Annotated in this window: 48 protein-coding genes (1 of these 48 only partly in view); 26 read left to right on the top strand and 22 right to left on the bottom strand. The window is 67.0% G+C overall.

Annotated features, from left to right (window positions below):
• Positions 1-62, top strand: partial view of a nucleoside-diphosphate kinase gene (gene ndk / locus P2PM1_RS00695; RefSeq protein ID WP_186389392.1) — the 3' portion only. It extends 361 nt beyond the left edge of the window; 62 of the gene's 423 nt are visible here — the last part of the coding sequence; the start codon falls outside the window, past its left edge; the stop codon is at positions 60-62.
• 151 nt (positions 63-213) lie between these two features.
• The gene (locus tag P2PM1_RS00690; RefSeq protein WP_186397830.1) at positions 214-2,310 is read left to right on the top strand and encodes a molybdopterin-dependent oxidoreductase; all 2,097 of its coding nucleotides are present in this window, start codon (positions 214-216) and stop codon (positions 2,308-2,310) included.
• A gap of 31 nt (positions 2,311-2,341) precedes the next feature.
• Here the strand turns inward: P2PM1_RS00690 and P2PM1_RS00685 are convergent, their stop codons facing one another.
• Complete coding sequence (locus P2PM1_RS00685; protein ID WP_186397829.1) at positions 2,342-3,085, bottom strand: glutathione S-transferase family protein; 744 nt, start codon at positions 3,083-3,085, stop codon at positions 2,342-2,344.
• A 104-nt stretch (positions 3,086-3,189) separates the two neighbouring features.
• Between P2PM1_RS00685 and P2PM1_RS00680 the strand changes: the two genes are divergently transcribed.
• A complete protein-coding gene (locus P2PM1_RS00680; RefSeq protein ID WP_186389395.1) occupies positions 3,190-3,933 on the top strand; it encodes a YafY family protein in 744 nt (247 codons plus the stop codon).
• Between the two features lie 19 nt (positions 3,934-3,952).
• On the opposite strand, the gene purN is transcribed toward P2PM1_RS00680, so the two are convergent.
• Together purN and purM are read right to left on the bottom strand one after the other, a co-directional pair.
• The gene (gene purN / locus P2PM1_RS00675; protein ID WP_186397828.1) at positions 3,953-4,627 is read right to left on the bottom strand and encodes a phosphoribosylglycinamide formyltransferase; all 675 of its coding nucleotides are present in this window, start codon (positions 4,625-4,627) and stop codon (positions 3,953-3,955) included.
• Positions 4,624-5,703: a phosphoribosylformylglycinamidine cyclo-ligase gene (purM, locus tag P2PM1_RS00670; RefSeq protein WP_186397827.1), complete on the bottom strand. Its 1,080-nt coding sequence runs from the start codon at positions 5,701-5,703 to the stop codon at positions 4,624-4,626. The genes purN and purM overlap by 4 nt, the downstream gene beginning before the upstream one ends.
• A 267-nt stretch (positions 5,704-5,970) precedes the next feature.
• Here purM and P2PM1_RS00665 point away from each other — a divergent pair, with 267 nt between their 5' ends.
• The 4 genes from P2PM1_RS00665 (at position 5,971) to ppx (ending at position 11,633) form a co-directional block, all read left to right on the top strand.
• Positions 5,971-7,110 carry an AI-2E family transporter gene (locus tag P2PM1_RS00665; RefSeq protein WP_186397826.1) on the top strand — a complete coding sequence of 380 codons (1,140 nt, stop codon included), beginning with the start codon at positions 5,971-5,973 and terminating at the stop codon, positions 7,108-7,110.
• Positions 7,103-7,792, top strand: coding sequence for a DnaA ATPase domain-containing protein (locus P2PM1_RS00660; RefSeq protein WP_186389399.1), 690 nt, complete (start codon positions 7,103-7,105; stop codon positions 7,790-7,792). The genes P2PM1_RS00665 and P2PM1_RS00660 overlap by 8 nt, the downstream gene beginning before the upstream one ends.
• A gap of 102 nt (positions 7,793-7,894) precedes the next feature.
• Positions 7,895-10,114, top strand: coding sequence for an RNA degradosome polyphosphate kinase (locus P2PM1_RS00655; protein ID WP_186397825.1), 2,220 nt, complete (start codon positions 7,895-7,897; stop codon positions 10,112-10,114).
• A complete protein-coding gene (gene ppx / locus P2PM1_RS00650; RefSeq protein WP_186397824.1) occupies positions 10,107-11,633 on the top strand; it encodes an exopolyphosphatase in 1,527 nt (508 codons plus the stop codon). The genes P2PM1_RS00655 and ppx overlap by 8 nt, the downstream gene beginning before the upstream one ends.
• 99 nt (positions 11,634-11,732) lie before the next feature.
• On the opposite strand, the gene rnd is transcribed toward ppx, so the two are convergent.
• A complete protein-coding gene (gene rnd / locus P2PM1_RS00645) occupies positions 11,733-12,965 on the bottom strand; it encodes a ribonuclease D (protein ID WP_186397823.1) in 1,233 nt (410 codons plus the stop codon).
• Between the two features lie 220 nt (positions 12,966-13,185).
• On the opposite strand from rnd, the gene aspS reads away from it, so the two are divergent.
• A complete protein-coding gene (gene aspS, locus P2PM1_RS00640; protein WP_186397822.1) occupies positions 13,186-15,075 on the top strand; it encodes an aspartate--tRNA ligase in 1,890 nt (629 codons plus the stop codon).
• Between the two features lie 81 nt (positions 15,076-15,156).
• Positions 15,157-16,953 (top strand): ABC transporter ATP-binding protein, encoded by a 1,797-nt coding sequence (locus P2PM1_RS00635; RefSeq protein ID WP_186397821.1) that lies wholly within the window; start codon positions 15,157-15,159, stop codon positions 16,951-16,953.
• Positions 16,954-17,065: 112 nt separating this feature from the next.
• Here P2PM1_RS00635 and P2PM1_RS00630 read toward each other — a convergent pair whose 3' ends face one another.
• From P2PM1_RS00630 to P2PM1_RS00620, 3 genes are all read right to left on the bottom strand, one after another.
• A complete protein-coding gene (locus P2PM1_RS00630) occupies positions 17,066-19,123 on the bottom strand; it encodes a hypothetical protein (RefSeq protein ID WP_186397820.1) in 2,058 nt (685 codons plus the stop codon).
• A gap of 165 nt (positions 19,124-19,288) precedes the next feature.
• Positions 19,289-20,479: a hypothetical protein gene (locus tag P2PM1_RS00625; RefSeq protein WP_186397819.1), complete on the bottom strand. Its 1,191-nt coding sequence runs from the start codon at positions 20,477-20,479 to the stop codon at positions 19,289-19,291.
• Positions 20,480-20,610: 131 nt separating this feature from the next.
• Positions 20,611-21,519: a sugar kinase gene (locus P2PM1_RS00620; RefSeq protein ID WP_186389407.1), complete on the bottom strand. Its 909-nt coding sequence runs from the start codon at positions 21,517-21,519 to the stop codon at positions 20,611-20,613.
• 139 nt (positions 21,520-21,658) lie between these two features.
• On the opposite strand from P2PM1_RS00620, the gene P2PM1_RS00615 reads away from it, so the two are divergent.
• A complete protein-coding gene (locus P2PM1_RS00615) occupies positions 21,659-23,266 on the top strand; it encodes an EAL domain-containing protein (RefSeq protein ID WP_208984334.1) in 1,608 nt (535 codons plus the stop codon).
• Positions 23,267-23,374: 108 nt separating this feature from the next.
• Complete coding sequence (locus P2PM1_RS00610) at positions 23,375-24,322, top strand: D-alanyl-D-alanine carboxypeptidase family protein (protein ID WP_186389409.1); 948 nt, start codon at positions 23,375-23,377, stop codon at positions 24,320-24,322.
• Between the two features lie 92 nt (positions 24,323-24,414).
• On the opposite strand, the gene P2PM1_RS00605 is transcribed toward P2PM1_RS00610, so the two are convergent.
• From P2PM1_RS00605 to P2PM1_RS00570, 8 genes are all read right to left on the bottom strand, one after another.
• Complete coding sequence (locus P2PM1_RS00605) at positions 24,415-24,816, bottom strand: hypothetical protein (RefSeq protein ID WP_186389410.1); 402 nt, start codon at positions 24,814-24,816, stop codon at positions 24,415-24,417.
• A gap of 156 nt (positions 24,817-24,972) precedes the next feature.
• A complete protein-coding gene (locus P2PM1_RS00600; RefSeq protein ID WP_186394251.1) occupies positions 24,973-25,668 on the bottom strand; it encodes a NapC/NirT family cytochrome c in 696 nt (231 codons plus the stop codon).
• Between the two features lie 3 nt (positions 25,669-25,671).
• Complete coding sequence (locus P2PM1_RS00595) at positions 25,672-26,157, bottom strand: nitrate reductase cytochrome c-type subunit (RefSeq protein ID WP_186389412.1); 486 nt, start codon at positions 26,155-26,157, stop codon at positions 25,672-25,674.
• A complete protein-coding gene (gene napA / locus P2PM1_RS00590; protein ID WP_186397818.1) occupies positions 26,130-28,631 on the bottom strand; it encodes a periplasmic nitrate reductase subunit alpha in 2,502 nt (833 codons plus the stop codon). Before napA ends, P2PM1_RS00595 begins: the two co-directional genes overlap by 28 nt.
• A gap of 2 nt (positions 28,632-28,633) precedes the next feature.
• The gene (locus P2PM1_RS00585; RefSeq protein WP_186389414.1) at positions 28,634-28,882 is read right to left on the bottom strand and encodes a chaperone NapD; all 249 of its coding nucleotides are present in this window, start codon (positions 28,880-28,882) and stop codon (positions 28,634-28,636) included.
• Positions 28,875-29,378, bottom strand: coding sequence for a ferredoxin-type protein NapF (gene napF, locus P2PM1_RS00580; RefSeq protein ID WP_186389415.1), 504 nt, complete (start codon positions 29,376-29,378; stop codon positions 28,875-28,877). The genes P2PM1_RS00585 and napF overlap by 8 nt, the downstream gene beginning before the upstream one ends.
• Positions 29,379-29,387: 9 nt before the next feature.
• Positions 29,388-29,582, bottom strand: coding sequence for a periplasmic nitrate reductase, NapE protein (napE, locus tag P2PM1_RS00575; RefSeq protein ID WP_186389416.1), 195 nt, complete (start codon positions 29,580-29,582; stop codon positions 29,388-29,390).
• A gap of 231 nt (positions 29,583-29,813) precedes the next feature.
• Positions 29,814-31,058 carry an NnrS family protein gene (locus tag P2PM1_RS00570; RefSeq protein ID WP_186397817.1) on the bottom strand — a complete coding sequence of 415 codons (1,245 nt, stop codon included), beginning with the start codon at positions 31,056-31,058 and terminating at the stop codon, positions 29,814-29,816.
• Between the two features lie 133 nt (positions 31,059-31,191).
• Between P2PM1_RS00570 and P2PM1_RS00565 the strand changes: the two genes are divergently transcribed.
• The gene (locus P2PM1_RS00565; protein ID WP_186389418.1) at positions 31,192-31,431 is read left to right on the top strand and encodes a DUF1858 domain-containing protein; all 240 of its coding nucleotides are present in this window, start codon (positions 31,192-31,194) and stop codon (positions 31,429-31,431) included.
• 4 nt (positions 31,432-31,435) lie between these two features.
• A complete protein-coding gene (locus P2PM1_RS00560; protein ID WP_186397816.1) occupies positions 31,436-31,753 on the top strand; it encodes a DUF6522 family protein in 318 nt (105 codons plus the stop codon).
• Here the strand turns inward: P2PM1_RS00560 and P2PM1_RS00555 are convergent.
• A complete protein-coding gene (locus P2PM1_RS00555; protein ID WP_186397815.1) occupies positions 31,725-32,429 on the bottom strand; it encodes a Crp/Fnr family transcriptional regulator in 705 nt (234 codons plus the stop codon). The two genes, P2PM1_RS00560 and P2PM1_RS00555, sit on opposite strands and share 29 nt — an antisense overlap.
• A gap of 148 nt (positions 32,430-32,577) precedes the next feature.
• Between P2PM1_RS00555 and nirK the strand changes: the two genes are divergently transcribed.
• From nirK to P2PM1_RS00510, 9 genes are all read left to right on the top strand, one after another.
• The gene (gene nirK, locus P2PM1_RS00550) at positions 32,578-33,705 is read left to right on the top strand and encodes a copper-containing nitrite reductase (protein ID WP_186389421.1); all 1,128 of its coding nucleotides are present in this window, start codon (positions 32,578-32,580) and stop codon (positions 33,703-33,705) included.
• A 64-nt stretch (positions 33,706-33,769) separates the two neighbouring features.
• Positions 33,770-34,618, top strand: coding sequence for an SUMF1/EgtB/PvdO family nonheme iron enzyme (locus tag P2PM1_RS00545; RefSeq protein WP_186397814.1), 849 nt, complete (start codon positions 33,770-33,772; stop codon positions 34,616-34,618).
• A 5-nt stretch (positions 34,619-34,623) separates the two neighbouring features.
• Complete coding sequence (locus P2PM1_RS00540) at positions 34,624-35,004, top strand: hypothetical protein (protein ID WP_186397858.1); 381 nt, start codon at positions 34,624-34,626, stop codon at positions 35,002-35,004.
• 134 nt (positions 35,005-35,138) lie between these two features.
• Positions 35,139-36,590 (top strand): cytochrome c oxidase accessory protein CcoG, encoded by a 1,452-nt coding sequence (gene ccoG / locus P2PM1_RS00535; RefSeq protein ID WP_186397813.1) that lies wholly within the window; start codon positions 35,139-35,141, stop codon positions 36,588-36,590.
• 98 nt (positions 36,591-36,688) lie between these two features.
• The gene (locus P2PM1_RS00530; protein ID WP_186389425.1) at positions 36,689-37,126 is read left to right on the top strand and encodes a pseudoazurin; all 438 of its coding nucleotides are present in this window, start codon (positions 36,689-36,691) and stop codon (positions 37,124-37,126) included.
• Positions 37,127-37,208: 82 nt separating this feature from the next.
• Entirely contained in the window at positions 37,209-38,393 is a 1,185-nt protein-coding gene (locus P2PM1_RS00525) for an NnrS family protein (protein WP_186397812.1), read from the top strand.
• The gene (locus P2PM1_RS00520) at positions 38,390-38,851 is read left to right on the top strand and encodes a hypothetical protein (protein WP_186397811.1); all 462 of its coding nucleotides are present in this window, start codon (positions 38,390-38,392) and stop codon (positions 38,849-38,851) included. The genes P2PM1_RS00525 and P2PM1_RS00520 overlap by 4 nt, the downstream gene beginning before the upstream one ends.
• A 129-nt stretch (positions 38,852-38,980) precedes the next feature.
• Complete coding sequence (locus P2PM1_RS00515; RefSeq protein WP_186397810.1) at positions 38,981-39,241, top strand: helix-turn-helix domain-containing protein; 261 nt, start codon at positions 38,981-38,983, stop codon at positions 39,239-39,241.
• Positions 39,238-40,545, top strand: a complete 1,308-nt coding sequence (locus P2PM1_RS00510) for a HipA domain-containing protein (protein ID WP_186389429.1) — start codon at positions 39,238-39,240, stop codon at positions 40,543-40,545. The genes P2PM1_RS00515 and P2PM1_RS00510 overlap by 4 nt, the downstream gene beginning before the upstream one ends.
• A gap of 94 nt (positions 40,546-40,639) precedes the next feature.
• Here the strand turns inward: P2PM1_RS00510 and P2PM1_RS00505 are convergent, their stop codons facing one another.
• Entirely contained in the window at positions 40,640-44,332 is a 3,693-nt protein-coding gene (locus tag P2PM1_RS00505; RefSeq protein ID WP_186397809.1) for a vitamin B12-dependent ribonucleotide reductase, read from the bottom strand.
• An 859-nt stretch (positions 44,333-45,191) separates the two neighbouring features.
• Between P2PM1_RS00505 and P2PM1_RS00500 the strand changes: the two genes are divergently transcribed.
• A complete protein-coding gene (locus P2PM1_RS00500; protein ID WP_244301373.1) occupies positions 45,192-45,836 on the top strand; it encodes a response regulator in 645 nt (214 codons plus the stop codon).
• 149 nt (positions 45,837-45,985) lie between these two features.
• Entirely contained in the window at positions 45,986-46,369 is a 384-nt protein-coding gene (locus P2PM1_RS00495) for an NADH:ubiquinone oxidoreductase subunit NDUFA12 (RefSeq protein ID WP_186389432.1), read from the top strand.
• Positions 46,370-47,373: 1,004 nt separating this feature from the next.
• Here the strand turns inward: P2PM1_RS00495 and P2PM1_RS00490 are convergent.
• The 5 genes from P2PM1_RS00490 to parE form a co-directional block, all read right to left on the bottom strand.
• Complete coding sequence (locus tag P2PM1_RS00490; protein WP_186389433.1) at positions 47,374-48,435, bottom strand: GGDEF domain-containing protein; 1,062 nt, start codon at positions 48,433-48,435, stop codon at positions 47,374-47,376.
• 448 nt (positions 48,436-48,883) lie between these two features.
• Positions 48,884-50,584: a DEAD/DEAH box helicase gene (locus P2PM1_RS00485; protein WP_186397807.1), complete on the bottom strand. Its 1,701-nt coding sequence runs from the start codon at positions 50,582-50,584 to the stop codon at positions 48,884-48,886.
• A 166-nt stretch (positions 50,585-50,750) separates the two neighbouring features.
• Positions 50,751-51,158, bottom strand: coding sequence for a hypothetical protein (locus P2PM1_RS00480; protein ID WP_186397806.1), 408 nt, complete (start codon positions 51,156-51,158; stop codon positions 50,751-50,753).
• Positions 51,159-51,214: 56 nt separating this feature from the next.
• Positions 51,215-52,042, bottom strand: a complete 828-nt coding sequence (locus tag P2PM1_RS00475; RefSeq protein WP_186397805.1) for a sulfotransferase family 2 domain-containing protein — start codon at positions 52,040-52,042, stop codon at positions 51,215-51,217.
• Positions 52,043-52,255: 213 nt separating this feature from the next.
• Positions 52,256-54,340 (bottom strand): DNA topoisomerase IV subunit B, encoded by a 2,085-nt coding sequence (gene parE, locus P2PM1_RS00470; RefSeq protein ID WP_186397804.1) that lies wholly within the window; start codon positions 54,338-54,340, stop codon positions 52,256-52,258.
• A gap of 811 nt (positions 54,341-55,151) precedes the next feature.
• Between parE and P2PM1_RS00465 the strand changes: the two genes are divergently transcribed.
• Together P2PM1_RS00465 and P2PM1_RS00460 are read left to right on the top strand one after the other, a co-directional pair.
• A complete protein-coding gene (locus tag P2PM1_RS00465) occupies positions 55,152-56,045 on the top strand; it encodes a tetratricopeptide repeat protein (protein WP_208985149.1) in 894 nt (297 codons plus the stop codon).
• 328 nt (positions 56,046-56,373) lie between these two features.
• Entirely contained in the window at positions 56,374-56,691 is a 318-nt protein-coding gene (locus P2PM1_RS00460; RefSeq protein ID WP_244301366.1) for a hypothetical protein, read from the top strand.
• The last annotated feature ends 420 nt before the right edge of the window (positions 56,692-57,111 follow it).

Here is a 57,111-nt window from a genome sequence, read left to right as displayed (position 1 = left end):
GCGCGGACACCGCCGCCCAGGAGATCGCCTACTGGTTCTCCGAGACCGAAATCGTCGGCTAAGGCTGCGGGTCGCCTCGCGGCAGCGCACCGAACGAGATCTGGAAGGGCCGGCCGTCGCGCCGGCCCTTTCGTTTGTCCGGCGACCGGTCCTTGACATGATGGCGGCGGCAGGGCGAGCCTTGGCGCCGTTCCCCCTGCCCGCGAGAGACGCATGAACGCTCCTGTTGCCACCGACCCCATCCTGAAGGCCTCCGCCTGTCCGCATGACTGCCCGTCCACCTGCGCGCTGGAGGTCGAACTCTTTGCCGACGGGCGGATCGGACGGCTCCGGGGCGCACGGGCCAACGCTTATACAGCCGGCGTCATCTGCGCCAAGGTCGCGCGGTATTCCGACCGGCTCTACCATCCGGATCGGCTGACGCGGCCGTTGAAGCGCGTCGGGGCGAAGGGGGAAGGCCGCTTCGAGCCGGTGTCGTGGGAGGAGGCGCTGGACCTGGTCGCGGCCGCCTTCCTCAAGGCCGAAGCCGAGCATGGGCCCCAGGCCGTTTGGCCCTACCACTATGCCGGCACGATGGGCCTGGTGCAGCGGGACTCGATCCACCGTCTGCGTCATGCCAAGCGCTATTCTCGCCAGTTCGACACGATCTGTACCAACATGGCCTGGACCGGCTACATCGCCGGAACGGGCCGGCTTGCCGGACCCGATCCGCGCGAGATGGCGGTCGCCGACATGGTGGTGATCTGGGGCACCAACCCGGTCTCCACCCAGGTCAACGTGATGACCCATGCGATCACCGCGCGAAAGACGCGCGGGGCGAAGATCGTTGCCATCGACGTCTACCCGACCCAGACCGTGAAACAGGCGGATCTCGGTCTTGTGCTGAAGCCTGGCACGGACGCCGCGCTCGCCTGCGCGGTGATGCATGTGCTGTTCCGCGACGGCTATGCGGACCGCGATTACCTTGCCCGCTACACCGACTGCCCGGACGAGCTTGAGGCGCATGTCGCGCAGCGCCCGCCGGAATGGGCGGCGGCGATCACCGGCCTTTCGGTGGAGGAGATCGAGCTCTTCGCCCGGATGGTCGGCGAGACCAAGCGCACCTTCTTCCGTCTTGGCTATGGCTTCACCCGCCAGCGCAACGGCGCGGTGTCGATGCATGCGGCCTCCTGCATCGCGGCTGTGACCGGCGCCTGGCAGTATGAGGGCGGCGGCGCGTTCCATAACAACGGCGCGATCTATACGCTCGACAAGTCGATGATCGAGGGCCATTCGCTGATCGATCCGGCGGTGCGGCAGCTCGACCAGAGCCAGATCGGCCGGGTGCTGACGGGCGATGCCGAGGCCCTGCGGCACGGTCCGCCGGTGACCGCGATGCTGATCCAGAACACCAATCCGGTGTCGGTGGCGCCCGAACAGGAACTGGTGAAGCGAGGCTTTGCCCGCGAGGATCTCTTCGTCTGCGTGCATGAGCAGTTCATGACCGAGACGGCGATGATGGCCGACGTGGTGCTGCCGGCGACGCAGTTTCTTGAGCATGACGACATCTACAAGGGCGGCGGGCACCAGTATCTGCTGCTGGGGCCAAAGCTTGCGGAGGGGCCGGGCGAGACCCGGGAGAACCTCTACGTGCTCAACGAGATCGCCCGCAGGGTCGGCGCGGCCGAGCATCAGGGCTTTGCCATGAGCGCGCGCGAGCACATCGACTGGATGCTGAAGGCCTCCGGCTTCGGCTCGCTGGAGGCGATCGAGCGTGATCGTTGGGTCGACTGCCAGCCCGACTTCCGGACTGCGCATTATCACGACGGCTTCAATTGGCCGGACGGCAAGTTCCGCTTCAAGCCCGACTGGCCGAAGGTGCCGGCGCCCAATGACGGACCGATGGGTCCGTTCGCCGACATGCCGGCCTTGCCCGACCACTGGGCGGTAAACGAGGTGGCGGACGAGGAGCATCCCTTCCGCCTCGCCACCTCGCCGGCGCGCTCCTTCCTCAACTCGACCTTCAACGAGACCGCCTCCTCGCGCGACAAGGAAGGACGGCCCGACCTGATGATCGGGCCGAAGGATGCCGAACGGCTCGGGATCGCCGATGGCGACCGTATCCGCATCGGCAATCGGCGCGGTGCGGTGATCCTCCATGCGCGACTGAACGAAGGACTGAAGCCCGGCGTCGTCGTGGCGGAGGGGATCTGGCCGAACGACGCCTATCCGGACGGGCGGGGCATCAACACGCTGACCGGTGCGGATGCCGTTGCGCCCTATGGCGGGGTGGCGTTCCACGACACGGCCGTGTGGGTGCGCAAGGACTGACCGTGCGCACTGGCAATCGGCTGAGGGAGCCTCAGGCGGCCTGTTCTCCGCGCAAGGTGGCGGGAATGCGTGCCGCCGGGCCGAACACCGTGCGCTCGAACCGCAACACGTAATCCGCCAGCGTCGGGATCGCGGCCGCGTGGCGCATCAGCGGCGTGTCGATGTCGCTGGCGAGGATGTTGAGCACGACGCCGACAACGCTGGCATCGACAGTGGTCGGACGGTCGCCCATCAGGAAAGCCTTGTCGTCCAGAAAGGTGGCGATGGCGTCGAGGGACATGCAGCCGAAACGGTAGATGTCTTCCGGCGTATGACGGCCGAGGCCCTGCGCCTGCAGTGTCCGGGTGACGCTCTCCCGGCGGGCGCTCAGGACGTCCCGCCGCATGTCTTCGGGAACTCCGGCAAGGGCGGTGGAAAGGATCATCTTCTCGCCGGCAGGGTCGATCCATCGGGCATGGACCATGGTCCAGCGCAGGTGTTCCTCGACCATACGACGGAACGCTTCGGCCATGGCCAGTTCGACGCCAGTCAGCGTTTCGTCGATGGCGAGGCCGTAATGGCGCTCGAGGTGACGCTGAATCAGCGAACTGTCGGGAATGACGAGGCTGCCATCTTTCAGCACCGGGACCTTGCCGTGAGGCAGCGCAGCAAAATCGGTGGTCGGTTCCATGCGATAATCGCAGCCGGCCAGCGCCAGCAGGGCTTCCGCCTTGTAGCAGAAGGGAGAAAGGCTGCGAATGTCGGGGGCCGGCGGGAAATTGATGAGAACGAGCATGGCGGCATCTCCTGGGATTGCGTCTGGCCCGAGTCTTGTAGGCGGCTCCTCCTGACAGCATACTGTCAGCATCGTTTGGCAGTGTGTTCGCGGAAGGAGAAGCGATGCGTCGTGCCGACAGGTTGCTGCAGGTGCTCCAGATCCTGCGCCGGTACCGCAGGCCGGTCAGCGGCGCGGCCATCTCCGCCGAGCTCGAAGTCTCGCTCCGCACCCTTTATCGCGACATCGCCGCGCTGCAGGCGTCCGGCGTGCCGGTGGTTGGCGAGGCCGGTGTCGGCTACGTGCTGGAGGAAGGCTATGACCTGCCGCCGCTGATGTTCACGGCGGAGGAACTGGAGATCGTCATGCTCGGCCTGCGCATGGTGGAGGGGCGCGGCGATGCGGCGATCCGGCGCACCGCGCGCGATGCCGTCGCGAAGATCGCGACGGTTCTGCCGGACGGCCTGCGCGACGGCTTCCTGGACGCACCGCTCTATGCGCCGCCGCCCTGCGAGCTGCCGGGCGACCGGATCGAGCTGGCGCGGCTGCGGGAGGCGCTGAGACTGGAGCGGAAGGTCGAGATCCTCTATCAGGTTCCGGAGCGTCCGCCCGAGCGCCGCGTGGTCTGGCCGATCGTGCTGGCCTTTTTCGAGCATGCTCGGGTGCTGGCCGCCTGGTGCGAGTTGCGGCAGGACTATCGCAACTTCCGCACCGACCGAATGCTGGAAATGACGGTGCTGGAGGCGCGCCCGCCGCGCGGCCGCAAGCGGCTCTACGCGGAGTGGCGAAGACACCGTATGGAGGAAGCGAGAGCCAGAGACGCAGCGGCGGCGAACGAAGACGCCGTAGGATGCCGCGCCGCCGGCTGAGCCGGCGGAGGATCTGGGTTCAGCCCTTCGGCGCGATGAGCGGCGCCTGGGCCGTATCCGCGCCGGATTTCAGCCGCACCCGCATTCCGTCGATCTCGAAGGCATCGGCCGCAACAAGGGCAAGCGCTTGCGGATAGATGCGGTGTTCAACCTCGAGCACCCGCGCGCCGAGCGTTGCCGGCGTGTCCTCGTCGAGCACGGCCACCGCGCCTTGCGCGATGATCGGCCCGGCATCCATCTCAGGGCGGACGAAATGCACCGTCGCCCCGTGCAGGCGGCAGCCTTCCGCCAGCGCCCTTGCGTGGGTGTCGAGGCCCTTGAAGGCCGGCAGCAGCGCCGGGTGAATGTTGAGCAGGCGGTCGTGCCAGCGCTCCACGAACCAGGGCGTCAGGATGCGCATGAAGCCGGCGAGGCAGACGAGGTCGACGTTGCGGTTGCGTAGTTCGGCGTCGAGCTTTTCCTCGAAGGCCTGCCGCCCGCCCTGGCCGCGATGGCTGACGGCGAGGGCCTCGATGCCGGCCGCGCGCGCCTTGTCGAGGGCTGGCGCGTCGGGGACGTTGGCGATCACCGCGACAATATCGGCCGGATAGGCCGGATCGGCCGCCGCCGACAGGAGGGCCGTCATGTTGGATCCGCGCCCCGAGACGAGGATCGCCGTGCGCTTGCGACCGGAGGTGGACGGGGCAGAGGTCAAAGCATCAAGGCTCCGTCGAAGATCACGGCCTCGTCACCCGTGCGTGGGCCAAGCGTGCCGATGCGGCTCACTGTCTCGCCTTCGGCGGTCAGGATCGCGATCGCCTCGTCAGCGGTCTCGGCCGAAACGGCGACGACCATGCCGACGCCGCAGTTGAAGGTGCGCAGCATCTCCGACTGGGCGACGCCGCCGGCCTTGGCCAGCCAGCCGAAGACAGGCGGAACGGAGATGGCGGACAGGTCGATGCGGGCGCCCAGGTGATCCGGCAGCACGCGCGGCAGGTTTTCCGGCAGGCCGCCGCCGGTGATATGGGCAAGTGCCTTGATGCCGGCGCCGGCCTTCAGCGCCGCCAGCAGCGGCTTCACATAGATACGGGTCGGCGTCATCAGCGCTTCGCCGAGGGTCGCGCCGGGTGCGAAGGGGGCGGCAGCGCTCCAGTCGAGGCCGGACTGTTCGACGATCTTGCGCACCAGAGAGAAGCCGTTGGAATGCACGCCGGAGGAGGCGAGGGCGAGCAGCACGTCGCCGTCCGCAATATCGCCGCGCGGCAGCAGGGCGCCGCGCTCGGCCGCGCCGACGGCGAAGCCGGCAAGATCATAGTCGCCCTTGCCGTACATGCCCGGCATTTCGGCGGTCTCGCCGCCGATCAGGGCGCAGCCGGAGATGCGGCAGCCCTCGGCGATGCCTTGCACCACGTCGGTGGCGACCTCGACGTCAAGCGCGCCGCAGGCGTAATAATCGAGGAAGAACAGCGGTTCGGCGCCCTGCACGACGAGATCGTTGACGCACATGGCGACGAGATCGATGCCGACGGTCGCATGGGCGCCGCTGTCGATGGCGATCTTGAGCTTGGTGCCGACGCCGTCATTGGCGGCGACGAGGATCGGATCGGTGAAGCCGGCGGCCTTGAGGTCGAACAGGCCGCCGAACCCGCCGATCTCGCTGTCGGCGCCGGGACGGGCGGTCGCCTTCACGAAGGGCTTGATCCGCCGCACGAGGGCGTTGCCCGCGTCGATGTCGACGCCCGCGTCGGCATAGCTCAGGCCGTTCTTGGGGGAGGGGGTCGCCTCGCTCATGCTTCTCACGTCTCCGAAACCCGTACAGGGCGCGCATACAAACACAGAAGCGCCGGAATGCAAGCAAAACCGGGCCCTGTTTGCACAGGCGTCCAGCCATCGAGGCAGGGGACTGGCTGACGGCTTCACGGCGGGATGTTCGGCCTGTGGTGAATCGGGAAAATGGCGGAGCTCTGCCGAGGGCCTGCTTGACGCTCCGCGGCGCGGCTGCCTATCTGCTGGGAACGCGGTGGAATGGCCCGACGGTCGGGCAGGAGACGGGTTCTCGTGACGCTCAAGCGGCAAATCTATTTCTGGCTGGCGTCCTTCGCGCTGTTCGCGGCCTTCGTCTATCTGTTCAGCCCGATCCTGCTGCCCTTCGTCGCTGGCATGGCTCTCGCCTATCTGCTGGATCCCGTGGCCGACCGGCTGGAGGCCGTCGGCCTGCCGCGTCTGGGGGCGACCATCGTCATCCTGGTGGTTTTCGTGCTCGCCTTCGTGGTGGTCCTGCTGCTGCTGCTGCCGGTGCTCGGCAACCAGCTTGCCTCCTTCCTGCAGGCCTTTCCTGGTCTGGTCAGTTCCTTGCAGGAGTTGATCACCACCGGGTTCGGCAGCCGTGTCTTCGAGTTGCTGGGCATCGGCGGGCAGGATCTGAAGGCGAATGTCGGCAGCCTGCTGGGCGAGGGAGCCGGCTGGATCGGCGGACTGCTGAAGTCGGTGTGGAACGGCGGACAGGCCCTGCTGTCGGTGATCTCGCTTTTTGTTGTGACGCCGGTCGTCGCCTTCTATCTGCTGCTCGACTGGGACCGGATGGTGGCGCGGATCGATGGCTGGTTGCCGCGTCAGCATCAGGACACGGTGCGCCGCCTGGCGCGCGAGATGGACCGCGCGGTCGCCGGCTTCGTGCGCGGCCAGGTCAGTGTCTGCTTTCTGCTCGGAGCGTTCTACGCAGTGGGGCTGGCGGCGGTCGGGCTGAATTTCGGTCTGCTGATCGGCATCGGCGCCGGCCTCGTCAGCTTCATTCCCTATGTCGGGGCAACGCTCGGCCTGGTCGTTTCCCTCGGCGTTGCGCTGGTGCAGTTCTGGCCGGACTGGCCGATGGTCGCGGTGGTGCTGGCGATCTTCGCTGTCGGCCAGTTCCTGGAAGGCAACATCCTGCAGCCGAAGCTGGTGGGCAACAATGTCGGCCTGCATCCTGTCTGGCTGATGTTCGCGCTGTTCGCCTTCGGCTACTTGTTCGGCTTTGTCGGCATGCTGATCGCGGTGCCGGCGGCGGCGATGATCGGCGTGCTGACCCGCTTCGCGCTGTCCCAGTACATGGCAAGCACGCTGTACACCGGAGAGGGTACGCTGATGGCCAGCGGCGTACCGGGCGATCCCGGAGAAGTGTCCGCTGCGCCGGAGCACGTGGAGGGGGGCAATGGCTGACAGGCTGCGCGGCGGCACGCAATTGCCGCTGATCCTGCCGCATGAGGCGGCCTTCGGGCGCGACGATTTCCTGCTCGGAGCCTCCAACCGGGCTGCGTTCGCCTTGATCGACGGCTGGCCCGACTGGCCGTCGCAGGCCGCGCTTCTCGCCGGCCCGGTGGGGTCGGGCAAGACCCATCTCGCCCATGTCTGGCAGGCGGCTAGCGGAGCGGCGATCCTGCCGGCCTCGGAGCTGCGCCGCGAGCAGGTCGAGGAGCTTGCCCGTAGCGGCGCCGTGGCGCTGGAGGATGCGCATGCGGGCTTCGACGAGACGGCGCTGTTCCATCTCTTCAACGCCCTTCGCGACAAGGGCGGCAGCCTGCTGGTGACCTCGCGGAGCTGGCCGCAATCCTGGGGGCTGCGGCTGCCCGATCTTGCCTCCCGCCTGCGCGCCGCGACGCCGGTGGAGATCCAGGAGCCGGATGACGACCTGTTGCGGCGGGTGCTGGTCAAGCTGTTCGCCGATCGCCAGATCGACATCGATCCGGCCGTGATAGACTTCCTCGCGGTGCGCATGGAGCGCTCGGTGGCGGCGGCGCAGGCGCTGGTCGACCGGCTCGACAGGGCATCGCTGTCGGCGGGGCGGCGGATCACGCGGCCGCTCGCGGCGGCGGTGCTGGCGGAGCGGGACCCTGTTGGCTGACACTGTTTGCCGGGTGATGCAAATCCGTCAAATCAATCCGCTATGGTCGCCGACGACAGCGATGACAGGTGACCGGCGCGATCCGGTCCGCAGGAGGCAGGCATGAACGAGACCAGCGTGAACCCGAAGGATCCGGACGCATCTCCGGCGCAGGCGCGGCCGGCACAACCCGTGTCGGACGCGGCCGAGGCGCTGGCCGATCATCCGAGCCGGTTCATCAACCGTGAGGTCTCCTGGCTGCAGTTCAACCGCCGGGTGCTGGAGGAAGCGGAGAACACCTCCCATCCGCTGTTGGAGCGCCTGCGCTTTCTGTCGATCTCGGCGAACAATCTCGACGAGTTCTTCATGGTGCGCGTCGCCGGCCTGCGCGCTCAGCAGCGCGAGGGGGTCGCCACCCGCTCGATCGATGGCCTGACGCCGGGCGAACAGTTGGAGCGGATCTCTGCCGCGGTGCTGTCGCTGCAGATCGAGCAGCAGAGCGTGTGGCGCGAGATGCACAGGCTGCTGGCCGCCGAACGCATCGCCATCGTCGACGGGCCGGATCTCAGCCCGCGGGATCTGCAGTGGCTGGAGGACTATTTCCTCGCGCATATCTTCCCGGTGCTGACGCCGCTGGCAATCGATCCGGCGCATCCCTTCCCGTTTATCGCCAATCTGGGCTTTTCGCTGGTGCTGGAACTGGCGCCGGAAAAGGGCGGACGCGGCATGACCGCCTTGCTGCGCATTCCCGCCCAGCTCGACCGTTTCGTGCGTCTACCGAGTTCGGACCACGAATATGGCGATCGCTACATCACCATCGAGAATGCGCTCGGCCTGTTCATCACCCGCCTGTTCCCCGGCTATCATATTCGCGGCAAGGGGGCGTTCCGGGTGATCCGCGATTCCGACCTGGAAATCGAGGAGGAGGCGGAAGATCTCGTGCGCCTGTTCGAGAGCGCGCTGAAGCGCCGTCGCAGGGGGTCGGTGATCCGTCTGGAGATCGAGGAGACGACGCCGCAGTCACTGCGCGACTTCGTCGCCGAGGCGCTTGGCGCGACCGGCGACGAGGTCTTCATGGTCGATGGGCTGCTGGCGCTCAACAACCTGTCGCAGCTCGTTTCCATTGACCGCGACGATCTCAAGTTCGAGCCGTTCTCGCCACGCTTTCCCGAGCGTATCCGCGAGCATGGCGGCGATTGTTTCGCGGCGATCCAGCAGAAGGACATCATCGTCCATCACCCTTACGAGTCCTTCGATGTGGTGGTGCAATTCCTGCGACAGGCCGCACAGGACCCGGATGTGGTGGCGATCAAGCAGACGCTCTACCGCACGTCCAGCAACTCGCCGATCGTCAAAGCCCTGGTCGAGGCGGCGGAGGCCGGCAAATCGGTCACCGCGCTGGTCGAGCTGAAAGCGCGCTTCGACGAGGAGGCCAATATCCGCTGGGCCCGCGATCTGGAGCGGGCCGGCGTGCAGGTGGTCTTCGGCTTCCTGGAGCTGAAGACCCATTCCAAGCTCTCCATGGTGGTCCGCCGCGAGCATGGCGAGCTGCGCACCTACTGCCATCTTGGCACCGGCAACTATCACCCGATCACCGCGCGCATCTATACGGACCTGTCCTATTTTACCGCCGATCCGCGCATCGGGCGGGAGGTCGCCAAGATCTTCAACTTCATCACCGGTTATGCCGAGCCGGTGGAGCTGGAACACATGATGGTGTCGCCGGTGACGCTGCGCGACGGCATCCTCCGGCTGATCGCGAACGAGGCGGAGCATGCGGCCGCCGGGCGTCCGGCGCAGATCTGGATGAAGATGAACTCGCTGGTCGACCCCGGCATCATCGACGCGCTCTACAAGGCGAGCCAGGCAGGCGTGCGGATCGACCTGGTGATCCGCGGCATCTGCTGCCTGCGTCCCGGCATTCCTGGCCTGTCTGAGAACATTCGCGCGAAGTCGATCGTCGGCCGGTTCCTGGAGCACAGCCGCATCTTCTGCTTCGGCAACGGTCATGGGCTTCCCTCGCCGGATGCGGTCGTCTATATCGGCTCGGCGGACCTGATGCCGCGCAATATCGACCGGCGGGTGGAGACGCTGACGCCGCTTCTCACACCGACGGTGCACGAACAGGTGCTCGATCAGATCATGGTCGCCAATCTGAAGGACAACCAGCAGAGCTGGCGGCTGCTGCCCGATGGGGGGCACGAGCGCGTGCATCTCGGCAAGGGCGAGAAACCCTTCAACGCCCACCAGTATTTCATGACGAATCCGTCGCTCTCCGGCCGTGGCAAGTCGCTGCGCAGCCACAGTCCGAAACCCTTCGCGGAGCCGAGGAAGCGTGGCTGACAGCCTAAAGCATGCACTGGTCCGCGGCCGTCTGAACGGCAGCGGACCGATCGCCGTCATCGATATCGGATCGAACTCGATCCGCCTCGTCGTCTACGAAAGGCACGCACGCACCCCGACGGTGCTGTTCAACGAGAAGGTGCTGGCGGGGCTGGGCCGCGGCGTTGGCGCCACCGGACGACTGTCGGCCGAGGCGACGGAGCAGGCCCGGCGGGCGCTGGTGCGGTTCCGCCGGCTGTGCGACCAGATCGGCGTCGTCGATCTGCACATCCTGGCCACGGCCGCGACGCGCGATGCCGCAAACGGCGAGGAGTTTCTGGTCGCCGTCGAGCAGATCTGTCGCACGCCCGTGCGCCTGTTGTCGGGACGAGACGAGGCGCGGCTTGCCGCCTATGGCGTTATCTCCGGCATCTGGCGGCCCGATGGCATCGTCGGCGACCTGGGAGGCGGCAGCCTCGAACTGGTGGAGATCAAGCAGGACGAGATCGGACGCGGTCAGACCCTGCCGCTTGGCGGCATCCGCCTGCAGGAAGACGCGGACGGAAAGATCGCCAAGGCGCAGAAGATCGCCGAACAGGCGCTCGCCGATGTCGAATGGCTGCCCATCGGCGCAGGCAAGCCCTTCTATGCGGTCGGCGGCACCTGGCGCTCGCTCGCCCGGCTGCACCTGCATCAGGACGGCTATCCGCTGCATGTGATGCACGACTATGCCATTCCCGCGGAGGAGGCGATCGAGTTCTGCCAGCTCGTCGCCCGGCGCGATCCGGAGAGCCTCGACATGATCGAGGTGGTCTCGCGGGCCCGCCGGCCGCTGCTGCCCTTCGGCGCGGCGGTGATGGAAAAGGTCCTGCGGCGCTCCAAGGCCTCGAAGGTGGTGATGTCGGCGCTCGGCCTGCGCGAGGGGCTGCTGTTCGACCTGTTGCCGGAGGATCTGCGCCGGCAGGACCCGCTGGTCGAGGCGGCGCGCGAACTGTCGGAGCTGCGCTCCCGCTCGCCCGCCTATGGCGAGGAACTGGTCGAGTGGACTGACCGCCTGTTTCCGGCCGTTGGCATCGACGAGACCGAATACGAGCGGCGCCTCAGGGCCGCCGGCTGCCTGCTGTCCGATATCGGCTGGCGCGCCCATCCCGACTATCGCGGCGAACAGAGCCTCAACATCATCTCCAATGCCGGATTCGTCGGCATCGATCACGCGGGCCGCGCCTATCTGGCGCTGTCGGTCTTCTACCGGCACCAGGGGCTGGTGGAGGATGCGCTCGGGCCCCGCATCCGCGAACTCGCCCATACGCGGCTCAAGGACCGCGCCCGCATTCTCGGCGGTGCCTTGCGGGTTGCGTCCGTGCTCAGCGCCTCGGTTGCCGGCATCCTGCCGCAAGTGCCGGTCACCGTCGACAATGGCGAAGTGGTGCTGACGCTGCGCGGCGAACTCACGGCGCTCGAGGGAGAGCGCCTCAACAAGCGCCTCCTCCAGTTCGCCCGTCTGCTGGGCCTGCGGGCGCGAGTCGATCTGGAGCCGTGACGCACGGCCGAAGCGGCTTTCGAACGAGGTTCTGAAAGGAATATCGGCGGGCGTTGGCCGGGCAGGGCGCCCGGCCAACGGTTCGCGATGTCCGGCGTTCTACTCGGCGGCGTCCGCCGCCGCTTTCTGGCGGTTGCGGCGGCGCTTGGAGCCTTCCGCCTTAGGCGGCGCCTGCACGGCCTCGTCCTGTTCGACGGCGACGATGCGCTTGCCGTTGAAGGCAAGGGCGATCTCGCCGCGCTTCAGCTTCAAGGCCGACTCGCCGAACAGTTCCAGGCGCCAGCCCTTGAGGGCATCGACATCGGCATCGTCGCTGGCGGCGATCTTCTCCAGATCCTCCATCGTGGCGATCACCTTGGCGGCGACGCCATGGGCTTCACTGACCAGTTTCAGCAGGACCTTGAGAAGGTCGACGGCGGCCGCCGATCCATCGGGTGCTGCCCGGCCCTTGGGAACCGCCGGAAGCTTGTCCTTGGGGATCGCCATCGCCCGCTTGACGGCCGAAAGGATGTCGTCGGCCGTGCGCGAGCGCTCGAAGCCGCGCGGAATGGTGCGCAGGGCAGCCAGCGCCTGGGTGCTGGTCGGTTGTTGGGCGGCGATCTCGTAGATCGCATCGTCCTTGAGGATGCGGTTGCGCGGCACGTCGCGTTCGTGGGCCTCGCGCTCGCGCCAGGCGGCGACTTCCTGCAGCACCGCGAACTCGATCGGCTTGCGCACCCGCAGCTTCAGCCGCTTCCACGCATTCTCCGGATCGGTGCGATAGGTGTTCTCGGAGGTGAGAATCTCCATCTCGTCACCGACCCAGTGGCTACGCCCCTGCTCGGCGAGGTTCGCCTTGAGGAAATGGTAGACCTCGCGCAGATGGGTGACGTCGGCCAGCGCATAGTCGAGCTGCTTGTCGCTGAGCGGCCGGCGCGACCAGTCGGTGAAGCGCGACGACTTGTCGATCCGAACCGCAGTAATGCGGTGGACCAACTGGTCGTAGGAAATCGAATCGCCGAAGCCGCAGACCATCGCCGCGACCTGGGTGTCGAACACCGGGTGCGGGATGAAGCCGCCCAGGTGATAGACGATCTCGATGTCCTGCCTCGCGGCATGGAACACCTTGACGATGCTCTCGTCGCGCATCAGCTCGAAGAACGGTGCCAGGTCGAGACCGTCGGCGAGCGCGTCGACGATCACCGCGTCCTCCGGGCTTGCCATCTGGATGACGCAGAGCTTCGGCCAGAAGGTCGTTTCGCGAAGGAACTCGGTGTCGACCGCAACGAAATCGTGTTGCGCGAGGCGCCGACATACGTCGGCCAGTTGTTTGGTGCTTGTAATGATCTGCATGGTGATCGCGAGATATAGCGGATGCTTGCCCGCTTGTCGCCACGAAACCGCCTTGTTGTCGCCGGTTCGTTCGCCGGGTCGCCGGCAGCCGCCAACCGGCGCGCTGCCTTGACTTTATCGCCATCCCGTGGCTTGTGCACGGGCGCGTCACCGCGCCGGCCGGCAGCCGCGTCGCCTTGTCAGCCGCCACTTTTTCAAACTTCGGGCCATCGAGGACCACATGCATCGCTATCGCAGTCACACGTGCGGGGAACTGCGCGAAACCCATGTCGGCGCCACGGCGCGCCTGTCGGGCTGGGTGCACCGTGTGCGCGATCACGGCGGCCTGCTGTTCATCGACCTGCGCGATCACTACGGCATGACGCAATGCGTGGTCGACCCCGATTCGCCGGCCTTCAAGCTTGCCGAGACGGTGCGTGCCGAGTGGTGCATCCGCATTGACGGCGAGGTGAAGTCGCGTACGCCCGAGACGGTGAACACGGCGCTGCCGACCGGCGCGATCGAGATCTTCATCCGCGAGCTGGAAGTGCTGGGCGCGGCGCGCGAGCTGCCGCTGCCGGTGTTCAACGAGCCGGACTATCCCGAAGACATCCGCCTGACCTACCGTTTCCTCGACCTGCGCCGCGAGACGCTGCACGAGAACATCATGACGCGCACGCGCATCATCGGCTCGATGCGCCAGCGGATGGGGGCGGCGGGCTTCACCGAATTCCAGACGCCGATCCTCACCGCGTCCTCGCCGGAGGGCGCGCGCGACTTCCTGGTGCCTTCGCGGTTGCATCCGGGCAAGTTCTACGCGCTGCCGCAGGCGCCGCAGCAGTTCAAGCAGTTGCTGATGGTCTCCGGCTTCGACCGCTACTTCCAGATCGCGCCGTGCTTCCGCGACGAAGACCCGCGCGCCGACCGCCTGCCGGGCGAGTTCTACCAGCTCGACCTGGAGATGAGCTTCGTCGAGCAGGAGGACGTGTTCTCCACGATGGAGCCGATCATGCGCGGCGTCTTTGAGGAGTTCGCGAAGGGCAAGCCGGTCACCGGGACTTTCCCGCGCATCCCCTATGCCGACGCCATCGCCAAGTATGGCAGCGACAAGCCGGACCTGCGCAATCCGATCGAGATGCAGGATGTCGGAGCCCATTTCGCCGGCTCCGGCTTCAAGATCTTCGCGCGGATGCTGGAGGACCCGAAGAACGCCGTGTGGGCGATCCCGGCCCCGACCGGCGGCAGCCGCGCCTTCTGCGACCGGATGAATTCCTGGGCGCAGGGCGAGGGCCAGCCCGGCCTCGGCTATATCTTCTGGCGCAAGGCAGAAGATGAAAGAACTAGTGTGGACAAAGAGCTTCTTCTTAAGATGCTTGAGAAGTCTGCTGGAACAAGTGACCGTTTGACGGTGGAGGCTGTCTATGAGAAGTATTTTGAGAAAATTGAGGGGGCAGGGCCTCTCGCGAAAAATATTGGGCCGGAACGAACTGCTGCGATAGCGGCTCAACTTGGTTTGGGTGAGGGCGATGCGGCCTTCTTCGTCGCGGGCGACCCGAAGAAGTTCTCCGACTTCGCCGGCAAGGCGCGGACCCGCGTCGGCGAAGAACTCGATCTCGTCGACCGCGACCGCTTCGCGCTCGCCTGGATCGTCGACTTCCCGTTCTTCGAATGGGACGAGGAAGAGAAGAAGGTCGAGTTCGCGCACAATCCGTTCTCCATGCCGCAGGGCGGCCTGGAGGCGCTGGAGACCATGGATCCGCTCGACATCAAGGCGTTCCAGTACGACCTCGTGTGCAACGGCTACGAGATCGCCTCCGGCTCGATCCGCAATCAGTCGCCGGAGCTGATGGTCAAGGCGTTCGAGAAGGTCGGCCTGTCAAAGAGCGATGTGGAGGAGCGCTTCGGCGGCCTCTACCGCGCGTTCCAGTACGGCGCGCCGCCGCATGGCGGCATGGCGGCCGGCGTCGACCGCATCGTCATGCTGCTGGTCGGGGCGAAGAACGTGCGCGATGTCAGCCTGTTCCCGATGAACCAGCAGGCGCAGGATCTGCTGATGGGGGCGCCGTCCGGCGTCTATCCGAAGCAGTTGCGCGAGCTGCATATCCGGCTCAATCTGCCCGAGAAGGGCTGACGGTCGACGTCAGCCCCCAAGGGCAGGGCGAAGGCCGGCGACACGGGCCGCCGGCGGGGCAGCAACAACAAGGCCGACGCATTGAAACGCTTCTGGTCCCACCTGTTCGCCGACCCGGAAGGCACGCCCTTTCTGGTCCGGCGACTGGTCCTGGAAAATGCCCGGGACTACGTGTGGCGCTATATCCTGGCCTTTATCTTCATGGGGCTTGTCGCCGCCAGTACGGCGGCGAGCGCCTGGATCATGAAGGACGTCATCAACGAGGTTTTCCTGGAGCGCGATGCCACCATGGTGATGGTCATCGCCGGCTTCGTGATGTTCATCTTCGCGGTGAAGGGTGTTTCGACCTACGGCCAGTTGGTGGTTCTCGGCGAGATCGGCAATGCCATCGTCGCCCGCACCCAGTCGCGCCTGTTCGAGGCGATCACCCGCCAGGACGTGGCCTTTTTCGAGCGCTCCGGCATCGGCGATCTTGGCACCCGGCTGTCGCATAATGCGACCGCCGCCCGCGTGGCGCTCGATCTCATCGTTACGGCGCTCGGCCGGGACCTGCTGACCGTCATCGCGCTGGTCGCGGTGATGATCGCCCAGGATCCCTTGATGAGCCTGATTGCGCTGGTGATCATGCCCCCGGCGATCATCATCATCGCCGGTCTGGTGCGGCGCGTACGCCGGGTGGCGAAGTCGCAATTCGTCTCGCTGACCCGCATCCTGTCGATCGCCCAGGAGACCATTTCCGGCATCCGCGTCGTCAAGGCCTTCGCGGTGGAGCAGCGGCTGCGCCGCGACATGGATGCGGCCGTCGAGGACGTGCGCTTGCGCGCCGACAAGATGACCCGCCTGTCGGCCCGCACCTCGCCGGTCATGGAGACGCTCGGCGGCGTCGCCATCGCGCTGGTGATCCTCTATGGCGGCTATGCCGTCATCGAGCGCGGCAGCGACCCCGGCGCCTTCTTCGCCTTCATCACCGCCTTGCTGCTGGCTTATGATCCCGCCCGCCGGCTCGCCCGCCTTCATGTCAATCTCTCGGCGCATATGGTCGGCGTGCGGCTGATGTATGAGGTGTTGGACCGCGCTTCGGCGGAGGAGGAGGAGGAGCCGCGTGCGGCGGGGGTGCCGTTCCGGCCGGGCGACGTGCGCTTCGAGACCGTGGTCTTTCAGTATGGCGAGGCGCCGGCGCTGACGGGTCTCGACTTCACCGCCCGTGCCGGCGAGGTGACCGCGCTGGTCGGCCCGTCGGGGGCGGGCAAGTCCACCGTTTTCTCCCTGCTGGAGCGGTTCTACGAGCCGATTGCGGGCCGCGTGACCATCGGCGGGCAGGACATCCGCGAGATCGCGATCCCTGATCTGCGCGCCTCCATCGCGCTGGTCTCGCAGGACACGTTCCTGTTCGACATGTCGGTGCGCGACAACATTGCCATTGGCCGGCCCGGCGCGCTGGAGGAGGAGATTATCCAGGCGGCGCGCGAGGCGAATGCGCATGACTTCATCCTGGAACTGGACGAGGGCTATGACACGCGGGTGGGCGAGGGCGGCGGCAGGTTGTCCGGCGGCCAGCGCCAGCGCATCGCCATTGCCCGTGCCATCCTGCGCGACGCGCCTCTGCTGCTGCTGGACGAGGCGACGTCGGCGCTCGATTCCGAGAGCGAGGCAAAGATCCAAGCGGCGCTCGCCAACCTGATGCGCGGCCGCACGACACTGGTCATCGCTCACCGCCTGTCGACCGTGCGCGAGGCGGACCAGATCATCGTCATGGAGCGGGGGCGCGCCATCGAAAGCGGCACCCACCGTGAGCTCTTTGCGCGCGGAGGGCTCTACAAGAGGTTGTGCGACCTGCAGTTTTCCGACACTGGCGCCGCTGCCGGCGCGGCGCAGTGACACACCGGACCGACGACCTCTCTCCGCCGGGCTGCCAATGACCCACAAGAAACCCCCGCCGCAGGGCTCTGCGGCGGGGTTTTCCGTTTCGATCCGCTGCTGGTCGAGGCGATCAGCGGCCGGAATTGGCCACCACCATCGCGTTGAGGAGCTGTGGCAGGGTGTCCGGCGCAGTTGCCAGCACGCCCATGATCTGCATGGCCGGCACCGGCGAGGCAGGCTCGACCGTGATGACCAGTTCGTCCGGCGACACCAGGAAGCTCTTCAGCGCGGCGTGCAGGCTCTGGCCGAAGGGCGTGTCCTTCAGCGGCCCCATCTCGTTGGCGGCCTGATCGGCGAGGCCGAGCGCCAGGGTTTCCGGCGACAGGCCGGCCGGCCCCGCCTGCTGAGCGATGAAGGCCGAGATCAGCCGGGCATCGCGCACGACAAGGCGGGCCTTGTTGACCATGGCGGTCGCAAGGACCATCTGCGCCTGCTCGGGGTTCTCGAAGGCGAGGCGCGGAATGCCGCCGATCTCCATCCGCAGTTCCAGAGAGCCGCCCCCATCGATGGTGAAGGAGAGCGGATCGATGCTGAGCGTCTGGGTGTCCGGATTCCAGGCCATCCGGCTCTCGTCGGAGTAGTTGACCGCGTCAAGGTCCAGCGCCTCGAACAGCGCGCGGGCGTCCTCCTCATCGATCAGCGATATGGGGAAGGAGGCGTTTTTCGTCACAGCCTCGATCCGGGTCGGGATCGGAGCGATGAAGTCGCTCATGGCAACGCGATAGCTTTCCACCGAGACGGGGGCGGGAAGCTCGTTCGACGCCACCTTGAGGCCCTCGATCTGCAGAAGTCCCAGCGTCGGGATGATCGACAGGATCTGCGCCAGATCGGGCTCCTTGTCGGCGGAGGAGAGGAAGACGTCGACATAGCGCGACAGCGGCGGCAGGCGCAGCTCGCTCATCCGCAACAGCCGGGAATCGACCGAGGTGTTGTTCTCCGCTGTCGTCACCGAAAGCTCGCTGACGGTGAAGTCCGCAAAGCCGCGATAGGAGGCGTCCCGCGCCTGGATCGCGCCAATGGCACCGTTGGCGATGGGCGATGTGATGGCGAGCGCGGAGAGATCGAAACTGTCCAGCGAAATTGCCCCGATCGCGTCGAGGCCCTGTCCACCGAGCGCGGCAAGGGAGGGCTCGTCGTCGGGCAGCGTGCCGAGCGCCACCTGGTCGCCGAGAGTGGCGAGATCGAAGGCGGCGGCGTCGGGCGCAACCCGCAAGCCGGCCATCGCAATGCGGCCGATGCCGACCACATTGTCGTCAAAGGAGAAACTCACTCCGTCGACGCTGGCGCCGGCGATGACCTCGTCGCCGGTCAGACGCTCGGCCGGCAACATGCCGACCAGCCGCAGGATCGGCTTGATGTCGGTGCCGGTGACGACCTGTAGCCCAACCTCCTGGCGGAGCATCGTGCGCTCGCCGGTGGCGCCCGGCTCCAGCACTATTTCCGTTTCCGAGACGGTCTTCTCGACCCGTTGCTCCTCGATGCGGCCGTTGGCGAGACCGGTGATGGTCATGCCCTCGTAGGTTTCCTTGCCGGCGGCGCCGTCAGGCATCTTCGACAGGGTTTCCATGCGGCGCACGAACATGCGCTCGACGCTGGTGTCGAGGCCGGCAAGGATGGCCGGCAGGAAGCGGGAAACCGGCTTTCCGGCGTCTTGCGGAGCCTCGAACGGGACCTGGAGGTAGTTTTCCGCCACCAGATCGTACTGGTTCACGGTGACGTCGAAGGCGCTGCGCACGCCGTCCTGGGTCATCCCGCCGGCAACACGGAACTCGTGCAGGCCGGGTTGCTCGTACTTGTCGAGCCGGTAGCCCTTATCGGTCCTGGTGACGCCGATCAGCCGGGTCTCGGGGCTGTTGATGCGGATATCGACGTCGATGTCGAAGCCGGCGATCGAGAAGGCGAGATCCCAGCCGAACCGGGCGTCGCGCACGGTGGCATCGCTGGTGCCGGTTTCGGTGACGCTGCCATATTCGGCGATGCTGGCGCCGTTGTCCTTGGCCCATTTCAGGAAGGCGTCGGCGGCATCGACGGCGGGGTTCGCCGTGGCGGGAGCGGCAAGCGCGAGGCTTACGAGAAAGGCGCCGGCCGTGGCGGTGTAGCGCAGGTGTCTGGGCATTGGTTTGGGCATGGTCCGTTGTCCGTGATCTGGCGTTGTCCATTGTCCGATAAGCGGATCGGATCGGGAAAGCGGATCCGCTCGGAGGAGCGGTCACTCAAACCGAAACCGGCGCCGGGTCTGCCCGCGCCGGGATCGTTGCTGCTGTGTCGCGGCGGTGCCCCTCCCGCCGGAACGTCAGTCCTGGTTCGCGGCGATCGTCACGCCGAGAAGGTTGGGGAGCGTCTGCGGCGCGATCATTGCGGCTCCCAGCAATTGAGCGAAGGGCACCGGCGCGGCGGGCGCCGCCGTCGCGGAGATCGACTGCGGGTCCTTCAGGAAGGTGGTGGCTGCGCTCGCGACCTTCTGCTGGAAATCCGGATTGCCGATCACCGACAGAAGCATGGGCAGGGCGGCGCTCAACTGACCGACGAATTCCTCGCGCGAGGCGCCGGATTCCTTGGCCTGCGCGTCGAGCAGGCGGTCGACCAGCGACTCATTGTCAAGGCGCAGGGCGATGCTGACCACCTCGAGGCCCTGCATGATGCCCATGGCCTCTTCCGGGTTGCCCTGGGCGGCTTCGAGCTTCGCGAAGACCTCGCGGGTCATGCCCTTGAGCGTCAGCGAAGCGTTCAGCGTGGCCGCTTCGGCACCGGAAATCGTCAGGTCGGAAATGTCGAGAACGCCGGCGTCCGGGTCCCATTCCGCTTCCAGGGCGAGACCGAGCACGAGCTTGTCATAGCCGAGGTCGGTCAGAGACTTGCGGCCGTCCTCGTCCAGGCTGGCGGCGGTGATCTCGATGCCCTTCACCGTCAGCGAGCCGGCGGTCGGCAGATCGCCATCCATTTCGTCGACCACGGCGACGACGCTGGCGATCGGGATTTTCCCATCCTTCGCGGTGTCGATGAGGATGCCGGTGATTTCGGCACGCGAATAGCCGGGCGCCATCGCGTCGCTGTCGGCCTTGGCCTTGATCGTGGCGGCCGAGGGCAGGACCGGATCGTCGATGGCGATCAGCGCGGCGGTGACGCGGACGTCATTGCCGTCCTGCTGGTCCTCGATGGTGACGCCGCTCATCGCCATGGCTCCGGCGGTCAGGCCGCCGTCGGCGTCGACTTCGGCGTCCTGAAACGAGGTTTCGGCGATCGTCAGCCTGGTGGTCTTGCCGCCATCGTCGAGCGCGGCGCGCAGCCCGGTGATGGTCACCTTGCCGCCGGATTCCTCGACCCTGTCATAGCCGGTCACGGCCGCCTTGCCGGCTTCGATGATCTGGAAGAACGTGTCCGCCACTTCGTTGCCGGAGGCATCGAAGGCAAGGGCCGGCGGCGCGAGGAGGAGCGGGCAGGCAATCGCAAGGGCGCGCACGCGGCGAAGGGGAAGATAGGTCATTCAGACGTCTCCGAGTGGTGTTTGAGTGTCCGCTCCCTGCCTGCGGACCGCTACGATGCGTCAAATGGAGCGCAAGGACAAGCTGCGCGCTCAGATTGTTCAGAGCGATTTGTCGCCTGTTTGTTTTTCAGCTAGATGACCGCGGCCAGAGGTTTTTCCGGCCATTCCGCCATCGCCTGCTCGACATCGGCGAGCGACGGCAGGCTGTCCTCGTTGCCCAGGTGCTGGATCGCGTGGGCGGAGGCGGCGCGGGCGAAGCGGAAATGCTGCTCGAAGCCGGCATCTTCATTGCGCAGCCAGGAATAGATATAAGCGCCGTGAAAGACGTCGCCGGCGCCGTTCGTGTCGACGATGCGCTCCCTGGGCACGTTAAGCGCGGCCATGCGCTGCGTCGGACCGCCGCCCTCATACCAGAAGATGCCATCCTCTCCGAGCGTGACGCCGCCGACCGGGCAACCGCGTTCGCGCAGGTAGTCCAGCGTTTCCTCGACGCCGAGACCGAGTTGCTCGCAGAAACGGGCGGAGACCACAGCGGCATCGATATAGCGCAGCAATTCGTCCGTATTCTCGCGCACGGCACCGCCATCGAGCGAGGTCAGGATGCCTGCGGCCCGGGCGGCCTTGGCATAGTGCAGGGCGGCATCGGGCATGTGGCCGTCGAGATGCAGCGCCCGGCAGCCGGCAAGATTGAGCACCGGAAAGGGGTGAAGGAAATCGTTGTCGCGGCAGCGGACGATGGCGCGCTTGCCGTCCTTGGGCATGATGAAGGAGAGGGAGGATTCCCGCACCTTCCGTCCATGGATCGAGATGCCGTATTTGGCGGCCATGTCGAGGAACATTCGGGCCAGCCAGTCATCGGCCTGCGAGCACAGGATGTCCGGTGCGATGCCGAGCCTTGCGCAGGCAAAGCCGGCGGTCACCGCATTGCCGCCGAAGCTCACCGCATAATCACGCGCGATCGCCTTCTCGTCGCCCGTCGGCAGCGTATCGGTGAGGAAGGTGATGTCGATATAGGCTTGGCCAATGAACAGGGCCTGCATGCTTTGACGCGCTCCTCGTTGTCGGGGTTGCTCTTGTTGTCAGGGCGCGGCGGCTTTTTTTCTCTCCTGCGGCCGCGCCTTCAGGGGTCATTTACGAAAGCTGCGGATACTGACATTCCATCAAATGCCGGATCGCTGCGTGCCGCACCGTTATACCCGCTTTCTCAAGACTTTAGTGATCGCCCTCATTCTGGCGATCGCTCCCCTGATCGCGGCCAATTACGTGCTCAACACCTACGCCGTAACACAGGCGCAGGCGGAGATGAAGGCGATTGCCGAGCGCTATGTCCTGCGCGCGGAAAAGGCAATCGGCGATGCGGTGTCGGTGTTGCAGGGGTTGCACCAGAAGGGCCACGTGACCTGTTCGGCGGATGATCGGGCAGCGTTCAATGCCGGTCTGATCGAGGCGCCGTTCGTGCAGATGCTCGGCGTCGTCAATACCGGCGGCGTGATGATGTGCAATGTGCCGGACCAGCCGAGCAGGGGGCAGCCCGTGCTGCCCGTCCTGCAGGCGGATTCTCCGCTGGTCGGGATCGGCATGCGCGAGCGTGTCTATGAAGGGACGCGCGTTGCCCTGGTGAGCTGGCGGATCGGGACCGGCAACCGGCTCCTGGCGGAGATCTCGCCTGTCGCGATCGCCATCGACCCGGGGCCGGAATACCTGCGCGCTCACCGGCATGTGGAACTGCGGCTGGGCGACGGGGTGACGTGGCTGCGCTCGGGCGAGTACAGCCATATCAATTCCCGCGAGAGCGAGCGGGAGATGGTCGTCGAGGTGGCTTCGGAGAAGTATCCGATGCTGGCGACCGTTTCGGCGCCGGCTTCGGCCGCCGACAATCTGGTGCGCGATCTCAAGGTGGTCGCCGCGATCGCTTGCGTCTGTTTCGCGATCCTGTTCGTGGCGGTCAGCGTCTGGTTCTCCTGGCGCCCGGAGAGCGAGGCGGAGGACGAATTCGTCCAGGCGATCCGGCGCGGAGAGTTCATCCCCTATTATCAGCCGGTGATGGACATCGAAACGGGCCGTCTGCGCGGCTGCGAGGTCCTGATGCGCTGGCAGCGGCCGGACGGGTCGGTGATCTCGCCGGGCGCCTTCATGACCTTCGCCGAGACGTCGGGCCACATCTTCGAGATGACCCGTCAGATCATGCGCAAGACCTGTGTCGAGGTCGGCGATCTCTATTACCAGAATCCGGAATTCAAGCTGTCGATCAACCTGTTTGCCGGACATTTCGAGGATCGGCAGATCATCGAGGACATCACAGAGATCTTTGGCGGCTCGAAGATCGCCTTTCAGCAGATCGTCATGGAGGTGACCGAGCGCCAGCCGTTGTCCAACATGGACACCGCCCGCAAGATCATCGCCGAGATGCAGGCGATCGGCGTGCGCGTGGCGCTCGACGATGTGGGCACCGGCCATGGCGGTTTCGCCTATCTCCAGAAGCTCGGCATCGACATCATCAAGATTGACAAGATGTTCATCGACAGCCTGGGGACGGACGACAACTCCACCACCATCGTCGACACGATGGTCGAACTCGCCGACAATCTCGGCATGGGCATCATCGCCGAGGGCGTCGAGACGATGGAACAGATCGAGCGCCTGCGCGAACTCGGCGTCTCCGCCGCGCAGGGCTACATTTTCGCCCCGCCCTTGCCGGCCAAGCTGTTCATCGAACTGGCGCAGGCGCTGTCCGGCGGGCGCGGCACCGCTCTGCCGGAAGGCATGGGCAAGGCCCTGGTCGCCTGAGGCCGCGCGCCTCGACCCTTTCCGTCATGTCGGCCGAGGCGGGACTTTTTCCCGGCGCCGCGATCCGATAAGGTGCGCGCCGATCAGCCTCCTTCATCCGGAGCCGGAATGGTGAACGCTCTGACCACCGCGAGGGACGCCACCTCGCGCCGCTGGCGCCGCGCGGCGCTTGTCCTTGCCGTGTCTCTCGCGCTCGGCGGCTGCCAGACCGCAGCCAGCACCTCGCAGCATGCCTCGCGCCAGCCGGTGGGAGCCGTGCAGGTCGCGGCGCTGCCGGTGCTTCCCGCGCCCTCGATCGGCACGGAACTGTCACTGGCGCCACAGGGCAGTGCGCTTCGACGTGCCCCGGCTGCCATCGTCGTCGATGCGGCGACCGGGACGGTGCTGCACGAGGCGGATGCCGATTCGCTGCGCTACCCGGCCTCGCTCACCAAGATGATGACGCTCTATCTGCTGTTCGATGCGCTGTCCGAGGGCCGGGTCGGCCTCGATACGCCGCTGTCGATCTCCGCGAAGGCGGCAAGCCAGCCGCCGGCGCGCATCGGATTGAAGGTGGGGGGGCGGCTGACCGTCTCCCAGGCGATCCAGGCGCTGGCCGTGAAGTCGGCCAACGACGTCGCGGTGGCGGTCGCGGAGACGCTTGCCGGCTCCGAGGACGCCTTTGCCGCGCAGATGACGGCCAAGGCGCGCAGCCTCGGCATGGGCAATACCCGTTTCGTCAACGCCTCGGGGCTGCCGGATCCGCGTCAGGTCACCACTGCGCGCGACATGGCGACCCTGTCGCGCGCGCTGAAAAGCCGGCATGCCGGGCGTGCCAGCGCCTTTACGGCGCGCAGCTTCACCTATGAGGGCACCACCCACCGGGCGACCAACAACCTGCTTGGCCGCGTTGCCGGCGTCGACGGCATCAAGACCGGCTATATCCGCGATTCCGGCTACAACCTTGCCGCCTCCGCCCATCGTGGCGGGCGCAGTGTCATCGCCGTGGTGTTCGGCGGCGAGAGCGAAGGCGCGCGCGATCGCCAGGTCGCGGATCTGATCGAGCAATATCTTTGAAGGGGCGCTGAAACGGCGCCGACCCGGCTGAACAGGGCACGCCGGACCACGATGCTGCGGCCGTTCGGGGGCGATAGCCAGAACGCGTGCGATCAGGCTGGGGAGATCGTCCGGTCGGGACTGGGCAGGGCGGAAATCGTGTCGTCGGCGTCGTGATCGGCGGCCGGCCTCCGGCTTTCCTCATCGCCCTGCGGCGCAGGGACGACAGGGCGCTCCAGCCGCGGTTCGCCATCCTGATGGACGGCGGTTTCGAGCAATCCGGTCGCCGCGTCGATCAGCAGGAACACCGTGTCGTTGCCCTTGCGGGCGACGATCTCGATCCGGCCTTCCTTGTTCATGTAGCGCAGCGTGACGTAGCCGTGCTTGGCGAGCGTGTCGGCAATCTCGTTGATGTTGGAGCCGACCCGGTCGCCCGGGAGCAGGTGATCGGCGGCGGCTGGCGGCGTGGCGATGAGGATCGACATGAGGGCAAGGCCCGCAAGTCCCTTTGCCACGCGCGCTGCGATCCGGCCTGTGGCCCTTTCCATTCCGTGCATGTCTCGCTCCCCGGTGCGGCCCGGCGCTTTTTTGCCGTCCTGGACCGACGGAACGAGAGCCTATCACGAAAACCGCCGGGTGGGACGGGTCATGCCAAAGGTCGGCCGGGAAAGTCATTTTGAGGGCGGAATATCGGACAGATACCCGGTCAATTGTCGCAGGGCCGCCTCCTCCTTGCCCTCCAGTTGCCTGAACTCCGGCGGGACGCGCCAGCCCGGCTCCACATCTTCCATGTTTGGAAGCTGGTGGGCGATTCCCTTGTGGCAGTCGATGCAGGTCGCTTCGCCGCTGACGAGGAAGCGTTGGTGGATTGCCGCGGCACGATCTGTCTGGCGGGTGAAATCCATGGCGATGGAGGAATGGCAGTTGCGGCATTCGAGGCTGTCATTGGCCTTCAGCCGCGCCCATTCGTGCTTGGCGAGTTCCAGGCGCAGGTCGAGGAACTTGCGGCGCGTGTTGATGGTGCCGAACAGGTGGCCCCAGACCTCCTTGGAGGCCTGCATCTTGCGGGCGATCTTGTCGGTCCAGTTGTGCGGAACGTGGCAGTCGGGGCAGGACGCCCGCACGCCCGAGCGGTTGGAGAAGTGGATGGTCTGCGTCATCTCCTCGTAGACGTTGTCCTTCATCTCGTGGCAACTGATGCAGAAGGCCTCGGTGTTGGTGACTTCCAGCGCGGTGTTGAACGCACCCCAGAAGATCACGCCGCCGACGAAGCCGCCGAGGGTCAGGAAGCCGAGGCCGAAATGCACGCTCGGCCTTGCGAAGATGGTCCAGGCCTGCCGGGCGAGGGACTTCAGACGACCCCACATGGCTCAGCGGCTCCCGGCCGGCCGGGCGCCGAGCTCGCTCATGTCGCGGAACAGGTTGGTGACAAGCGGTGGGGCATCCGACTGGGGCACGTGGCACATGGTGCAGAAGTAGCGGCGCGGCGACACGTCCGCCAGCATCTGGCCCTCGCGGTCCATGTAATGGGTGACACTGATCATCGGCGCGCCGGACCCTTCCGTGTATTCCCGCTTGTGGCAGGACAGGCAGCGGTTGGTGTTGACCGAAAGCTGGTAGCCTTCGATCGAATGCGGGATCACCGGCGGCTGCTCGGGATAGGCGCGCATCCGCCGTACGTCGTCGACGATCCATTTCGCCACCGGAGGAGCCGCAGCATTTTCCATCGGCTGGGGCGTTCCGCGCAGGCGCGGCGCGTCCTGGGAGAACGCCGGCAGCGCCAGGCCGACGGCGAACACGAGAAGGCCGGCAAGCAGCGCGTGCGCGGCTACGCGGTGGAGACCTTGACTGCGCATTTCTTGAAATCCGTCTGCTTGGAGATGGGATCGGTGGCGTCGAGCGTGACCTTGTTGATCAACTGGCTTGCGTCGAACCACGGCACGAAGACGACGCCGCGCGGCATACGGTTGCGCCCGCGCGTCTCGATGCGCGTGCGGATTTCACCGCGCCGCGAGGTCACCACGACCTCGCTGCCCTGGTTGAGGCCGCGGGCGCGGGCGTCGTCGGGATGCATGAAGAGGCGGGCGCCGGGGAAGGCCTTGTAGAGCTCGGGCACGCGCATCGTCATCGAGCCCGAATGCCAGTGCTCGAGCACCCGGCCGGTCACCAGCCACAGGTCGTAGTCGTCGTCGGGCACCTCGGCGGGTGGCTCGTAGGGCACGGCGAGGATCACCGCGCGCCCGTCCTTGCGGCCGTAGAAGCGCACGCCTTCGCCCGGCTTCACGTAAGGATCGTAACCCTCGCGGTAGCGCCAGCGGGTTTCCTCGCCATCGACCACCGGCCAGCGCAATCCGCGCACCTGGTGGTAGCGGTCATAGGGCGCAAGGTCGTGGCCATGGTCGCGGCCGAACTCCGCATATTCCTCGAACAGGCCCTTTTGAACATAGAAGCCGAAGTGCTTGGCCTCCTGGTTCTCGTAGTCCGCGTCGATCTGCGCGAGCGGGAAGCGGTCGACGGTCCCATTCGCGAACAGCACCTCGTAGAGCGTCTTGCCGCGATAGTCGGGATTGGCGTCGAGGATCTCCTGGGGCCACACCTCGTCCGTGGTGAAGCGTTTGGAGAACTCTATCATCTGCCACAGGTCGGAGCGGGCCTCGCCCTTGGCATCGACCAACTGGTGCCAGACATGGGTGCGCCGCTCGGCATTGCCGTAGGCGCCTTCCTTTTCCACCCACATGGCAGCGGGCAGGATGACGTCGGCGGCCAGTGCCGTGACCGTCGGATAAGCGTCTGAGACGACGATGAAATTTTCCGGGTTGCGGTAACCGGGATAGGTCTCTTGGCTGGTGTTGGGCGCGGCCTGCAGGTTGTTGTTCACCTGGACCCAGTACCAGTTGAGCTTGCCGTCGCGCAGCATCCGGTCCTGCTCGACCGCATGATAGCCCGGCTTGTCGGGCAGCAGTCCGTGCGGCAGCTTCCAGATTTCCTCGGTGTGCTTGCGGTGTTCGGGGTTGGTTACCACCATGTCGGCCGGCAGGCGATGGGCGAAGGTGCCGACCTCGCGCGCCGTGCCGCAGGCCGAGGGCTGGCCGGTCAGCGAGAAGGGGCTGTTGCCCGGCTCGGAGATCTTCCCGGTCAAGAGGTGGAGGTTGTAGACCATGTGGTTGGCCCAGACGCCGCGCACATGCTGGTTGAAGCCCATGGTCCACAGCGACATGACCTTGCGGTCCGGGTCGGCATAGAGTTCGGCGAGTTCGCGCAGGAAATCCGGCTCGACGCCCGACAGCGCCGAGACTTTCTCCAGCGTGTAGTCGGACACCATCTTGCGGAAGGCCTCGAAGTCGGCCGGCTCCATCTTGCCCGGATCGCCGGCGCCGACGGCCCTCAGCTCCAGCTCGTTGTCGGGGCGCAGGCCATAGCCGATATCGGTCTGGCCGGTCATGAACACCGCGTGGTCGCGCACGAAGTCCTCGTTGACGCGGCCTGTCTCGATGATGTGGTTGGCGATGTAGTTAAGGATCGCCAGATCCGTCCCCGGCTTGAAGATCATCGGGATGTCGGCAAGGTCCATGCTGCGATGGGTGAAGGTCGAGAGCACCGCCACCCGCACATGCTCATGACCAAGACGCCGGTCGGCCAGCCTCGTCCACAGGATCGGGTGCATCTCCGCCATGTTCGAGCCCCACAGCACGAAGGCGTCGGCATGCTCGAAGTCCTCGTAGCAGCCCATCGGCTCGTCCATGCCGAAGGTCCGCATGAAGGCGGTGGCGGCGGAGGCCATGCAGTGGCGGGCGTTGGGGTCGAGATTGTTGGAGCGGAAACCCGCCCGCATCAGCTTGGTGGCGGCGTAGCCCTCGAAAATCGTCCATTGGCCCGAGCCGAACATGCCGAGCGCGGTCGGGCCCTTGGCCGCCAGCGTCTCCTTGGCCTTTTCCGCCATCAGGTCGAGCGCTTCGTCCCAGGAGACCGGCTCGAACTCGCCGTCCTTGTGGTAGCTGCCGCCGCGCTTGCGCATCAGGGGCGTGGTCAGCCGGTCCTCGCCATACATGATCTTGGACAGGAAATAGCCCTTGATACAGTTGAGGCCGCGATTGACCTCCGCCTGCATGTCGCCGTGGGTGGCGACGACCTGACCGTCCTTGACGCCGACCATGACGCCGCAGCCGGTACCGCAGAAGCGGCAGGGCGCCTTCGACCACTTGATGTCCAGCGTGCCGATGCCGCCGGGAATGGGCTGGGCGGCGGCGGGCAGGGCGATGCCGGCGGCGGCAGCGGCCACCGCCGCGGCCTGCGCCTTGATCATGTCGCGTCTGGAGAGTTCAAGCTCCATCGTCAGACCTCCTCGCTATGTTCGAAAACCATGTTGGCGGACACCACGCCGTCGAGCAGGGAGATCTCAACGAGCCGGTTGCCGGCGGCGCCGCGCGGCGCTTCCAGGACGATGACGATCTTGCTGCCCTCGGCCGCGTGCACCTCGACGTCGGCAAGGCCGGCGAGAGTTGCGGCAACGCTGTCGAGCCGGTCCGGCAGGACCGAGACGACGGCGCTGGAAATGACAAGGGGAGCGGCGGCCTCACGCATCGAAGGCCTCCGGCACGGGGCGCAGTTCGATGGCCGAGACGGGGCAGGGCGCGACGCAGGCACCGCAGCCGCTACAGAGCGAGGCGGTCACCTGGGGCAGGAACGGGCCGCCGCGACGGGGCGGAAAGCGGATCGCCTCCTGCGGGCAGGCATCGCGGCAGGCCTGACAGTCGATGCCGGCGTGCGGCAGACAGTGAGCGGCGATGTGCGGCCGGTAGGGCAGGGCCTCCCGCTCGCGATCGAACAGGCCTTCCGGACATGCCTCGGCGCAGGCGCCGCAGAAGGTGCATTCTCCGGCGGCGAAGGACAGGGCCGGGCGTTCGCCGGTCATCTTGACGATGCCGGTGGGGCAGGCCGCCGCGCAGGCGCCGCAGCCGGTGCACAGGTCGAGCGCACTCGCGGCCAGCCAGGGCGGGAGCGGCATTTGTGTTGCGTCAGGGCGAGGCGGACGGCCGGTGAGGAAGCGGCGGCGTGTCCCGTCGAAAGGCAGGGTCATGCCGGCACCTCAAAGCAGTGCCGCGGGCGGGCCCGGCGGTCCGAAGATCAACTGCAGCATCCACACGGCAAACCCGTAGGTGCCGACCACGGCGACCGCCACGAAGGGCCAGACGCCGAAGGCGAGGACCAGAAAGGCCAGCAGCTCCATACGCCAGCGGCGACGGTCGGTGCCATCGGCATCGCTTTGTCCGGATTCAGTCATCCTGTGCCCGCCTCTGTCTCCGTCTCCATACGAATAAAAACCATTTTTCGACGCAATTCCAGTGAGTCAATGCGTAAAATTTCCAGTTTTTGAAACAAGATTCTTGAAACTCCCGCGTTTTCCCCAATTTTACGTCAGTATAATTGACGTTTATATGTATTTTATCGTAGGCAAATCCCTGTTTTGCTCTATGTATATTTATTGTTACGTATATTTGAATGTTGCGTGTGCTCAATTTATTGCAGCCGCCCGAAGCGGACGGGTCTGGGCGACGGCGAAGAGAAGATAGGCAAGGCTCCAGCACAGGCCGCCGGCGGCAACCAGCGGCAGGTAGTGCTCTGGCGCGATCGGAGCCGTGATGCGAAGGACGGCGCCGAGATTCACGGTAAGCAGCGCCGCCCCGCACAGCCACCGTCCGGCATATCCGCCCGGTCCCCGCGTCGTCGCCAGGCGGCTCATCACCGCAAGCGTCATGCTGCCGATCGCCCCGGCGGTGAGCGCGTGCAAGGCGGCATCCGCCGGCAGGGCGAGACCGGGCAGCGCGGCAAGGGCGGCAAGCAGCAGTCCGGTTACCAGCCAGCCATAGCCGGCATGCAGGGCCAGGATATCGCCGCGACGCAGCAACCAGCCGCGCCAGCGCAGCAGCCTTGCAAGGTTCAGCAGCCCGGCGCCGGTCAGCAGCGCGCCGGTGACGGTGGCATCCGGCGCCAGCACCCAGGCGGGCAGCGCTGCGCTGGTGGCGAGAAGCACGAAAATATCGAATCGACCGTAAGGAGCGGGCACCCGTTCGGCGCCGCGCCCGGCCAGGGCGTTACGGGTCAGGCTCGGAACCAGACGCCCGCCGACGGCGGCGATCAGCAGCGCGGCGACGGCGATGCCCGTGCGAGCCATCGTCGCGGCTGTCGCCGGATCGTCGCCGAACAGCCGGTGGGCGAGGGCGGCGGCGGCGAGCACCGGGAACAGCATCAGACCATGGCGCGACTGGCCGCTGCGCCCGAGCCGCATCTCCCGGAGCAGCAGCGCCGAAACCGCCAGCGGGAAGGCGGCATCGACCGCAAGCGCCAGCGGCAGCGGGGCAACGAACGGCACCAGGCGGCCGGCGAGCCACAGGCCGACCAGCAGCGCCAGCGGCGTGCCGGCGGTCGGCAACCGGCCGGACCAGTTGGGCGTTGCCGATAACAGGTAGCCGGCCATGATCGGCGGCAGGAAGCCGAACACCATCTCATGCGCGTGCCAGGTCAGCGCCGGCAGGCCAGCCACCTCCGCAATGCCCGCGGTGTAGATCCAGAGCCACGCGGGCACGGCCGCGACGGCCTGCAGCGCGGCGACGAAGAACAGCGGGCGGAAGGCGACGGCGAGCCACCAGCCGTCGGTGCCTTGCCGCGAAGAGGCGGTTGCGGCTGTGCCATGGCGGGGCGGCAGGGTGCGGGAGGCAGAAGCGGGACTGGCGGAGAGGGAGCGGGTCTGCGAGGCCATGGCCGGCGTCCTTGCAAGATCGGGGTCTCTGCAGGACTAGCCGGACAATCCGCCACCTTCGTTGCTCCCGCGCAAAGACGGATGCAGGCGGCCGGGGTTAGTGTAAGCCTGACGTTGCAAGGGGAGTCCTCCCATGTCCAGCCATCAGGATTTCAGAAGCGGAACGGCAAGAAGGATCGGGCCGGAAACGCTCGTCGGCGAATTGATGAACGACTACCGGGCGACGATCTCCGTGTTCATCCGCCACAAGATGATGTGCATCGGCTGCCCGGTCGCGCGCATCCACGATGTCGAGGAGGCCTGCCGCGAGCACGGCATTCCCCTCGACCGCTTCCTCGGCGAGCTCGACGCAGCCATCGCCGGCGGGAGCTGAAACAATGGAAGCTGAGGCGCCCGCCGATTTCACCGTCGATGCCGGCGTGCTGGCCGAGGGATTCGGCCTGTCGGCGGACGATTTTCGCGAGAAGCTGCGCGCCGGCCATGTGACCGGCCGGCTCTACCGGGGCGTCGGCGAGGATGCCGGCACCTGGCGGCTCGAGGTGTTTCTCGGCAATGCCCGGCTGACGGTGATCGCCGACGACCAGGGCCGGCCGCTGCACCGCTCGCTGGTCGATTTCGGCAACCGGCCGCTGCCGCGCGAGATGCGTGCCCCCACGGCCGAGCGGATCAATCGTCGGAGCGCTCCGCAAGCATGAACAGCTTGTGGGCGTTGCAGACGACCACCTTCTTGCGGGCGCTGGAGACAAGCCCCTGCGCCTCCCAGGACGTCATCACCCGGCTGACCGTGTGAAGCGTCGTGCCGGTCATCTCGGCGATGTCCTGCCGGGTTACCGGGAAGTCGATCAGAATGCCTTCCTCGGTCTTGCGTCCGGCCTGGTTGACCAGGCGAAGCAGCGCATGCGCCACCCGCCGTTCCACCTCCTCGGTCGACAGTTCCCTGATCCGCGTGTGGGCGTCCTGCAGGCGTTGTCCCACCGTCTGCAGCGCGTTCATCGCCAGCACTGGGCTGCGCGCGATGAAGGCGTCCCACTGGCTCGACGGCCAGACGAGGGCGAGGCTGTCGACCACGGCGGAGGCGGTCGCCGGATAGTCGGTGCGGCGCATCGCTCTGGCGATGCCGAAGATGTCGCCGGGATTGACATGGCGCACGACGACCTGCTGACCATCCTGCGTGGTCTGCACCACCTTCAGCCGGCCATGCAGAAGCGCGAAGAATTCGGTCGCCGGTTCGCCTTGCGTGAAGACCGCCGCACCAATGGCAAAGCGCCGGGTGACGGCCATGGCCAGCACCGCGTCGAGGTCCTCGTCCGACATCGACTGAAAGATCGTGAGATCCCGGATCAGGGATCGGTCAAGTTGAGCGGGTGGCATTCCGTGGTTCCCTCCTCAGATGCCATTTTGTCGCAGTTTGCCCGGACTTCAGTGCCGGGCTTGTTTGCCTTTTAGCAAAAAGAAAATCTCCGTACGGGTGTTTCCTCTTCTTGTCGAGAATGACGGACGACAGGAAAGGAACATTGTCATGATCACGAGACGCACCGCACTGATCGGGACCGCTATGGCCACTCTGATGGCGGTCGTCCCGGCAATCGCAGATGAATCGGCAAATCCTACCCTTGATGCGCTGGACCTGCCGGATCAGACCGTGACGCTGGAGCGTGTGCATGCGACCCTGGTGCCGCCGCCTGCGGTGATGGAGCACGACCGTGTCGCCACCGGTGCTCCGAAGGTGGTCGAGTTTACCATGACCATCGAGGAGAAGACGATCGTCGTGGACGATCAGGGAACGAAGTTCCACGCCATGACGTTCAACGGCACGATGCCCGGGCCGACCATGGTTGTCCATGAGGGCGATTACGTGGAGCTGACGCTGGTCAATCCCGAGACCAACGAGATGCCCCACAATATCGACTTCCACGCCGCCACCGGCGCGCTCGGTGGTGCCGCCCTCACGCTGATCAATCCGGGCGAGCAGGCGACGCTGCGCTTCAAGGCGACGCGGAGCGGGGCCTTCGTCTATCACTGCGCGCCTCCGGGAATGGTTCCCTGGCATGTGGTGGCCGGCATGAGCGGCACTTTGCTGGTGTTGCCGCGCGAAGGCCTCAAGGACGATCGCGGCGAGCCGGTCAGCTATGACACGGCCTATACGATCGGCGAGTTCGACCTCTATATCCCCAAGGACGAGGACGGCAACTACAAGACCTATGACAGCCTCGGCGAGTCCTATGCCGACACGCTGGAGGTGATGCGCGGCCTGATCCCGACGCATGTGGTCTTCAACGGCTCGAAGAACGCGCTGACCGGCGAGAACGCGATGACGGCGAAGGTCGGCGAAAAGGTGCTGTTCATCCACAGCAGCGCCAATCGCGACACCCGTCCGCATCTGATCGGCGGGCATGGCGATCTGGTCTGGGAGACCGGCAAGTTCGCCAATGCGCCCGAGCGCGACCTGGAGACCTGGTTCGTGCGCGGCGGCAGCGCGGCGGTGGCTCTCTACGAGTTCCTGCAGCCCGGCATCTACGCCTATGTCAACCACAACCTGATCGAGGCGGCCGAACTCGGCGCCACCGGCCATGTGAAGGTCGACGGGCAGTGGAACAACGACCTGATGATGCAGGTCAGCGCCCCGGCTCCGATCCCGGTGCAGTAACCGGCCAGTCAGGCACGGGTGGCCCGCTTTCGCGGGCCCCCCGTCTTTCCCGGGAGTACCCATCATGCGTGCGAAACGGACCCTCCTGCCGCTGGTCGCGGCCCTGTCGCTGCCGCTGGCCGCCGGTGCCGCCGGCGTCGCCGACATCGCCGACGTCGGCCCGCCGGAGACGGTGCGGATCGAGGAGAGCCGAATCCTCTATCGGCAGCCCGGCGAATATCTCGTCGGCCGTTCGGCGACCAACGGTCCGCTGGAGGAAATTGCGCTCACGCAGCCCTTCGAGATCATGCGCCGCCAGGTGACCGCCGGCGAATACGGGCGCTGTGTCGCGGCCGGCGCCTGCCTTGCGCTCGACAAGGCGCAGGACCCGGACCTGCCGGTCACCGGCGTCAACTGGCACGACGCCGCCGCCTATGCGGCCTGGCTGCGCAAGGCGACCGGTCAGGCCTGGCGCCTGCCGAGCGACCGGGAATGGTCGCTCGCCGCCGGCAGCCGCTATCGCGACGATGCGCTGACCGATATCGCCGATGCCGACGATCCGTCGCGGCGCTGGATCGCCATGTACGAGGCGGAGAGCGCAAGGGGCACGGATGTCGACCCGACGCCGCGTCCGGTCGGCCATTTCGGCAGCAACGAGCATGGACTGCTGGATATTGCCGGCAATGTCTGGGAGTGGACCGATAGCTGCTACCTGCGCCATCGCTTCGATCCAGTGACTGGTGCCGAGAGCGTGGTGGAGAACTGCGGCATCCGCATCGCGCAAGGGAGCCATCGGGCCTATATGACCGGGTTCTTCCGCGACCCCAAGGCCGGCGCCTGCTCGGTCGGCATTCCGCCGGCCAATCTCGGCATCCGCCTGGTGCGCGACGATCCCGGCGGATGGCGGCGGCTGAAAACATGGATCGGCCTGTGAGCGGGATGGGGCCGGCCCTTGGCGGCGGCGACGAGGACGTGCTGGCGCGCCTTGCCCATGTGCTGCACGAGATGGGACTGCCCTGCGACTGCCAGGACCAGGTGGAGCGGGCGGTCTCGCTCTTTGCCGAGCTGGAGGCGCGGCGGGTGCGCCGCCGGCTGATGGAGGCGGCCCGCACCCGTGCCGTCCGCCTTGCCGGCTTCATCGGCTATCTCGACGACCTGCGCGAGGGCGCCGTCGAGCAACTCGGCCCGGACGACTGCCTGCTGATCGCCGATACGTTCCGCACCATCGGCCGCACCGCCTCGGAAGGGGCGGCGTGTCTGGAGATGCTGGCCGGACGCCTGGAAGCCTCCGGCAAGGAAGGCGGCGGCACGGAGACGTGACGTCCCGCGCGGTGCCTGCCAATTCGCTCCGCTCTTTGTGCCGGCACAAAGAGCGTCGGCCCCCCGTTGCCTAGGGTCCGGACTCTCGACGAGCAGTCCGGCTCCGGGGGGCGGCCGGCGGACGGAGACCGGCAATGACCTTTCATCCCACCAGATTGCACCGCAAGCCGGGCATCGGCGCCGCGCCGGCCATCGGGCCGGGAGAACCGGTCGTGCCGCAGTCGGTGAGCGGCCGCTTCCGCCGGCTGAAATGGGCGGCCGTGGGCCTCTGCCTTGCGCTCTACTATGCGCTGCCGTTCCTGCGCTATGACCGCGGTCCCGGCCAGCCTGACCAGGCGATCCTGTTCGACCTGGCCGGGCTGCGCTTCCATCTCGCCGGGCTGGAGCTGCGGCCGCAGGAGCTTTACCTGCTGACCGGCCTCCTGGTGCTCGCCACCCTCGTTCTGGTCCTGTCCAACGTGGTTGCGGGGCGGATCTGGTGCGGCTTCTTCTGTCCGCAGACCGTGTGGACGGATCTGTTCCTGTGGGTCGAGCGGCGGCTGGAGGGCGACCGCCGCGAGCGGCTGCGCCAGCTCTATCTGCCGATGACGCCGGCGCGGGCACTGCGGCGCATCGCCAAGCATGCGATCTGGCTGGGGATCGCCGCCGGCACGGGCGGGGCCTTCGCGCTCTATTTCGCCGACGCGCCGACCCTTTTGCGCGAGATACTCACCGGCGAGGCCGGCACCGTTGCCTATGGCGCGGTGCTGAGCCTGACGCTGACGACCTACACGCTCGCCGGCTTCGCCCGCGAGAAGATGTGCACCTACATGTGCCCCTGGCCGCGCCTGCAGGGCGCCGTCTGGGATGCGGAGGCCTTTGGCGTCGCCTATCGCGACTATCGCGGTGAGGATCGGATGTCGGCGAAGAAGGCGGCGGCGGCACGCGCCAGCGGCCTGCCGGCGGGCGACTGCGTCGACTGCATGGCCTGCGTCACTGTCTGCCCGATGGGCATCGACATCCGCGAGGGGCCGAACCTTGCCTGCATCAATTGCGGGCTGTGCGTCGATGCCTGCGACACCACCATGCAGAAGCTCGAGCGGCCGCGCGGGCTGATCGATTACGAGAGCTGGACCAATATCGAGCGCGGCCGCAGGGGCGAGGCGTGCGTGCCGGTGCGCCTCGTGCGGGCGAAGACCGTGGCCCTCGCGCTGGCCGGGCTGGCGATGGCGGCGACCCTCGTGACGCTGGTCGCGACCCGCGCGACCCTGTCGCTCAGCGTCGCGCATGAGCGCAATCCGGTGGCGGTGGAACTCTCCGACGGGCGGCTGCGCAATGCCTATGACGTGCGCGTGTGGCATGTGGCGGGCGGTGGCGGCACGGTTGCGCTCGCGGTCGAGGGCGCGGATGGGGCCGAGTTGCGCTCGGTCAGCGATGTCGGCGAAGAGGCGGACAGCATCGCCATCCTGCTCGACGACAAAGGCCGCCGCCGGCTGCGGGTGACGGTGACGGCGGACCCGTCCGCCGCCGGCGCGCTGACCTTCCGCCTCACCGATCCGGCAAGCGGCGAGAGCGTCACCGCCACCGACTTCTTCCATCTTCCGTGAAACCGCTCGCGAAATTTGCGCTGGCACAACGTTGCCCCGCCGCGACGCATCTACTCCTTCAGGCAATGGACCGCACCGGTCCGCAAACGGAGAGCGAGATGAAGACCACACGGACGATCGCCCTTGCCCTTGCCACCGTTCTGGCCCTGGCCGGGACCGCCGCCTCGGCGGCGGAGCATGAGGTGAAGATGCTCAACAAGGGCGCCAAGGGCGTCATGGTGTTCGAGCCGGACCTGCTCAAGATCGCCCCCGGCGACACTGTGCATTTCCGCGCGACCAACCCGAGCCACAACGCCGAATCGATCAAGGGCATGATGCCGGAGGGCGCCGAAGCCTTCGTCGGAAAGATGAACCAGGACGTCTCCATCACCTTCACGCAGGAAGGCGTCTACGGCATCCAGTGCAAGCCGCATTTCTCCATGGGCATGGTGGCCGCGATCGTCGTCGGCGAGCCGGTGAACCTTGCCGAGGCCAAGACGGTCAAGACGCCGGGCAAGGCCAGGAAGGTGTTCGAGGAACTGCTCGGCGGCCTGTGATCCGGCGGGTGTGAACGGGCCCCGGCCGGCGAATGTCGGCCGGGGCCGTCCTTTCGCGACAAAGCCCTTTCAGGAGGCGGCAATGACCCTTTCCCTTCGGCGCAGCTACTGGCTGACCGGCGGTTTCCGCCCCTTCTTCTTCCTCGGCGCGCTGTCGATGGCCCTGTCCGTGCTGGTCTGGATTCCGATCCTCTCGGGCCATCTCGACCTGCCCACCGCTTTCCTGCCCCGCGACTGGCACATCCACACGCTGCTGTTCGGCGGCGTTTCGGCAATCATCGCCGGCTTCGCGCTGACGGCGGTCGCCAACTGGACCGGCCGGCCGCTGGTCGCCGGCGGCGAGCTCTTCGCCCTGGTGCTGCTGTGGCTTGCCGGGCGTGTCGCCGTCACGGTGTCGGCGCTGACGGGCGCCTGGGCGGCGATGGCCGTCGATCTTGCCTTCCCGCTGGCGCTGGTCGCCGTCTTCGCCCGCGAGGTGGTCGCCGGCGGAAACTTGCGCAACCTGCGCATCGTCGTGATCGTCGCGCTCTACGGCCTTGCCAACGCAGCCTTCCACGCGGAAGCGGCGCTGACCGGCGTCGCCGATCATGCCGCGCGTGCCGGCATTGCCGTGGTGCTGCTGCTCGTCATGCTGATCGGCGGGCGGATCATTCCCGCCTTCACCCGCAACTGGCTGGTGCAGCGGCGCGCCCTCTCGCTGCCCGCCGGCTTCTCGCGCCTCGACGGCGCCGTGATGCTGGTCTCCGCGCTCGCGCTCGTCCTGTGGACGGCCCGGCCGGACCATGTCGCGACCGCGCTTGCCATGCTGATCGCCGGGCTTGCCAATGGCTTGCGCCTGTCGCGCTGGTGCGGGCTGGCGACGCGCCGCGATCCGCTGCTTCTCGTCCTGCATCTGGGCTTTGCCACCGTGCCGCTCGGCTTCGCGCTGGAAGGGCTGGCGATCCTGCTGCCCGGCGCGCTGGAGCCCGCCGCCGCCGCCCATGTGTGGACCGCCGGCACCTTCGGCATGATGACGCTCGCCGTGATGACGCGGGCAAGCCGGGGCCATTCCGGCCATCCGCTGGCCGCCGGCCGGCTGGAAGTGGCGATCTACGCGCTGGTCGCGCTCGGCGCTGCCGCCCGGGTGCTCGCGCCCTATGCGGGTGGCTGGATGGTGCACCTGTTCGCCTGCGCCGCGCTGGCCTGGGCGCTGGCCTATCTGCTCTTCGCCGCCGGCTATGCGCGCATGCTGCTGTGGCAGTCCGGCCTGCCGGTGCGCCGGTCATGAGCGCCACTGCCGACGGCAGTGCCGACGGCGGCCCGGACATGGCCCGCGCGCTGCCGGCCATCACGACCTGTGCGGCGCTGCGACTTGCCGCCTTGCGCTTCGCCGCGCTCCTCGTCGGCGCCTATCTGCTCTCCGGTTCGGCCCGCGCGGTGCTGGTTGACCCGGCCGCCGGCCCGCTTGCCGGCGCGCTGCTGGAGGCGCTGTGGCTGATCTCAGCCGGATTGCTCGGCACTGCCCTGATGCCCTGGGGGCAGCTCGCGCCGCGCCGGGCCGTCGCGCTCGCCGTGCTGACGGCCTTGGTGCTCGCCCTCGGCGACGCGCTGGTGGCGGTGTTCCTGTGCGGGATCCCCGTGCCGCGCCATTTCTCCCGCTTCGCGCAGGTCCATGGCGCCATCCAGGCCGCCGCCTTCGTCACCGCGCTGCTGCTGCCGCTGGCGGTGTCCTTGCGGCGCAGATAAAGAATCCTCACGATCATGCGGATTTGTTCGGCGGAGGAAGCTGAGGACCATAAATCCGCACGTTCGTGAGGATTTCTTTCCTGCGTGAACGGAGCGTGTTATAAATCCTCACGAACGTGAGGATTTGATATGAAAGTTCCGGTCAACGGCCCGCAGGATATCGGTGCCATCATACGCGCAACCCGCAAGGCGCAAGGTCTGCGCCAGGACGATGCCGCCGGCAGCATCGGCGTCAGCGAGAACTTCCTGTCCAAGGTCGAGCGCGGCAACCCGTCGGTGAGCTGGGCAAAGCTGTTCGAGGTCATGGACGGATTGGGTATCCGCATCTTGCTGGACACGCCCGTTGACATCGACCCGGCGCCGCCGGCCGGAGACGGCTCGAAGCGATGACCGAACGCGCCCTGGCAGCCTATATCAACGCGCACCGGGTCGGCGAGCTTGTCGATACGGGAGGGGTCTGGTCTTTCCGCTATGCCGCAGGCTGGCTCCAGTCGCCGGGAGCCTATTTTCTCTCGCCCCACCTTGTGCCGGTGGACGGGGTGGTCACGGATGGATCGAGCCAGCGGCCGGTCCAGTGGTATTTCGACAATCTGCTGCCGGAGGAAGGGCAGCGAAGCCTGCTCGCCAGCGATGCCAGCATAGACGAAGCCGATGCCTTCGGCCTCCTTGCTCATTACGGGGCCGAGTCGGTCGGTTCGCTGACGCTCGTGCCTCCCGAGCAGTTGCCCGACAACACCGGCGAGCGCCGGCCGCTGACTTTCAGTGCCTTGTCGGAGCGCATCCGCGGCCTGCCGCGGCTGCCGCTCACCCATGCGGCCCCCAAGCGCATGTCGCTCGCCGGCGCGCAGCACAAGCTGGCGGTCAACTTCGACGGCGAAGCCTTGTTCGAGCCTGTCGGGGAAACGCCTTCGACACATATCCTCAAGCCGGATCATCCGGACCCGACCTATGCCCATTCGGTGGCGAACGAGTATTTCATCATGCGGCTCGCGGCACGCCTGCGGCTTCAGGTTCCGCGTGTGGCGAAGCTCTACATTCCCGAACCGGTCTATCTGATCGAGCGGTTCGACCGCAGAAAAGCCGAAACCGGCTGGGAGCGTCTGCATGTCGTCGATGCCTGCCAGTTGCTGAATCTCGACCGGGCGTTCAAGTACAATCAGGGCAGCATCGAACGGCTGGCCGAACTGGCAAACCATTGCCGCAGCATGGCGGTTGCCCGCAGCCGCCTCTTCGAATGGCTGGTCTTCAACGTTCTTGCCGGCAACGATGACGCCCACCTGAAGAATCTGAGTTTCCTCGTCTCCGGGGCGGGAGTGCAACTCGCCCCGCATTACGACCTGTTGTGCACGGCGGTTTACGACAGCCGCGCCTTCGATCAGGCCGGATGGCCCGACAGGACCACGCTCGCATGGCCTGTTCTCGGCGCGCGTCGTCATGCGGATATCTCTCGGGAAAAACTCCTCGACGCGGCCGAGGCGCTGGGGCTCGCCCGCAGGACCGGCGAACGTATCCTCGCCTTTCAGTTCGGTCGTATACTGGCCGTGGCGCAGGAGCTTCAGGACGAGATCGAGGCGGAGGATCGGGCGCGGTACGCGGACGATCCGAAGATCCAGACCTGCATCACGGCCGAGGCCCGGACGATCCGTGCCGTGATCCATACGGTCATCGCGGATACCGTCCGCCAACTCGGGTGAGACCTGAGGCCACCCGAAAATGACGAGGCCCCGGGCATCGCGGGATGTCCGGGGCCTCGTTTGCTTTGTCAGGCCGGACCCTCCGGCCAGCGTCTTAGCTGCAGCCGCTGGTGCTGCCGCAGGTGTCGCACTTCAGGCATGTGCCGTTGCGCACCATGGTGAAGTTGCCGCATTCCGGGCAGCTCTCGCCCTCGTAGCCCTTCATCCGGGCCTGGGCGATGCGCTCGGCCGCGCTCTGCGCCTGCGGGGCGGGGGCCGTGCCGATCTCGACCCGGACGGCCGCTTCCGAGCCGCGGGCGAAGGCGGTGGCGACCGCCGTCGCTTGCGCGATCGGCGCATTGCCGAGTTCGGCGGCGATCGCCTTGGTCAGGTTGCCCGCCGGCTCGCCGCCACCGCCGACAAGGCGGAAGCGCTCGGTCTGGCCGCGGATCAGGCCGTGCGAGACGACGCCCTGGTGGCTCTTGCCGCCGCGCCCCTCGGTCTCGCTGGCCGTCGTCGCCAACTGGCCGAAGGCCTCCGGCGGGACATGGGCAAGCTCGTGGCGGCCGAGATAGGACACGGCCAGTTCGCGGAACACGTAGTCGAGCACCGAGGTGGCGTTCTTGATCGCGTCGTTGCCCTGCACCATGCCCGCCGGCTCGAACTTGGTGAAGATGAAGGCGTCGACATACTCCTCCAGCGGCACGCCGTATTGCAGGCCGAGCGACACCGAGATGGCGAAGTTGTTGATGAAGGCGCGCAGGGCCGAGCCTTCCTTGTTCATGTCGATGAAGATCTCGCCGAGGCGGCCATCATCGTATTCGCCGGTGCGCAGGAAGATCGTGTGTCCGCCGATCTTGGCCTTCTGTGTGTAGCCCTTGCGACGGGTCGGCAGTTTCTCCTGCTGGCGCACGACACGCTCGACGATGCGTTCGACGATCTTCTCGGCAACCATCTCGGCCCGCACCGCCTGCGGCTGGGCGACCAGCGTCTCGACCGCATCCTCGTCCTCGTCGTCGACATCGGCGAGCAGTTGCGAGTTCAGCGGCTGCGACAGCTTGGAACCGTCGCGGTAGAGCGCGTTGGCCTTCAGCGCCAGGCGCCAGGAGAGCAGGTAGGCCTCCTTGCAGTCGGCGACGGTGGCGTCGTTCGGCATGTTGATCGTCTTGGAGATCGCGCCGGAGATGAACGGCTGGGCCGCCGCCATCATGCGGATGTGGCTCTCCACCGACAGGAAGCGCTTGCCGAGACGCCCGCAGGGGTTGGCGCAGTCGAAGACCGGATAGTGCTCGGTCTTCAGGAAGGGCGCCCCCTCCAGCGTCATGGCGCCGCAGACATGGGTGTTGGCCGCCTCGATCTCCGCCTTCGAATAGCCGAGATGCGCCAGCAGCTCGAACTCCGGATCGTCCAGCTTCTCGGCCGGCACCTTCAGCGCGCCCGTCAGGACGTCGTCGCCGAGTGTCCAGCGGTTGAACACGAACTTGATGTCGAAGGCCGACTTCAGCGCGCCGGCGACCTTGGCCAGCGAGGCGTCGTCGAAGCCGCGGGCCCGAAGGCTCGACGGGTTGACCGCCGGGGCCTGGTCGAGCGAGCCGTGCCCGACCGCATAGGCCTCGATCTCGGCGATCTGGCTCTCGGAGTAGCCGAGCGTGCGCAGGGCCTCCGGCACCGCGCGGTTGATGATCTTGAAGTAGCCGCCGCCGGCCAGCTTCTTGAACTTCACCAGCGCGAAGTCCGGCTCGATGCCGGTCGTGTCGCAGTCCATCACGAGGCCGATCGTGCCGGTGGGCGCGATCACCGTCGACTGGGCGTTGCGGTAGCCGTGCTTCTCGCCGAGCTCCAGCGCCCGGTCCCAGGCAAGCTTGGCGCGCTCGATCAGGATCTGCTCCGGGCAGGAGGCGTGGTCGAGCGGGACGGGCAGGGTGTTCAGCCCCTCATAGCCCGAGGCCTCGCCATAGGCGGCGCGGCGATGGTTGCGCATGACCCGCAGCATGTGCGGGGCATTGTCCGCATAGCCGGGGAAGGGGCCGAGCTCGCCGGCCATCTCGGCCGAGGTGGCATAGGCGACGCCGGTCATGATCGCGGTCAGCGCACCGCAGATCGCGCGGCCCTCGTCGCTGTCATAGGGAATCCCCGAGGTCATCAGCAGGCCGCCGATATTGGCGTAGCCGAGGCCCAGCGTGCGGTAGCGGTAGGACAGTTCCGCGATCTCCCTGGACGGGAACTGCGCCATCAGCACCGACACTTCGAGCACGACGGTCCACAGGCGGACGCAATGCTCGTAGGAGTCCACGTCGAACTTGCCGTCGGCCTCACGGAACTGCAGCAGGTTCAGCGAGGCGAGGTTGCAGGCCGTGTCGTCGAGGAACATGTACTCGGAGCACGGGTTCGACGCGCGGATCTCGCCGGAGGCCGGGCAGGTGTGCCAGTCGTTGATGGTGGTGTGGTACTGGATGCCGGGATCGGCCGAGGCCCAGGCGGCATAGCCGATCTGCTCCCACAGCTCGCGGGCCTTCATCGTCTTGGTGACGCGGCCGTCCTTGCGGGCGGTCAGGCTCCAGTCGCCGTCATCCATCACGGCGGTGAGGAAGCCGTCCGTGACGCGCACCGAATTGTTGGAATTCTGGCCGGAAACCGTGAGATAGGCCTCCGAATCCCAGTCGGTGTTGTAGGTCGGGAACTCGATCTTGGTGAAGCCCTGGCGCGCGAACTGGATGACGCGCTGGATGTAGTTCTCCGGCACCATCATCTTCTTGGCGGCGCGGATCTCGCGCTTCAAGGCCAGGTTCTTCGCCGGATCGAAGCAGTCGCCGTTGTCCGCCTCGCAGTTGACGCAAGCCTTCATGATGGCGGTCAGGTGCTTCTGGCAGATCTTCGAGCCGGTGACGAGGGCGGCGACCTTCTGCTCTTCCTTGACCTTCCAGTTGATGTAGGACTCGATGTCCGGATGGTCGATGTCGACCACCACCATCTTGGCGGCGCGGCGGGTGGTGCCGCCCGACTTGATGGCGCCGGCGGCGCGGTCGCCGATCTTCAGGAAGCTCATCAATCCGGAGGACTTGCCGCCGCCCGACAGCTTCTCGCCCTCGCCGCGGACGCGGGAGAAGTTGGAGCCGGTGCCGGAGCCGTATTTGAACAGGCGCGCCTCGCGCACCCACAGGTCCATGATGCCGTTCTCGTTGACGAGATCGTCCTCGACCGACTGGATGAAGCAGGCATGCGGCTGCGGATGCTCGTAGGCCGTCGCCGAGCGGGTCAGCTCGCCGGTCTGGAAGTCGACATAGAAGTGGCCCTGGCTGGGACCGTCGATGCCATAGGCCCAGTGCAGGCCGGTGTTGAACCACTGCGGGCTGTTGGGGGCGACCTTCTGGGTCGCCAGCATGTAGCGCAGTTCGTCGTAGAAGGCCTGGGCGTCGGCCTCACTGTCGAAATAGCCGCCCTTCCAGCCCCAATAGGTCCAGGTGCCGGCGAGACGGTCGAACACCTGGCGGGCGTCGGTCTCGGAGCCGTAGCGCTCCTCCTCGGGCAACTTCTTCAGCGCCTTGAGGTCGGCTTCCTGGCGCCACAGCCAGGAGGGAACGGTGTTCTCCTCGACCGGCTTCAGGCGGGCCGGAACGCCGGCCTTGCGGAAGTATTTCTGCGCCAGGATGTCGGCCGCGACCTGCGAGAACTGGGCCGGAACGTCAATGTTTTCAAGCCGGAAGACGACAGAGCCGTCCGGATTGCGGATCTCGCTGGTGGCGACGCGAAACGCGATGTCGGCATAGGGAGACTGGCCCTCCCTCGTATAACGCCGCTCGATCTTCATCCAAAAGCCCCTTTCGTGTGTCCGGCCGCCGGCCGGCTATTTCGGTCGCGGCAAGGCCGCGGGTGAGCGTGACGGCCATGCCGCCGAACCTGCGCATCGCGGGGACGCGCCGGCCATTGCTCGCCTTCCTGTTTCGTGGCGCCGCGCCGTGTCGACGCGATCATTATCGTGGGTGATGACTATATATAGTGGGTCACCGCGTTTTTGTCACGATATATCGTCAACGCAAGACGCGAAATCCCGACATCACGCACCGCCGCGGTTGTGACGCCGAGACCGGGATCTCCCGGATACGCTGCTGCAGTTGATGAGGACGCGGGGCACGCACGGCTTGTCGCCGGCCCCAACCTTGCTGCGATTACCTGACAGCCTCAAGGTAGGGTGAATCGTCGGTAAGCGTCAAGCGCTCCGAGCAAGCTGTTGTGGCTCGATTTTGATCTGACGCAAAATGTAGTGTGTCCGTGTGGATAACGAGGACGAGCTTGGAATCGGCCTTTTGCCGGCAAAGGCAGCCCGCAACCGGCCCGCGCGGGCCGATGCGGCCCCTGCGCCTGTCCCCGGACGGGCGGGGCGGCGGGCAGGGCACTTATCCCCGCCGAACCCTTGCAAAACCGGGAGCGGGGATTGCAACCCTCTATCCCCGCTCTCGCAAAAACGGCGGAAAACCGCCATTTCTTTTGAGGGCGATTTTGCGAGATTGCGCAGAATCGTCTCAATTCTTGAGAAATTAGCATCGAACGCGCCGCAATTTGAGAAAGTTTGTCCAAAAATCGTCTTGTCCTGCTCAATCGCGGGGAAATCCGGCCGTGCTTCACTCTCGCCATCGCAAGCCCTGACAAGGACGATGCCATTGGCCCGGATGACGCGGCACTACGCCTACGGACTCGATATCGGCGACCTCGACGTCGTGGTCGTCGACGATTCGAAGTCGATGCAGGCGATCCTGCGCTCGACCCTGCTGTCGTTCCGGGTGCGGCGGGTGCGCACCTTCGACACGGCGGAGACGGCGCTGGAGATGATGCGGCTCGATCCGCCCAATTTCGTCATCACCGACTGGATGATGAAGCCGATGAGCGGGCTGGCGCTGCTGCGCACGCTGCGCCAGCGCAAGATGGCGCCGCTCTGCTTCCTGCCGGTGATCGTGTGCACGGCGCATGGCACGCGGACGCTGATCGACCGGGTGCTGCGCGACGGGGCCCAGCATGTGGTGGCCAAGCCGCTGTCGCCGTCGGGCCTTCATGAGCGGCTGCTCTGGACGCTGCGCGACGACCGGCAACTGGTGATGGGCGACGACGGGCGCTATGTCATCGAGGGCGTTGCCCAGACGCTCGACGAGAAGGCGCGCAAGTGGCAGCAGATCGGCCTGGAGCGCGAGGTCGTCGCCGCGCCGAAGCGGAGCCCCCGTCGCGAGTCGCCGGCGACGCCGCAGGTGCTCGACCCCGCCGCAGCCGAGCGCAAGGGCTTTGCCCATGTGCGGGCGAAGCGGCCGCATCCGGCGGCCTGAGTTCCTGCCGGCACCCGAATTTCGTCCTTCCGGCGGCGCGGGCCACCGCCGCCGATAGAAAGCCGCCGCAGGACGCGCCGCCGCATTGCGAAACCGGCGAGGGTGCGCTATGCGGAAAGCCAGACAGAGCAACCGGGACGCCGCCTTCGATGCAAACGCTGCTGCAATTCTTCACCTGGTGGAACAGCGCGACCTGGGGGACGCGCTTCTTTACCTGGCGCAAGGGCGAGTTCGTCGGCAAGGACGAGTTCGGCAACGCCTATTACCGCGAGCGCGGCGGCAACCGCCGCTGGGTGATCTATAACGGCCTTGCCGAGGCCTCGATGATCCCTCCCGGCTGGCACGGCTGGATGCACCACCGCACCGACACGCCGCCGACCGAGACGGAGTACACGGCGCGCGCCTGGCAGGCGCCGCATCACGGCAACCGCACCGGCACGCGCGAGGCCTATCGGCCCAAGGGCTCGATCCTGACGCCGGAAAGCCGGCCGAAAGTGTCGGGCGACTATCAGGCCTGGACGCCGGAAGGCTGAACCTGCTTCACACGGCAGGTGAAGATTTCTGTGTAACGACTTGAGAACGCCGGCCCTTGGGCCGGCGTTTTGGTTTTCCGGCTCTCCGAGGGACCGGAGCCGGCCCAGGATACAGGGGACGGCAAACTGGGTGCGGGGTTCGCGCCGGCGGGTCGTTTCCGCCGCTCGTTGCGCATTCGACCGTTCCTAGCGTCTTCCCGGACGAGCATCGCGAGATCCGGGACCGGGGAGGCACGGCGGTTGTGGGGGCGTTCGGGAGTGCCGTCGAGAGGCCCTCGGCTCTCCGGTCCCGCATCTGCGCTTCGCTGCGTGCGGGATGACGAACCGAGAGGGCGGTGCGAGGGCGAGCCCGCCGTCCGGAAGGACGCGGGGAGAGGTAGTGCGTCCGGGGTACGGGGAGGGACCGGGTTTCCTCGCCGCCGCTCTGGCAACCAATAGCCCCCGGCTCTGCGCTTGCGCGCGGCCGGGGTGACCACCTGTGGGGATGCGAGGCCGTGCCTCTTTCTCAGGCCGTCATCCCGGCCGCAGGCGAAGCCGGAGCGCCGGGAGCCATTGGCACCCTCAGCAAGCGTGAGGCGGGAGCGCATCGCCACCTCCACGGCTGTCACGCCTGCGCAGGCAGGCGTCCAGTATACGCCGGGGCGGGGTGGGTGTGCGAAAGCAGCCGCCTCTGGGAGCGCCGTCGACAGGCCCTCGGCTCGCCGGTCCCGGGTCGCGCTTCGCTTGCCCGGGATTGACGAAAAGAGGGCCTGCGCGCGGGAGGGCGTGCCGTCCGGGAGGACGCGGGAGAGGCCAGCGGGCTCCCTCCACTGCTCTGGGAACGAATAGGCCCCGGCTCTCCGGCTGCGCCTGCGGCCGGGGTGACGTCAGTGGGTGGGATGACGGCAGGGGGATGGCGCCAAGGGGGGCTGCCGGGAGAGGGCGGCGTCCTGAGGCAGCCAGTCGATGCAGCCAGTCGATGCAGCGAAGCGATCCGGACCAGGCGAGGCAGCGAGGCGATCCGGTCAGGCGACGCGGGTGTTGTCGGTTTCCACGTCCGGGTCGGTTTCGCAGCGCACCAGATTGCGCCCCGCCGCCTTGGCGGCGTAAAGGGCGGTGTCGGCGCGCGCCAGCAGCGACTGCGGCGTATCGGTGCCCCGGAAGGTCGAAACGCCGATGGAAATGGTGATGCGGCCGAGATTCTCGCCGGTGGAACGCTTGACCAGTTCCTTGGACAGCACCGCCCGGCGGATGTGCTCGGCCACGGTCACCGCCTGGCGCAGCGAGGTGTGCGGCAGCAGGATGGCGAATTCCTCGCCGCCGTAACGGCAGGCGACGTCGTGGCCCTTGACGTTCTGCTTGACCGCCAGCGCCACGAGACGCAGCACCTGATCGCCGGTCTGATGGCCATAGGTGTCGTTGAACTTCTTGAAATGGTCGATGTCGGTGAGCAGCAGCGACAGCGGCTCCTGGCTCTGCGCCGCATCCTTGACCATGCGCTCGATCGTGTGGTCGAAATGCCGGCGATTGCTGAGCGTCGTCAGCTCGTCGGTCAGCGACTCGTAGCGGATCGCCTCAAGGCTCTCCTGCAACTCCTCGATCTGCTGCCGCGACTCGATGAGCTGGCCCTCGAGCTGCCGGTTCGAATCGGCAGTGTTGCGGGTGGCGAGGAGCAGATGCGCAACAAGCTGCTTGAGCTGCTGCGGATCCTTGAGCGTCTCGAGCTGGCTCTGGGCGCCGGCCAGCGACTGGCCATATTCGCTGACCGAATCGGCGCTCTGCCCGAGCAGGTCGACCATGTCGCGGATCTCGTCCGACAGCTTCTCGCCGACCTCGTCGATGCGGTCGCCAAGCTTCGTCGGCGACAGGAAGCTGTTGTAGATCTGCTGGAGCTGATCGGTCGTCACCGTGCCGGCCGCGCCGACGATCTGGTTGACCGCCCTGTTCAACGAGTGGTTGAAACCAGCCGCATACGTGTACCAGAGTTCATAGAATCGCGGATAGGCCGGCAAGACGTTCTTGCGGATGTATTTCAGCGCCGCGTCACCATAGACGATGGTGCGCTTGTGGTCGTCTTCCTGGGCCATGCGATGTTCCACACGTCTCGGTTTCGTGCTGGAAAAATGCACGCGACCTCGAAAAGGATCTATTCTCACTTTTGACAGTGAAGCCTTAAGGCACGGTTAAGCATAATTGAAAGTTCCGTCAACGGAGCGTGCGCCCAAAAAGGCGCCAGTGCCCGGAAATCGGCAGAACAGCGCAAAAGCGGCCGCAAGTCAGCGTCCGGGCCGGCCTTGCGGCGATCCGGCGGGCTTCGCATGGCATCTCGGCAGCCGGCGGGTGGGCGCCCTTCGCGTTGCGGGAACAGGTGAAACAGCATCTTGTGCCGGCAGGTGAGGCCGGGGCCCGGCTACAACCAAAAAGGGCAGGCGCTGGACCTGCCCCTTCACCCCGTCGCGTTCCGCGAGGGAGCGCACACGGTGCCATCGATTCGGTCTTTCGGCATCGTCACGGCGGAGCGCCAGGACGGCGAGGTCAGCCCTTGGAGGGGCGGATCTCCCGCAGCAGGAAGGCCGGAACGTGGTCGCCAAGCCCGATCACCGGCTCGTCGTCGTCCTGGCGGCGACGGTTGCCGCCGCGCCGGTTGTCGGACCCGCCCTTGCCACCGGACCGGTCGCGCGAAGGAGCGGCTGTCTGGTCCCGGCGGGGGCCGCGATCGCGCGGCGCCGCACTGCGCTGCTCGCCGCCGGAGCGGCCGGAGGATGCGGGCTTGTCGGTCGCGGTCTTCTCGGTGGAAGGCTTTTCGGCGGCGGTCTTCGCGGAGACGGGCTTCTCGGTGCCAGCCTTCTCGGTGGCAGTCGTTTCCGCTGCCGGCTTTGCCTCGGCCGCGGGCCTGCCGGCGCCGCGTGCGCGTGCGGGCTTGCTGTCGGCCTTCGCCGCCTCGGTGGCGGTGTCCTTGGCTTCGCCCTTTGCCTGCGACGCGCTGCGACGCTTGCGGGCGGGACGCTCGGCCGCCTCGTCCGAGGCTTCCTCCTCGGCCCTGCGGCCACGGCCGGTGGCGGAGCTGCGTCCGCCGCGACGCGGCCGTTCGGCCGCCGCCGCCTCGAAGTCGATCGCCTCGTCGAGCCAGGGGATCTTGCGGTCGATCAGCTTCTCGATCGACTGCAGATACTTCTGGTCGCCCGGCGTGACGATGGTGATCGCGACGCCGCTGCGCCCGGCGCGGCCCGTGCGGCCGATGCGGTGGACATAGTCTTCCGCATGGGTGGGCACGTCGAAATTGTAGACATGGCTGACGGCGGGAATGTCGAGGCCGCGGGCGGCGACGTCGCTGGCCACCAGCAGGGACAATTCGCCCTTGCGGAACTGCTCCAGCGTCGCCATGCGCGAGCGCTGGTCCATGTCGCCATGCAGGGCGCCGACCGAATAGTCATGGCGCTGCAACGAGCGGAACACGGTCTGCACGTCGCGCTTGCGGTTGCAGAAGATGATCGCGTTGGTGAGGTTCTCGGCCTGGTCGACCATGCGGCGCAGGGTGGCGCGCTTGTCGAAGTCCTTGGAGCCGGAGGCGACGATGTTCTGCGTCACGGTGTCGGCGGTGGAGGAGGTGCGGGCGACCTCGACGCGGGCCGGATTGTGCAGGAACGTGTCGACGAGACGCTGGATCTCCGGCGGCATGGTGGCCGAGAAGAACAGGGTCTGGCGCGTCATCGGGATCAGCTTGCAGATGCGCTCGATGTCCGGGATGAAGCCCATGTCGAGCATGCGGTCGGCCTCGTCGATGACGAGGATGTCGACGCCCTGCAGCAGCAGCTTGCCGCGCTCGGTATGGTCGAGCAGGCGGCCGGGCGTGGCGATCAGCACGTCGACGCCGCGGTCCAGCTTCTTGTCCTGGTCGCCGAACGAGGTGCCGCCGATCAGCAGCGCCACGTTGAGCTTGTGATTGATGCCGTATTTGTTGAAGTTCTCCTCGACCTGGGCGGCGAGCTCGCGCGTCGGCTCAAGGATGAGCGTGCGCGGCATGCGGGCCCTGGCGCGGCCCTTTTCGAGCAGCGTCAGCATCGGCAGGGTGAAGGAGGCGGTCTTGCCTGTACCGGTCTGGGCGAGGCCGAGCACGTCGCGCTTCTGCAACACGTGCGGGATGGCGGCGGCCTGAATGGCAGTGGGTTCGGTGTAGCCGGCCGCTGCAACAGCGGCGAGCACTTTCTCGCTCAGTCCAAGTGAGGAAAAGGACATATGACCTTGATGGTATGACAGGGACGAAAGCCATGCCCCGGCAGCGTCCTGCGGGGCCGGCACTTTGGCGCGCACACTACAGTTTCAAAATAAAATGTCAATGACACACAGTCGCGGGACCGGTCTTGCCAAGAATTTCGCTCAGGATCGCCGCCGGCGCCCGCCGTCAGTTACTTGCCGGCTGAAACAGGTAGCCTGTCGGATCGTCTTTTTCCAGAAACAGCTCATACGTGGTTTCGCCGACATCGACGAAGGCCACGACCCCGTGGGCGTCGGCCTCGCTGCGCAGCGCCGCGATCCGCCCCTCCAGCTCCGCCGTCTCGGCGACCTCGACCAGCGCCGCCCCCTCGCGCAGGATGAAGATCCGGTCGCGCGCGCTCTCGCGCACCACCACGAAGGCGGTGCCGCTGCCCTCCGGTCCGGCCAGCCGGGTCATCCCCTGGAACTCGTCCGGCAGGGCGGCGACGAAGTCGGCGACCGGATCGGCGCGAACGGGAAGCGACGCCAGACACAGGGCAAGGCCGGCCGCGAGTGTAAGACGGGTGGCCAAACGGGGAGCGAGAGGGGCGGTCATGGTCGGGTCCTCCTGCATGCGGGTGTGGGGATCCTGCGCCACGGGGCGAGGGCGGGTCAACCGGGGGCGCCGATCACCGGCAGGGCAAGGCTCGTGCCCTCGTAGAAATTGCGATAGTCGGCGGCATAGCGGCGGCGCACGGCAAGGCGCAGCACCGGCTCGATCTCGCCGACGAGGGCGGCGATCGCCTCGCCATGCGGCTCGGCGATGCCCGGCAGCGGGCCGATATCGATGCCGCAGGCATGCGCCAGGTCGGCGCGCAGCCCCTGCCAGTCGGCCTCGCCGGTCTCGTGGCGCAGCAGGCGCGTCGGCAGCAGCCGCGCCTTGTGGGTGAGGATCGCGGTCTGGCTGCGATAGGCGTTGGGGCTCTTCCAGTCCGGCAGGGCGCAGACGCGGGCAACGAAGCCGGCGAAATCGTCGTCGGGGCGGAAGGCGCGGTCGGCGCCCGGCGGCGGCGCGGCCTCGGTGCGCATGCGGTGGAAACAGGCGGCGAGCCGGGTCAGCGGATCGCGCACCACGGAAAACACCAGCGCGCCGGGATGGCGGCGCATGAGCTGGCGTCCGGACAGGAGATTGAGCCCGTCGGCCCAGGAGGCGAGGGTGCCGGTGGCATAGGCGCAGGCGTCGTCGCCGGCCTCCGGTTCGGTCTCTGTCTCCGTCTCGGCTCCCGTTACGTCCTCCGTCTCGTCGTCCTCGAAATCGTCGGTGTCGAAGGGAACGCCGCCACTGCCGGCGGTCAGGCGCAGCAGGGCCTGGCGGATGTCCTCGCTCGCCGAATTGGGGCAGCGGCCATAGGCAAGGCCGAGATGGGGAAGCACCAGGAAGCTGTGGTCGCGCAGCGGCCGGCGTCGGCGGATATAGGCGTGGAGAATCGCCTTCAGCACGGCATCGGCTTCCTGTGACTGGGTCGCGGACGCCCGGCGCCGTTCGACCTTGTTATAATTTTGCCCGCCCGGCGGGGGCGGGGATCAATTCGGCCCGCCCGCGGGGCGGGCAGGGCCTTTCAGCATTAATGGATGAGCGATATGGCGGAAAGACGGTTTTCGACTTTTCCGCGCGTCGGCGTGACGAAACGCAGGCTTTCGGCCGGCCCGATTCTAGATATCCAGTTCTTCGGCGAAGCAGGCGTTTTCCTGGATGAACTGGAAGCGCGCCTCGGGCTTGTTGCCCATCAGCCGTTCCACCGCCGAGCCGGTGCCTTCCGGATCGGCGGCGCTGATCTCGACGCGCAAGAGGCTGCGCTTCGCCGGGTCCATCGTCGTCTCCTTGAGCTGGGCGGGAAGCATCTCGCCGAGGCCCTTGAAGCGGCCGATATCGACCTTGGCATTGCCCTTGAACTCGCGGGCGAGCAGCGCGTCCTTGTGGGCGTCGTCGCGGGCATAGAGCGTGCGCCCGCCCTGGGTCAGCCGGTAGAGCGGCGGATTGGCGAGATAGAGATGGCCGCCCCGGATCAGCTCCGGCATCTCGCGATAGAAGAAGGTGATCAGCAGCGAGGCGATATGGGCGCCGTCGACATCGGCGTCCGTCATGATCACCACCTTCTCGTAGCGCAGGTCCGCATCGCGATAGGTCTTGCCGGTGCCGCAGCCGAGCGCCTGGATCAGGTCGGCGAGCTGCTGGTTGGCGGCGAACTTGTCGCGCCCGGCGCTGGCGACGTTGAGGATCTTGCCGCGCAAGGGGAGGACGGCCTGGTTGAGCCGGTTGCGGGCCTGCTTGGCGGAGCCGCCGGCCGAATCGCCCTCGACGATGAACAGCTCCGAGCCGGCCGCCTGGTTGGAGGCGCAGTCGGCGAGCTTGCCCGGCAGGCGCAGCTTGCGCACCGCGGTCTTGCGGGCGACGTCCTTTTCCTGGCGGCGGCGCAGCCGCTCCTCGGCGCGGTCGATCACCCATTCCAGCAGCTTGTTGGCCTGGTTCGGCGAGGCGGTCAGCCAGTGGTCGAAGGCATCGCGCACGGCGGTCTCGACGATGCGGGTCGCCTCGGAGGTCGCCAGCTTGTCCTTGGTCTGGCCGACGAATTCCGGCTCGCGGATGAAGACGGAGAGCATGGCGCCGGCCGAGGTGACGATGTCGTCGCCGGTGATGACGGCGGCCTTCTTGTTGCCGGTCAGCTCGGCATAGGCCTTGAGCCCGCGCAGCAGGGCATAGCGCAGGCCCGCCTCATGGGTGCCGCCCTCAGGGGTCGGCACGGTGTTGCAGTAGGAATTGATGAAGCCGTCGCCGGCGAACCAGGTGATGGCCCATTCGACGGCGCCATGGCGGCCGGTCTCTTTCGTCCGGCCGGCGAAGGTGTCGTCGATGACGCGGCGCTCCTTGCCGAGCGCATCCTGGAGATAGTCGCGCAGGCCGCCGGGGAAGTGGAAGGTCGCCTCGGCCTCGACGCCCTCGAGGGCGGCGACGGCCGGATCGCAGCGCCAGCGGATCTCGACGCCGGAGAAGAGATAGGCCTTGGAGCGCGCCATCTTGAACAGGCGCGCCGCCTTGAAGGCCGCGCCCTTGCCGAAGATCTGCTCGTCGGGAACGAAGCGCACCAGGGTGCCGCGCCGGTTCTGCACGTCGCCGACGCATTCCAGCGGGCCGGCCGGCACGCCGCGGCGGAACACCTGGCGATAGAGCTTGCGGGCGCGAGCGACCTCGACGGTCAGCTCCTGCGACAGGGCGTTGACCACTGAGACGCCGACGCCATGCAGGCCGCCGGAGGTCTCGTAGACCTTGCTGTCGAATTTTCCGCCGGCATGCAGCGTGGTCATGATGACTTCGAGCGCCGACTTGTCGCGGTGCTTGGGATGCGGGTCGACCGGAATGCCGCGGCCGTTGTCGACGACGGTCAGGCTGCCGTCGGCGCCCAGCGTCACCTCGATCCAACTGGCATGGCCGGCCACCGCCTCGTCCATCGAATTGTCGATGACCTCGGCGAAGAGATGGTGCAGCGCGCGCTCGTCGGTGCCGCCGATATACATGCCCGGACGCCGGCGCACCGGCTCCAGCCCTTCCAGCACCTCGATATGCTCGGCCGTGTAGTCGGAGCCGTCGCCGCGCTCGGCGCGCGGGGACGCGCTGCGGCGGGCGCTCGGCGCGGGCGCCGGGATCGATGCCGAGGTTGGGCGCTCGACCGTCGCGGCGCTGGCCTGCTTGCCGGGGGACGGGGCGGCGCCCGTGTCGAAGAGGTCGTGGTCGATGCTCATGCTCTGTCCGGTCGGGGGCGCGGGTCCGCGCCCGAATCATTCACCAAGTCTGCCAAGTGCGGCGGATTCGGCCAAGGATCAAGCATTGAGTGCCCGGCCAACAACCGTTTTTCAACTCCTCCCTGGCAGGATGGCGATGCGGCCCGAGGGTTGAGAGGCGGGCGGAACCGGAGGGAATGGTCATGAACATCATTTCGCACAAGGGCGTGGCGCGCCGGGTCGACCTGGTGGCGGCGGGGGCGCTGATCGTCTCCGCGCTGGTGAATGTGCTTCTCGGGTGAGCGGTCCGTCGGCCCTGTCGTTTGTGACGAGTCTGCAACAGTGTTGCAAGACTCTTCCATGGGCGAGGGGATCGGGGCGGCCATGCCGCGTTTCGGCCATTTTTTGACGGCCACCGTGACGGGTGTCCGAAGCCTGTGCCGGGGAATGCGGCGGCGGGATGGCGGGCACGGTCCTACTCTTGCCCAGTTGCCGGTCTAGAGTCCGGAGAGAACAGGAAGAGGAGGCCCGCATGGCGGAACTCGGCGACTGGCAGGTGCGCCGATCCGTATCGTGACGGGCAGTCGGGGAGGTCTCTCCCCGGACAGGATCAGGGGCAGAACAGACGGGGGGACGTGGCGCCGATGCGCGCCGCGCAACCTGACGGGTCCGCCCGGCGGCGCGACGGCCTTTCGGCTTTCGGCATCCGGACGAGGACCCGCGAGATAAGGACAGGACGCTTGCGCGAAGGGCACGCTTCACGATGCGACACGGCCGCCGATGGCTGCCGGCACGCGAAGACAGATGACCCGGCGCGGGCGCGAGGTGCTCAATGATGCGGATCGTCGGTTCAGGCCCTGTGTGCGCTGTCGCCCGAACTCTGGTCGCGGCTCTGGCTGTGACGCTGGTCGCGCCGGTTGCTGCCCCCGTTGCTGCCCTGGCGCAGGAAACGGCTGCGGAAGCGGCGGCGAGACTGTCGGGCGCGGCGCCTGCCTCGCAGGATCTCTCGCCCGGCGAGGCGCTGCGCGTCGGCGCGCAGTTCTACTATGCCGGCGAGAAGGAGCGGGCGCTCGACTCGCTGCGCTTCGCGGCCGAGCAGGGCCACCCGCTCGCCGCCTGGAAGCTCGGGCGGATGTATTCGCGCGGCGACGGCGTGCAGGAAGACGACATCAAGGCGTTCGAATATTTCCGCCAGGTCGCCTCGAAATATGCCGACGACAGCCCGACCTCGCCGCGCGCGCCGTTCATCGCCAGCGCCTTTGTCGAGCTCGGCTCCTATTACCTCACCGGCATCAACAACAGCGCGATCCAGCCGAACGTGGCGCGGGCGCGCGAGATCTTCACCTATGCCGCCTCCTATTTCGGCGACGCGGATGCCCAGTTCCATCTCGGCATGCTGTATCTCGACGAGCAGGAGCGCGACCCGCACATGGCGGCGCGCTGGCTGAAGCTCGCCGCGCAGAAGGGCCATCTGATGGCGCAGGCGCGGCTCGGCGAACTGCTGTCGAACGGCGAGTTCCGCGGCGTGGAAAACCGCACCGACGGGTTGATGTGGCTGACGGTCGCCCAGCGCCGGGCGCAGGGCGCCGATGCGCTGTGGATCGGCGAGGCGCAGGAGCGCAGCTTCGGCCTTGCCTCCGAAAAGGTGCGCCGCCGCGCCGCCGCCATGGCCGACAGTTGGCTGGCGAAGAACGGCACCTTGGTCGCCGGAGCGGCGACCGACTAGGCACCCGAATCTGAAGTTCGTCACATTTCTCGGCATGCTCTGAACGAACTTCAGATTCAAAAGGATGACTAGCAAGCCTATGTTTCTGGTGTGGTGAATTTCGGATTCGGGTGACCAGGGCCGGATTCCGCAACGTCAGAAGGCTCGCCGATGCCGCGCGTGCGTGCTATCATCGCGCATGCGCAGGACATGGCTGCCCCGCATCCGTATCAGACGGGCCCGTGACGGGCGGGCGGCGCCGGCTCTTTCACGGGTCGCCGCGGGCAGCGGGCTTGCGCCGATCTCATCTCCCCGCTTGGCCGTTTTGCTGTCGGGCCTGGCATGCGCCATGCTCCTGGTCGTGGCCTTCGCAGGGCCGTCCGCCGCCGATCTCGTTGCCGACCGGCCGGGGGGCGCGGGCGGTATCTCCCTTGCGGATGGCAGCAGCGGCGTTCGCGCGCGCCCCGACTGCACCTGCCGCTATTTCGGCGTGAAGTACCGGATCGGCGAAACCGTCTGCCTGCGCGGCCCCGACGGGCCGAGGCTCGCCCGCTGTTCCATGATGCTCAACAACACCACCTGGCAGCCGCTGGAGGCCGCGTGCCCGACCTCCGCCCGCGCGCCGATGACGCTCGCCGCAGCGTTTCTCTGCCGGCCGGGCGGGTAGGGGCGGTTTCGGAGGGGGGGGGCTCGCTCCGGCGCCCTTCCGGCCGCAGGCCGAAGGCCGACGATCCGGGACCGGAGAGCCGCCGCGGTCGTGGGGATGGTCGGGAGCGCACCCCATAGGCCCTCGGCTCGCCGGTCCCGGGTCGCGGCTGCGCGCCGTCCGGGATGACGAAAGGAGGGGTCTGCGCGTGGGATGACGAGAGGAGAGCGCGCCGTCCGGGAGGACGCCGGGAGGGGTTCCGGTGTCCTCGCGGCCGCTCTGGCAGCCAATAGGCCCCGGCGCGCGCTGCGCTTGGCCGGGGTTGTTTGTTTGCATTGGTGGTAGAGTTTGGGTGGTCTCCCGGACACACCCGTCCGGGAGACCAGCGGCCGGCGACCGTGCCGGGGTCGGGTTTGCACCCGTAGTCATCAAGGTTCCCGG

Source organism: Stappia sp. P2PMeth1 (assembly GCF_900185735.1).
GTDB lineage: Bacteria > Pseudomonadota > Alphaproteobacteria > Rhizobiales > Stappiaceae > Stappia.
The sequence above is the reverse complement of the archived record's forward strand: the minus strand, read 5'-3'. Positions and strand labels throughout refer to the sequence as shown.

Excerpts from the sequence above, each read along its gene's own strand:
- P2PM1_RS00625 (WP_186397819.1), bottom strand. The coding sequence starts at position 20,479 with ATGACCTATCTTCCCCTTCGCCGCGTGCGCGCCCTTGCGATTGCCTGC.
- P2PM1_RS00460 (WP_244301366.1), top strand. The coding sequence starts at position 56,374 with ATGCTCCTGGTCGTGGCCTTCGCAGGGCCGTCCGCCGCCGATCTCGTT.
- P2PM1_RS00500 (WP_244301373.1), top strand. The coding sequence starts at position 45,192 with ATGACGCGGCACTACGCCTACGGACTCGATATCGGCGACCTCGACGTC.
- purM (WP_186397827.1), bottom strand. The coding sequence starts at position 5,703 with ATGAGCGAGGCGACCCCCTCCCCCAAGAACGGCCTGAGCTATGCCGAC.
- P2PM1_RS00525 (WP_186397812.1), top strand. The coding sequence starts at position 37,209 with ATGACCCTTTCCCTTCGGCGCAGCTACTGGCTGACCGGCGGTTTCCGC.
- P2PM1_RS00655 (WP_186397825.1), top strand. The coding sequence starts at position 7,895 with ATGAACGAGACCAGCGTGAACCCGAAGGATCCGGACGCATCTCCGGCG.
- P2PM1_RS00515 (WP_186397810.1), top strand. The coding sequence starts at position 38,981 with ATGAAAGTTCCGGTCAACGGCCCGCAGGATATCGGTGCCATCATACGC.
- P2PM1_RS00660 (WP_186389399.1), top strand. The coding sequence starts at position 7,103 with ATGGCTGACAGGCTGCGCGGCGGCACGCAATTGCCGCTGATCCTGCCG.
- P2PM1_RS00465 (WP_208985149.1), top strand. The coding sequence starts at position 55,152 with ATGATGCGGATCGTCGGTTCAGGCCCTGTGTGCGCTGTCGCCCGAACT.
- napF (WP_186389415.1), bottom strand. The coding sequence starts at position 29,378 with ATGACCCTGCCTTTCGACGGGACACGCCGCCGCTTCCTCACCGGCCGT.
- P2PM1_RS00685 (WP_186397829.1), bottom strand. The coding sequence starts at position 3,085 with ATGCTCGTTCTCATCAATTTCCCGCCGGCCCCCGACATTCGCAGCCTT.
- aspS (WP_186397822.1), top strand. The coding sequence starts at position 13,186 with ATGCATCGCTATCGCAGTCACACGTGCGGGGAACTGCGCGAAACCCAT.
- P2PM1_RS00595 (WP_186389412.1), bottom strand. The coding sequence starts at position 26,157 with ATGCGCAGTCAAGGTCTCCACCGCGTAGCCGCGCACGCGCTGCTTGCC.
- P2PM1_RS00530 (WP_186389425.1), top strand. The coding sequence starts at position 36,689 with ATGAAGACCACACGGACGATCGCCCTTGCCCTTGCCACCGTTCTGGCC.
- P2PM1_RS00490 (WP_186389433.1), bottom strand. The coding sequence starts at position 48,435 with ATGGCCCAGGAAGACGACCACAAGCGCACCATCGTCTATGGTGACGCG.
- P2PM1_RS00630 (WP_186397820.1), bottom strand. The coding sequence starts at position 19,123 with ATGCCCAAACCAATGCCCAGACACCTGCGCTACACCGCCACGGCCGGC.
- P2PM1_RS00680 (WP_186389395.1), top strand. The coding sequence starts at position 3,190 with ATGCGTCGTGCCGACAGGTTGCTGCAGGTGCTCCAGATCCTGCGCCGG.
- P2PM1_RS00540 (WP_186397858.1), top strand. The coding sequence starts at position 34,624 with ATGGGGCCGGCCCTTGGCGGCGGCGACGAGGACGTGCTGGCGCGCCTT.
- P2PM1_RS00690 (WP_186397830.1), top strand. The coding sequence starts at position 214 with ATGAACGCTCCTGTTGCCACCGACCCCATCCTGAAGGCCTCCGCCTGT.
- nirK (WP_186389421.1), top strand. The coding sequence starts at position 32,578 with ATGATCACGAGACGCACCGCACTGATCGGGACCGCTATGGCCACTCTG.
- rnd (WP_186397823.1), bottom strand. The coding sequence starts at position 12,965 with ATGCAGATCATTACAAGCACCAAACAACTGGCCGACGTATGTCGGCGC.
- parE (WP_186397804.1), bottom strand. The coding sequence starts at position 54,340 with ATGAGCATCGACCACGACCTCTTCGACACGGGCGCCGCCCCGTCCCCC.
- napA (WP_186397818.1), bottom strand. The coding sequence starts at position 28,631 with ATGGAGCTTGAACTCTCCAGACGCGACATGATCAAGGCGCAGGCCGCG.
- P2PM1_RS00510 (WP_186389429.1), top strand. The coding sequence starts at position 39,238 with ATGACCGAACGCGCCCTGGCAGCCTATATCAACGCGCACCGGGTCGGC.
- P2PM1_RS00570 (WP_186397817.1), bottom strand. The coding sequence starts at position 31,058 with ATGGCCTCGCAGACCCGCTCCCTCTCCGCCAGTCCCGCTTCTGCCTCC.
- P2PM1_RS00560 (WP_186397816.1), top strand. The coding sequence starts at position 31,436 with ATGGAAGCTGAGGCGCCCGCCGATTTCACCGTCGATGCCGGCGTGCTG.
- P2PM1_RS00610 (WP_186389409.1), top strand. The coding sequence starts at position 23,375 with ATGGTGAACGCTCTGACCACCGCGAGGGACGCCACCTCGCGCCGCTGG.
- P2PM1_RS00505 (WP_186397809.1), bottom strand. The coding sequence starts at position 44,332 with ATGAAGATCGAGCGGCGTTATACGAGGGAGGGCCAGTCTCCCTATGCC.
- P2PM1_RS00565 (WP_186389418.1), top strand. The coding sequence starts at position 31,192 with ATGTCCAGCCATCAGGATTTCAGAAGCGGAACGGCAAGAAGGATCGGG.
- P2PM1_RS00545 (WP_186397814.1), top strand. The coding sequence starts at position 33,770 with ATGCGTGCGAAACGGACCCTCCTGCCGCTGGTCGCGGCCCTGTCGCTG.
- P2PM1_RS00520 (WP_186397811.1), top strand. The coding sequence starts at position 38,390 with ATGAGCGCCACTGCCGACGGCAGTGCCGACGGCGGCCCGGACATGGCC.
- P2PM1_RS00620 (WP_186389407.1), bottom strand. The coding sequence starts at position 21,519 with ATGCAGGCCCTGTTCATTGGCCAAGCCTATATCGACATCACCTTCCTC.
- P2PM1_RS00480 (WP_186397806.1), bottom strand. The coding sequence starts at position 51,158 with ATGACCGCCCCTCTCGCTCCCCGTTTGGCCACCCGTCTTACACTCGCG.
- P2PM1_RS00485 (WP_186397807.1), bottom strand. The coding sequence starts at position 50,584 with ATGTCCTTTTCCTCACTTGGACTGAGCGAGAAAGTGCTCGCCGCTGTT.
- P2PM1_RS00600 (WP_186394251.1), bottom strand. The coding sequence starts at position 25,668 with ATGTGGGGTCGTCTGAAGTCCCTCGCCCGGCAGGCCTGGACCATCTTC.
- P2PM1_RS00585 (WP_186389414.1), bottom strand. The coding sequence starts at position 28,882 with ATGCGTGAGGCCGCCGCTCCCCTTGTCATTTCCAGCGCCGTCGTCTCG.
- P2PM1_RS00555 (WP_186397815.1), bottom strand. The coding sequence starts at position 32,429 with ATGCCACCCGCTCAACTTGACCGATCCCTGATCCGGGATCTCACGATC.
- napE (WP_186389416.1), bottom strand. The coding sequence starts at position 29,582 with ATGACTGAATCCGGACAAAGCGATGCCGATGGCACCGACCGTCGCCGC.
- ccoG (WP_186397813.1), top strand. The coding sequence starts at position 35,139 with ATGACCTTTCATCCCACCAGATTGCACCGCAAGCCGGGCATCGGCGCC.
- P2PM1_RS00495 (WP_186389432.1), top strand. The coding sequence starts at position 45,986 with ATGCAAACGCTGCTGCAATTCTTCACCTGGTGGAACAGCGCGACCTGG.